The organism is Streptomyces luomodiensis (assembly GCF_031679605.1).
In the GTDB taxonomy this organism is placed as follows: domain Bacteria; phylum Actinomycetota; class Actinomycetes; order Streptomycetales; family Streptomycetaceae; genus Streptomyces; species Streptomyces luomodiensis.
Window position 1 is genome coordinate 7,223,503 of record NZ_CP117522.1, and the last position, 57,671, is coordinate 7,281,173.

At 71.4% G+C, this 57,671-nt stretch carries 45 protein-coding genes (2 of these 45 only partly in view); 33 read left to right on the top strand and 12 right to left on the bottom strand.

Going from position 1 to position 57,671, the window contains the following annotated elements; genetic code table 11:
• The 5 genes from PS467_RS30530 to thpD form a co-directional block, all read left to right on the top strand.
• A protein-coding gene (locus tag PS467_RS30530) for a hypothetical protein (protein ID WP_311037897.1) crosses the window boundary here: on the top strand, positions 1-353 show its 3' portion. It extends 88 nt beyond the left edge of the window; 353 of the gene's 441 nt are visible here — the last part of the coding sequence; its start codon lies off the left edge, out of view; the stop codon is at positions 351-353.
• Between the two features lie 159 nt (positions 354-512).
• Positions 513-1,007 (top strand): diaminobutyrate acetyltransferase, encoded by a 495-nt coding sequence (gene ectA / locus PS467_RS30535; protein ID WP_311037898.1) that lies wholly within the window; start codon positions 513-515, stop codon positions 1,005-1,007.
• Positions 1,008-1,087: 80 nt separating this feature from the next.
• Positions 1,088-2,377 (top strand): diaminobutyrate--2-oxoglutarate transaminase, encoded by a 1,290-nt coding sequence (gene ectB / locus PS467_RS30540; RefSeq protein ID WP_311037899.1) that lies wholly within the window; start codon positions 1,088-1,090, stop codon positions 2,375-2,377.
• 42 nt (positions 2,378-2,419) lie between these two features.
• Positions 2,420-2,818 (top strand): ectoine synthase, encoded by a 399-nt coding sequence (locus tag PS467_RS30545; RefSeq protein ID WP_268974883.1) that lies wholly within the window; start codon positions 2,420-2,422, stop codon positions 2,816-2,818.
• A 3-nt stretch (positions 2,819-2,821) separates the two neighbouring features.
• Positions 2,822-3,700 carry an ectoine hydroxylase gene (thpD, locus tag PS467_RS30550; protein WP_268974884.1) on the top strand — a complete coding sequence of 293 codons (879 nt, stop codon included), beginning with the start codon at positions 2,822-2,824 and terminating at the stop codon, positions 3,698-3,700.
• Between the two features lie 8 nt (positions 3,701-3,708).
• Here the strand turns inward: thpD and PS467_RS30555 are convergent, their stop codons facing one another.
• Entirely contained in the window at positions 3,709-4,236 is a 528-nt protein-coding gene (locus tag PS467_RS30555; protein ID WP_268974885.1) for a hypothetical protein, read from the bottom strand.
• Between the two features lie 146 nt (positions 4,237-4,382).
• On the opposite strand from PS467_RS30555, the gene PS467_RS30560 reads away from it, so the two are divergent.
• The 7 genes from PS467_RS30560 to PS467_RS30590 all read left to right on the top strand — a co-directional run bounded on the left by PS467_RS30560 (position 4,383) and on the right by PS467_RS30590 (position 12,847).
• Positions 4,383-5,540: an AAA family ATPase gene (locus PS467_RS30560; protein WP_311037900.1), complete on the top strand. Its 1,158-nt coding sequence runs from the start codon at positions 4,383-4,385 to the stop codon at positions 5,538-5,540.
• Positions 5,524-5,886 carry a nucleotide pyrophosphohydrolase gene (locus PS467_RS30565; RefSeq protein ID WP_268974887.1) on the top strand — a complete coding sequence of 121 codons (363 nt, stop codon included), beginning with the start codon at positions 5,524-5,526 and terminating at the stop codon, positions 5,884-5,886. Before PS467_RS30560 ends, PS467_RS30565 begins: the two co-directional genes overlap by 17 nt.
• A gap of 166 nt (positions 5,887-6,052) precedes the next feature.
• Positions 6,053-6,538, top strand: a complete 486-nt coding sequence (locus tag PS467_RS30570; RefSeq protein WP_268974888.1) for a DUF6099 family protein — start codon at positions 6,053-6,055, stop codon at positions 6,536-6,538.
• An 18-nt stretch (positions 6,539-6,556) separates the two neighbouring features.
• Positions 6,557-7,480 (top strand): LLM class F420-dependent oxidoreductase, encoded by a 924-nt coding sequence (locus tag PS467_RS30575; protein WP_311037901.1) that lies wholly within the window; start codon positions 6,557-6,559, stop codon positions 7,478-7,480.
• Between the two features lie 20 nt (positions 7,481-7,500).
• On the top strand, positions 7,501-8,487 hold the full coding sequence (mmuM, locus tag PS467_RS30580; RefSeq protein ID WP_311037902.1) for a homocysteine S-methyltransferase: 987 nt from the start codon (positions 7,501-7,503) through the stop codon (positions 8,485-8,487).
• Between the two features lie 68 nt (positions 8,488-8,555).
• On the top strand, positions 8,556-10,220 hold the full coding sequence (locus PS467_RS30585; protein ID WP_311037903.1) for a 3' terminal RNA ribose 2'-O-methyltransferase Hen1: 1,665 nt from the start codon (positions 8,556-8,558) through the stop codon (positions 10,218-10,220).
• Positions 10,217-12,847, top strand: coding sequence for a polynucleotide kinase-phosphatase (locus PS467_RS30590; protein WP_311037904.1), 2,631 nt, complete (start codon positions 10,217-10,219; stop codon positions 12,845-12,847). Before PS467_RS30585 ends, PS467_RS30590 begins: the two co-directional genes overlap by 4 nt.
• A 373-nt stretch (positions 12,848-13,220) precedes the next feature.
• Here PS467_RS30590 and PS467_RS30595 read toward each other — a convergent pair whose 3' ends face one another.
• Complete coding sequence (locus PS467_RS30595; RefSeq protein WP_432280654.1) at positions 13,221-14,288, bottom strand: GlxA family transcriptional regulator; 1,068 nt, start codon at positions 14,286-14,288, stop codon at positions 13,221-13,223.
• A 54-nt stretch (positions 14,289-14,342) separates the two neighbouring features.
• Here PS467_RS30595 and PS467_RS30600 point away from each other — a divergent pair, with 54 nt between their 5' ends.
• Both PS467_RS30600 and PS467_RS30605 read left to right on the top strand, forming a co-directional pair.
• The gene (locus tag PS467_RS30600; protein ID WP_311037906.1) at positions 14,343-15,893 is read left to right on the top strand and encodes an MFS transporter; all 1,551 of its coding nucleotides are present in this window, start codon (positions 14,343-14,345) and stop codon (positions 15,891-15,893) included.
• A 181-nt stretch (positions 15,894-16,074) separates the two neighbouring features.
• Positions 16,075-16,794: a Crp/Fnr family transcriptional regulator gene (locus tag PS467_RS30605; RefSeq protein ID WP_268974895.1), complete on the top strand. Its 720-nt coding sequence runs from the start codon at positions 16,075-16,077 to the stop codon at positions 16,792-16,794.
• Positions 16,795-17,045: 251 nt separating this feature from the next.
• Here PS467_RS30605 and PS467_RS30610 read toward each other — a convergent pair whose 3' ends face one another.
• Positions 17,046-17,399 carry a VOC family protein gene (locus tag PS467_RS30610; protein WP_311037907.1) on the bottom strand — a complete coding sequence of 118 codons (354 nt, stop codon included), beginning with the start codon at positions 17,397-17,399 and terminating at the stop codon, positions 17,046-17,048.
• A gap of 398 nt (positions 17,400-17,797) precedes the next feature.
• Here PS467_RS30610 and PS467_RS30615 point away from each other — a divergent pair, with 398 nt between their 5' ends.
• From PS467_RS30615 to argF, 4 genes are all read left to right on the top strand, one after another.
• Positions 17,798-20,110, top strand: coding sequence for a hypothetical protein (locus PS467_RS30615; RefSeq protein WP_311037908.1), 2,313 nt, complete (start codon positions 17,798-17,800; stop codon positions 20,108-20,110).
• Between the two features lie 485 nt (positions 20,111-20,595).
• Positions 20,596-21,321 carry a hypothetical protein gene (locus PS467_RS30620; protein ID WP_311037909.1) on the top strand — a complete coding sequence of 242 codons (726 nt, stop codon included), beginning with the start codon at positions 20,596-20,598 and terminating at the stop codon, positions 21,319-21,321.
• A gap of 757 nt (positions 21,322-22,078) precedes the next feature.
• Complete coding sequence (locus PS467_RS30625; protein ID WP_311037910.1) at positions 22,079-23,308, top strand: arginine deiminase; 1,230 nt, start codon at positions 22,079-22,081, stop codon at positions 23,306-23,308.
• A 132-nt stretch (positions 23,309-23,440) separates the two neighbouring features.
• Positions 23,441-24,445, top strand: coding sequence for an ornithine carbamoyltransferase (argF, locus tag PS467_RS30630; RefSeq protein ID WP_311037911.1), 1,005 nt, complete (start codon positions 23,441-23,443; stop codon positions 24,443-24,445).
• Here the strand turns inward: argF and PS467_RS30635 are convergent.
• Both PS467_RS30635 and PS467_RS30640 read right to left on the bottom strand, forming a co-directional pair.
• Positions 24,432-24,938: an ATP-binding protein gene (locus PS467_RS30635; RefSeq protein ID WP_311037912.1), complete on the bottom strand. Its 507-nt coding sequence runs from the start codon at positions 24,936-24,938 to the stop codon at positions 24,432-24,434. The genes argF and PS467_RS30635 overlap by 14 nt on opposite strands.
• 137 nt (positions 24,939-25,075) lie before the next feature.
• Positions 25,076-25,510, bottom strand: a complete 435-nt coding sequence (locus PS467_RS30640) for a hypothetical protein (RefSeq protein ID WP_311037913.1) — start codon at positions 25,508-25,510, stop codon at positions 25,076-25,078.
• Between the two features lie 212 nt (positions 25,511-25,722).
• Between PS467_RS30640 and PS467_RS30645 the strand changes: the two genes are divergently transcribed.
• Complete coding sequence (locus tag PS467_RS30645; protein ID WP_311037914.1) at positions 25,723-26,511, top strand: FHA domain-containing protein; 789 nt, start codon at positions 25,723-25,725, stop codon at positions 26,509-26,511.
• Between the two features lie 32 nt (positions 26,512-26,543).
• On the opposite strand, the gene PS467_RS30650 is transcribed toward PS467_RS30645, so the two are convergent.
• Positions 26,544-28,073: a helix-turn-helix domain-containing protein gene (locus PS467_RS30650; protein ID WP_311037915.1), complete on the bottom strand. Its 1,530-nt coding sequence runs from the start codon at positions 28,071-28,073 to the stop codon at positions 26,544-26,546.
• A gap of 125 nt (positions 28,074-28,198) precedes the next feature.
• Between PS467_RS30650 and PS467_RS30655 the strand changes: the two genes are divergently transcribed.
• Together PS467_RS30655 and PS467_RS30660 are read left to right on the top strand one after the other, a co-directional pair.
• On the top strand, positions 28,199-29,155 hold the full coding sequence (locus PS467_RS30655; RefSeq protein WP_311037916.1) for a DUF1648 domain-containing protein: 957 nt from the start codon (positions 28,199-28,201) through the stop codon (positions 29,153-29,155).
• A 1-nt stretch (position 29,156) separates the two neighbouring features.
• Complete coding sequence (locus tag PS467_RS30660) at positions 29,157-29,516, top strand: GntR family transcriptional regulator (RefSeq protein WP_311037917.1); 360 nt, start codon at positions 29,157-29,159, stop codon at positions 29,514-29,516.
• Positions 29,517-29,522: 6 nt separating this feature from the next.
• On the opposite strand, the gene PS467_RS30665 is transcribed toward PS467_RS30660, so the two are convergent.
• Both PS467_RS30665 and PS467_RS30670 read right to left on the bottom strand, forming a co-directional pair.
• Complete coding sequence (locus tag PS467_RS30665) at positions 29,523-30,080, bottom strand: Uma2 family endonuclease (RefSeq protein WP_311037918.1); 558 nt, start codon at positions 30,078-30,080, stop codon at positions 29,523-29,525.
• A gap of 72 nt (positions 30,081-30,152) precedes the next feature.
• Positions 30,153-31,052, bottom strand: a complete 900-nt coding sequence (locus PS467_RS30670; protein ID WP_311037919.1) for a LysR family transcriptional regulator — start codon at positions 31,050-31,052, stop codon at positions 30,153-30,155.
• 405 nt (positions 31,053-31,457) lie between these two features.
• Here PS467_RS30670 and acnA point away from each other — a divergent pair, with 405 nt between their 5' ends.
• Complete coding sequence (gene acnA / locus PS467_RS30675) at positions 31,458-34,175, top strand: aconitate hydratase AcnA (RefSeq protein WP_311037920.1); 2,718 nt, start codon at positions 31,458-31,460, stop codon at positions 34,173-34,175.
• Between the two features lie 1,081 nt (positions 34,176-35,256).
• Here the strand turns inward: acnA and PS467_RS30680 are convergent.
• On the bottom strand, positions 35,257-36,156 hold the full coding sequence (locus tag PS467_RS30680; protein WP_311037921.1) for a GNAT family N-acetyltransferase: 900 nt from the start codon (positions 36,154-36,156) through the stop codon (positions 35,257-35,259).
• Positions 36,157-36,386: 230 nt separating this feature from the next.
• Here PS467_RS30680 and PS467_RS30685 point away from each other — a divergent pair, with 230 nt between their 5' ends.
• Positions 36,387-39,665: a GH92 family glycosyl hydrolase gene (locus PS467_RS30685; protein ID WP_311037922.1), complete on the top strand. Its 3,279-nt coding sequence runs from the start codon at positions 36,387-36,389 to the stop codon at positions 39,663-39,665.
• 157 nt (positions 39,666-39,822) lie between these two features.
• Entirely contained in the window at positions 39,823-40,686 is an 864-nt protein-coding gene (locus PS467_RS30690) for a hypothetical protein (RefSeq protein ID WP_311037923.1), read from the top strand.
• Here the strand turns inward: PS467_RS30690 and PS467_RS30695 are convergent.
• The 3 genes from PS467_RS30695 to PS467_RS30705 all read right to left on the bottom strand — a co-directional run bounded on the left by PS467_RS30695 (position 40,683) and on the right by PS467_RS30705 (position 46,331).
• Positions 40,683-41,453: a PIG-L deacetylase family protein gene (locus tag PS467_RS30695; protein ID WP_311037924.1), complete on the bottom strand. Its 771-nt coding sequence runs from the start codon at positions 41,451-41,453 to the stop codon at positions 40,683-40,685. The genes PS467_RS30690 and PS467_RS30695 overlap by 4 nt on opposite strands.
• Before the next feature lie 292 nt (positions 41,454-41,745).
• Positions 41,746-45,603 (bottom strand): GH92 family glycosyl hydrolase, encoded by a 3,858-nt coding sequence (locus PS467_RS30700; RefSeq protein ID WP_311037925.1) that lies wholly within the window; start codon positions 45,601-45,603, stop codon positions 41,746-41,748.
• A 194-nt stretch (positions 45,604-45,797) separates the two neighbouring features.
• Positions 45,798-46,331 (bottom strand): hypothetical protein, encoded by a 534-nt coding sequence (locus tag PS467_RS30705; RefSeq protein WP_311037926.1) that lies wholly within the window; start codon positions 46,329-46,331, stop codon positions 45,798-45,800.
• Positions 46,332-46,670: 339 nt separating this feature from the next.
• Here PS467_RS30705 and ngcE point away from each other — a divergent pair, with 339 nt between their 5' ends.
• From ngcE to PS467_RS30750, 9 genes are all read left to right on the top strand, one after another.
• Entirely contained in the window at positions 46,671-48,107 is a 1,437-nt protein-coding gene (gene ngcE, locus PS467_RS30710) for an N-acetylglucosamine/diacetylchitobiose ABC transporter substrate-binding protein (RefSeq protein ID WP_268974921.1), read from the top strand.
• 78 nt (positions 48,108-48,185) lie between these two features.
• The gene (locus PS467_RS30715; protein ID WP_268974922.1) at positions 48,186-49,103 is read left to right on the top strand and encodes a carbohydrate ABC transporter permease; all 918 of its coding nucleotides are present in this window, start codon (positions 48,186-48,188) and stop codon (positions 49,101-49,103) included.
• A 175-nt stretch (positions 49,104-49,278) separates the two neighbouring features.
• Positions 49,279-50,112, top strand: a complete 834-nt coding sequence (locus PS467_RS30720) for a carbohydrate ABC transporter permease (RefSeq protein WP_268977155.1) — start codon at positions 49,279-49,281, stop codon at positions 50,110-50,112.
• Between the two features lie 365 nt (positions 50,113-50,477).
• Positions 50,478-51,677: an ROK family transcriptional regulator gene (locus PS467_RS30725; protein WP_268977156.1), complete on the top strand. Its 1,200-nt coding sequence runs from the start codon at positions 50,478-50,480 to the stop codon at positions 51,675-51,677.
• Positions 51,678-51,896: 219 nt separating this feature from the next.
• Positions 51,897-53,000 (top strand): substrate-binding domain-containing protein, encoded by a 1,104-nt coding sequence (locus PS467_RS30730; protein WP_311037927.1) that lies wholly within the window; start codon positions 51,897-51,899, stop codon positions 52,998-53,000.
• A 121-nt stretch (positions 53,001-53,121) separates the two neighbouring features.
• The gene (locus PS467_RS30735; RefSeq protein WP_311037928.1) at positions 53,122-53,910 is read left to right on the top strand and encodes an ATP-binding cassette domain-containing protein; all 789 of its coding nucleotides are present in this window, start codon (positions 53,122-53,124) and stop codon (positions 53,908-53,910) included.
• Positions 53,907-55,241 carry a sugar ABC transporter permease gene (locus PS467_RS30740; RefSeq protein ID WP_311037929.1) on the top strand — a complete coding sequence of 445 codons (1,335 nt, stop codon included), beginning with the start codon at positions 53,907-53,909 and terminating at the stop codon, positions 55,239-55,241. The genes PS467_RS30735 and PS467_RS30740 overlap by 4 nt, the downstream gene beginning before the upstream one ends.
• A gap of 167 nt (positions 55,242-55,408) precedes the next feature.
• The gene (gene dxs / locus PS467_RS30745; RefSeq protein ID WP_311037930.1) at positions 55,409-57,373 is read left to right on the top strand and encodes a 1-deoxy-D-xylulose-5-phosphate synthase; all 1,965 of its coding nucleotides are present in this window, start codon (positions 55,409-55,411) and stop codon (positions 57,371-57,373) included.
• Positions 57,374-57,662: 289 nt separating this feature from the next.
• A protein-coding gene (locus PS467_RS30750) for an amino acid permease (RefSeq protein ID WP_311040002.1) crosses the window boundary here: on the top strand, positions 57,663-57,671 show its 5' end (the start). 1,464 nt of this gene lie beyond the right edge of the window; only the first 9 of its 1,473 coding nucleotides appear in the window; it begins with the start codon at positions 57,663-57,665; its stop codon lies off the right edge, out of view.

Below are 57,671 nucleotides of genomic sequence, written 5' to 3' on the forward strand. Positions count from 1 at the left end.
TCGCGCAGGCAGCTCGGGGCCGGTGGCCCAACTGCACGACCGCTCTGGCCGAAGACCCCTCCGGTGTGGGCGAGTGTACCGAGTTCGCCATGATCTTCGAAGGCGGTGCCGAGCGGTCCGGAGACTACAGCCACACCGGCCTGACTCTGAGCGGCTACACGGCCCTGGACGCGGCCGAATTCATGTCCTGGTTCGTCACCATGCTTGATCCCGACGTGCGTGTCCTGTTCAACAACCGGGAATCCATCGAGGACGGCGACTACGACGACCACGTGCTCCCGCGCGCCATGGGGCTGCGTCCCATGGCCGAGGCGCTGGCCACGCACCTCGCCGGAGCGCTGCTCGGGGAGTGAGCACCGTCCGTGCCCGTCAGCCGCTGTGGCCGAGCGGAGACCGCGGACGTAAAATGAGTTAGTCACCTCCATCAAGAAACGGTTGCGACGAGCAGACAGCCGACTCGCCAGTACTCGATTTCCGGGTAAGCAGACATGGCAGAGGTGGGTGCTGGTTCTATGGCGACGCTGACGCAATCCATGGGCGAACCCGCGATCGAGGACGGCGCCGCGGTCTGGCGCATTGCCCGCGCATCCGGGGTGCTCGACGCGAACTCCTCCTACAGCTATCTCCTGTGGTTTCGGGATTTCGCCGGAACCTCCGTGGTCGCGCGGGCACCGGACGGTGCGCCGGTCGGCTTCGCCACCGGCTACCGCCGGCCCGAGCGGCCCGGCACGCTCGTGATCTGGCAGATCGCGGTGGACGCGGAACAGCGCGGACGCGGCCTGGCCGGTGCCATGCTGGACCACCTCATCGCCCGTCCCGCTCCGCGGGGCGCCCCGCGGAGCGTGGAGACGAGCATCGGCCCGGAGAACACCGCATCGCACCGGTTGTTCCTCTCCTTCGCCGCGCGGCACCGGGCACCGGTGGCACGAGAGCTGCTGTTCCCGACGGCGCTTTTCCCCGATTCCCATGAACCCGAGTACCTGTACCGCATCGGACCACTGCGTTAGCCAGGCGCATCGTCGGCAGGATCTCAGCGTGCGGATTCCTCCTGCACCGAGGAGTGTTCCTGCACCGAGGAGTGTGTGTCATGACGACCAAGCAGCCCGACATGAGCGTCTTCGAGACCCTGGAATCGGAAGTCCGCAGCTACTGCCGAGGATGGCCCACCGTCTTCGAACGGGCGCAGGGGAGCCATCTCCACGACGAGGACGGCCGCAGTTATCTCGACTTCTTCTCGGGTGCCGGATCACTCAACTACGGCCACAACAATCCGGCGCTGAAACGCGCGCTCGTCGACTACATCGAAAGCGACGGCATTACCCACAGCCTGGACATGGCCACCACCGCCAAGCGGGCTTTCCTGGAGGCGTTCCAGAATCTGGTGCTGTTCCCGCGTGGCCTGCCGTACAAGGCGATGTTCCCCGGTCCCGCCGGTACCACCGCGGTCGAGGCCGCGCTGAAGCTGGTCCGCAAGGTGAAGGGGCGCGAGGCGATCGTCTCGTTCACCAACGCCTTCCACGGCATGACCCTCGGGGCGCTGGCCGTCACGGGCAACGCCCTCAAGCGGGCCGGGGCGGGCATTCCGCTGGTCCACGGCATTCCCATGCCGTTCGACCACTATCTCGACGATTGTCTTGATGGCCAGGCTGCTGTGCCCCCGGATTTCCGTTGGCTCGAGCGGCTGCTCGAGGACCGGGGTTCGGGTCTGAACAGACCCGCCGCCGTGATCGTCGAGACGGTGCAGGGCGAGGGCGGGGTCCATGTGGCCCGGTCCGAGTGGCTGCGGGCCCTCGCCGACCTGTGCCACCGGCACGACATGCTGCTGATCGTGGACGACATCCAGATGGGCTGTGGACGCACCGGGGCCTTCTTCTCCTTCGAGGAAGCGGGCATCACACCGGACGTCGTCACCCTGTCGAAGTCCATCAGCGGCTACGGCCTGCCCATGTCGCTGTGCCTGTTCCGGCCCGAGTTGGACATCTGGGAGCCGGGCGAGCACAACGGAACCTTCCGCGGCAGCAACCCCGCCTTCGTCACGGCGACCGCCGCCCTGCACACCTACTGGACCGACGACGGGATGGAGAAACAGACCAGCGTCCGCGGCGAACAGGTGGAACAGGCGCTGCAGGCGATCCGTGACGAACACCCGCGGCTCGGCGCCGACATCCGCGGCCGCGGCCTGGTGTGGGGCCTGGGGTTCGCGGACACCTCCCGTGCCTCGGCCGTGGCCCGCCGAGCCTTCGAACTCGGGCTGCTGGTCGAGACGTCCGGGGCTCAGGACGAGGTGGTGAAGCTGTTGCCGGCCCTCACCGTCGCCCCGCACGAGCTGGACGAGGGACTGCGGATCCTCGCCCGATCGGTACGGGAGACCGGCTGAGCGACAGATGGGCAAGGGAAAGGCGTGGAAAGGCGTGGTCACGTGATTGTCCGGTCCTTCGCAGAGATCCAGAACACCGAACGCCATGTGCGGGCCGCCTCCGGGACCTGGGAGAGCAAGCGCATCGTGCTCGCCCAGGACAAGGCCGGCTTCTCGCTGCACGAGACCCTGCTGTACGCCGGGACGGAGACGTCGATGTGGTACGCGCACCACGTCGAGGCCGTGCTGTGCGTCGCGGGAGAGGCCGAACTCACCAATGACGAGACGGGCGAGACCCACTGGATCAAGCCCGGCACGATGTACCTGCTCGACGGCCATGAGCGGCATACGCTGCGCCCCAAGACGGACTTCCGGTGCGTGTGCGTCTTCACCCCGCCCCTGACCGGGCGGGAGGACCACGACGAGAACGGCGCCTACCCGCTGCTCCCGGAGGAGGGCTGACCCATGACCGAGACCACCACGGCCGTGCGGGACGCGTACCCGACCCGGGGCAGCCGCGAGGTCGTGACGCCCCGCCAGGACCCGGTCGTCTGGGGGCCGCTCCGCCCCGAGCTGGAGTCGTACGAGCGGGACGGCTTCCTCACCGTCGAGCACCTGCTGACCGGGGAGGAGGTCGCGCACTACCGTGCCGAGCTCGACCGGCTGGTCCGCGACCCGGCGCTGTACGCGGACGAGCGCCGCATCGCCGAGCCGACGTCGCGGGAGGTGCGGTCGGTGTTCGAGGTGCACAAGATCAGCGAAGTCTTCGCGGACCTGGTGCGCGACGAGCGGGTGGTGGGCCGGGCCCGCGAGATCCTCGGCTCCGAGGTGTACGTCCACCAGTCACGGATCAACGTCAAGCCGGGCTTCGGCGCGTCCGGCTTCTACTGGCACTCGGACTTCGAGACCTGGCACGCGGAGGACGGACTGCCGCGGATGCGGGCGGTGTCCGTGTCCATCGCCCTGACCGAGAACCACGACACCAACGGCGGCCTCATGATCATGCCGGGGTCGCACCGGACGTTCATCGGGTGCGCCGGCCGGACGCCGAAGGACAACTACAAGAAGTCGCTCCAGGCGCAGGACGCGGGCACACCGTCCGACCGGGCCCTGACGCGCTTCGCCGAGGAGCACGGCATCCGCCTGTTCACCGGCCGCGCGGGCTCGGCCACGTGGTTCGACTGCAACTGCATGCACGGCTCCGCCGACAACATCACGCCGTATCCGCGCAGCAACGTCTTCATCGTGTTCAACAGCGTGCTCAACCCGGCGGTGGAGCCGTTCGCGGCCCCGGTCCGGCGCCCCGAGTTCATCGGAGCACGCGACTTCACGCCTGTTCGGTAGGCGATTCGCTAGGGCTCCTGTAGAGCCGTCTTCGCGGCGTCGACGAAGTCCGTGAGGGCCTGCCAGAACGGCCTGAAGGCGGCGTCGAAACGCTGGAACGCCTCCGGCTCTCCGGAGCGCATCGCGCTCAGGGCGCGGTGGAACGGGCCGGTGGACCTCTGCAGTGCGTTCGCGGCGGTGGCCGCCGCGGCCGGGCCCTCCAGCTCGACCACGCGCACACAGCGGCGCAGCGTGCCGTACTCATCGCGTTCCCGCTCGGCCAGCTCGTCCAGGAGGGCGGCGCGGCGCTCCGTACCGCTCTCCTTCTCCTGGACGGCGGCGACCTCCCAGTACAACTCGCCCATGCGGTGGGTCTGTTCGATCAGCTCGAGATACGCGGTGCGCCTGCTGTCGCGCAGCCGCTCCGCGCGCTGGGCGAGCGCGGCGGTGTCCGCCTGGATCCGGGCGGCCCGGGTGTTGCCGCGGCTGGTGACCCAACTGGCCACCACCGCGGTGGAGCCGGTGAGCGCCGCGATCCAGAACGTGTTGTCAGCCATGGCCCCCCGTACCGCCCGCACCTTCCGGCTCGCCGATCATCCGCCGTCCCTTGGTCATCATCAGCCACCACGGCCATCCCCCGATGGTAGGAAGATACGGAAGGCGTAACGGTTCGGCGGTATGTGCCACAGATATGTTCCCGGGCATGAGCGTATCCGGGCTGCTGCCCGCCAGGACCGAACTGCGGCCCGTGGTCTCCGAGTTGAGGCTGTCGGCCTTCAAGACCCACCGCCGCGCCGCCTTCCGGCTGGGTCCGCTGACCCTGATCTCCGGGCCGAGCGGCAGCGGTAAGTCCGGTGTGCTGGAGGCGTACACGGCGCTCGCGCGGCTTGCGAGCGGCGCCCGGCTCGCGGAGGTGTTCCGCGATCCGGTGGCGTACATCCCGCGCCGGGCGCGGCCGGACCGGCAGGGGCGGCGCGGCTTCCGCATCGGCTGCACCGTGGACGGCCCGGTCGGGCCGGTACAGCTCGATGTCGCCGTCCAGGCCGAGCCCGAACTGCGCATCGTGGGCGAGCGGATGACGGGCGCGGGGGAGACCCTGCTGGAGACGGCGCTGCGCGACCCGGGGCGGCGCTGTGTGCAGGCCGCCTGGCACACGGCCGGCGCGGTCGCGGTGACCCGCGCCCCGCTGCCCGACGACCGGCTCGCGACCTCGCTGCTGCCGCTGCGGGTGGCGGGCATCACGGAGGGGCAGCGGCTCGCGCTGGCCGCCGCCGAGCAAGTGGTCATCGCGCTGCGCTCGGTCTTCCCCTGCGATCCGCGGCCGGAGCGGATGCGGGCGCCGGCGGCGCCGAGGGACGGGCGGCTGCGCGGCGGCTGCGAGAACCTGGCGGCGGTGCTGCGGCGGACCAGCCGGGAGTGCGGTACGCGGCATGCGGCGCTGGTCGCGGCGGTCCGGGCCGGATGCGCCGGACCGGTGGAGGGCCTGGTCACGGAGGGGCACGCGGACGGGGCGGTGCGGGCCCTGGTCGAGCAGGGGGAGCTCGGCGCGATGCCCGTGGAGCGGCTGGGCGACGGCGAGCTGCGGTATCTCGCGCTCGCGCTGGTGCTGCTGACCGGGCCCGGCGTGCTGGCCGTGGACCCGGCGGCCGATGTGCTCCCCGCGCGGCAGGTGCTGACCGTGCTGGCCGACGGTTTCGACCGGTGTCTGGACCGGCGGCAGGCGCGGGAACTGCTGGGGGTGGCGGCTCGGATGTGCGCACGGGGGCACATCCGGCTGGTGGGGACGGTGGGGGACGTGACGGGGGCGGTCGGGGACGCCCCCGTCACGGTGGTAAACCTGGGGCGTGAGCGAGTCCTATGAGAGCGAGCGACGAACCGACGGCCTGGACGTGGCCGTGCTCCAGCGCAGGCTGGCCGCCTTCGCGGCGGCCCGCGACTGGCAGCAGTACCACACCCCCAAGAACCTCGCGGCGGCGCTGAGCGTCGAGGCGTCGGAGCTGGTGGAGATCTTCCAGTGGCTGACGCCTGAGCAGTCGGCGCGGGTGATGGAGGACGAGGACGCGGCGGCCCGGGTCGAGGACGAGGTCGCCGATGTCCTGGCGTATCTGCTCCAGTTCTGCGAGGTGCTCGGGATCGACGCGCTCGCCGCGCTCTCGGCGAAGATCGACCGGAACGAGGGGCGGTTTCCGGTGAACGAGAGGCGCTGACAGCCCGCTTCGTCACTCTCCGTAGTGAGAAAGTTATCCACATCGCAACTGTTGTCAACAGATTCCTGAATTCCCCTAGCTTTTCGGCCTGACAGTCATCACTCTGGGTAGTGGAGGAGTACGGGTGCGGAAAGTCCGTTGAGATCCGTTGAGAGGGGTGCGGGGAATGGACGCGATGCGGCTGATCGGTGTCACCCGGCACGCCCTGGCGAAGGCCGGGAGCGTGCACGACATCGTGGCCGAAGCCTGGCAGGTTCAGGCGCTGGCCGAGGCGGTCGGCGGATATTTCGTGGTGAGCGGCCCGGCGGCCGCGCGAGCGGAGGCGCGCGGTCTGTGCGAGGCGGGCGGGCGGGCGCGCGGCGCCCTGTTCCACCCGGCGTTGCACTACCCGACGCTGCGCGGCGGGCGCTTACGGGCCGCGCAGCTGACGGAGGTGCGCGATCCGAGGGAGGTGCTGCTGGCGCTGGGGGACCTGCTCGCGGAAGCGGGGTTCGCCCTGGTCGGCGTCGCCTCCAACACGGAGGAGGAGGCGCTGTACTGGCAGTGCGTGGAGGCGATCGACGCGGCGGACGAGGCCAGGGACCGGGTGCACGGGATGCTCAGGCACCTCACGTTCCGGGAGTGGGGTGGGGAGTGGGGCGGTGCCGCGTGAGGAGGCAGGATGGGGGCCATGGATCTTCGCATTTTCACCGAGCCCCAGCAGGGCGCGACCTACGACACCCTGCTCACCGTCGCCAAGGCCACCGAGGACCTCGGATTCGACGCCTTTTTCCGGTCCGACCACTATCTGCACATGGGAGGCGTGGACGGCCTCCCGGGTCCCTCCGACGCCTGGATCACCCTGGCCGGGCTGGCCCGCGAGACCCGGCGGATCCGGCTGGGCACCTTGATGACCGCCGCTACCTTCCGGCTGCCCGGTGTGCTGGCGATCCAGGTCGCGCAGGTCGACCAGATGTCGGGTGGCCGAGTCGAGCTGGGCCTGGGCGCGGGCTGGTTCGAGGAGGAGCACCGGGCCTACGGGATCCCCTTCCCCAAGGAGAAGTTCGCGCGGCTGGAGGAGCAACTGGCCATCGTCACCGGGCTGTGGCAGACCCCGGCCGGCGAGACCTTCGGCTATGACGGTGCCCACTACCAGCTGGTGGACTCCCCGGCACTGCCCAAGCCCGCGCAGAGCAAGGTGCCGGTGCTGATCGGCGGCCACGGGGCGACCCGCACCCCGCGGCTGGCCGCTCAGTACGCGGACGAGTTCAATATGCCGTTCGCCTCAGTCGAGGACAGCGAGCGCCAGTTCGGCCGGGTGCGGGAGGCGGCCGAGGCCGCCGGCCGCAAGGGCGACGACCTGGTGTACTCCAACGCGCTCGTGGCGTGCGTGGGCAAGGACGACGCCGAGGTCTCCCGGCGGGCCGCGGCCATCGGACGCGAGGTCGAGGAGCTGAAGGAGAACGGGCTGGCGGGCTCCCCGGCCGAGGTCGTCGACAAGATCGGCCGCTATGCGGAGGTGGGCGCCTCCCGGATCTACCTCCAGATGCTGGACCTGACCGACCTCGACCACCTGGAGCTGATCTCCTCACAGGTCCAGGCCCAGCTGGGCTGAGTAAACCACCAGGAGCACCCGTGACGTCCGTACCCCGTCCGCCCCTCGCCGCCGCGCTGGAGCGTGGACCGCTCGTTCTCGACGGCGGGCTGTCCAACCAGCTGGAGGCACAGGGCTGCGATCTCTCCGACGAGCTGTGGTCGGCCCGGCTGCTGGCCGATGACCCGGCGCAGATCGAGGCGGCCCACACCGCCTACGCACGGGCGGGCGCACGGGTGCTCATCACCAGTAGCTACCAGGCCACCTACGAGGGCTTCGCCCGCCGGGGCGTGGGCCACGAGGAGGCCACGGCGCTGCTGAGGCGCAGTGTCGAGCTGGCGCGCGCGGGGGCGGAGCGGGCGGCTGCCGAGGGGGCGGCTGCCGAGCGGCCTGCTGCCGAGGGGGCGGCCGCGGGGGGTCGGGTCGCGCGGCCGGTGTGGGTCGCCGCCTCCGTCGGCCCCTACGGGGCGATGCTGGCGGACGGCAGCGAGTACCGCGGGCGGTACGGACTGAGCGTGGCCGAGCTGGAGCGGTTCCACCGGCCGAGGATCGAGGCGCTGGCCGCGGCCGGGCCCGATGCGCTGGCGCTGGAGACGGTGCCGGACGCCGATGAGGCCGCGGCGCTGCTGAGCGCCGTCGAGGGGTGCGGGGTGCCGGTATGGCTCTCCTACAGCATCGCGGGGGAGGCCACCCGGGCCGGGCAGCCCCTGAGGGACGCGTTCGTCCTGGCCGCGGGGGTCGACCAGGTGATCGCCGTCGGCGTCAACTGCTGTGAGCCGGGCGACGCGGACCGGGCCGTGGAGATCGCGGCCGGCACCACCGGCAAGCCGGTGGTGGTCTATCCGAACAGCGGAGAGGAGTGGGATGCCGCGACATCGAGCTGGCGCGGCCGGGCGACCTTCGACCCGGGGCGGGTGAGCGCATGGCACGACGCGGGGGCGCGGCTCATCGGCGGCTGCTGCCGGGTGGGACCGGAGCGGATCGCGGAGCTGGCGGCCGTGGTGAGAAACCACGAGGTGCCGTGGTGAGAAGTCTTGCGGTGCCGTGGTGAGAAACCATTAGGTGACGGGCGCTTCGCCCGGCGATACTCGGGCGGGTGTTCTTGACGATAACCACCACCGGCACCGCCGAGCGCCCCGCGACCGACCTCGGGTTCCTGCTGCACAAGCATCCCGACAAGGCGCAGCGGTTCTCGACCTCCCACGGCACCGCACACGTCCTCTACCCCGAGGCGACCGCCGAACAATGCACCGCGGCGCTGCTGTTGGAGGTGGACCCCGTGGCGCTGGTGCGGCGGGGCCGTGGCAAGGGCCGGGGCGGTGCCCCCGACTCCGCGCTCGCCCAGTACGTCAACGACCGCCCCTACGCCGCCTCCTCACTGCTGGCGACCGCGTTGAGCGCGGTCTTCTCCAGCGCGCTGAGGGGACAGTGCAAGGCCCGGCCCGAGCTGCCGGAGCGGGCGCTGCCACTGCGGATCGAGGTGCCCGCGCTGCCCGCCCGCGGCGGTGCCGCCCTGGTCGAGCGGCTCTTCGCGCCGCTGGGCTGGCAGGTGACGGCCGAGCCGGTGCCGCTGGACGAGGAGTTCCCGCGGTGGGGTGACTCGCGGTACGTACGGCTGGTGCTGGAGGGTGAGCTGCGGCTGGCGGACGCGCTGCGCCATCTGTATGTGCTGCTGCCCGTGCTCGACGACGCCAAGCACTACTGGGTCGCCCCGGACGAGGTGGACAAGCTGCTGCGCTCCGGCGAGGGCTGGCTGGAGCACCACCCCGAGCAGCGGCTGATCACCAACCGCTATCTGGCCCGGCGCTGGTCGCTGACGCGCAGTGCGCTGGAGCGTCTGGAGCTGGCGCGGCTCGCCGAGACCGACGACACCCAGGCGGAGGAGATCGACAACGCCGTCGGCGAACCGGCGGCCGAGCTGATGGAGGGAGAGATGCGGGGAGAGGGGGATGCGGGCGGCGCAGGCGGCGAACGCGGTGAAGGCGACGGGAGTCCCGAGAACCCGGTGCCGCTGGCGGTACGGCGGCGGGAGGCGATACTCGATGCCCTGCGCGGGGTCGAGGCGGCAAGGGTCGTCGATCTCGGCTGCGGTCAGGGTCAGTTGCTGGCCGCGCTGCTGAAGGAGGCGCGGTTCACCGAGATCGTGGGTGTCGATGTGTCGATGCGCGCGCTCAACGAGGCGGCGCGGAGGCTGCGGCTGGACCGTATGCCCGAGCGGCAGTCGGCCCGGCTGAAGCTGACCCAGGGCGCGCTCACCTACACCGACTCCAGGCTCACCGGATATGACGCGGCGGTCCTCAGCGAGGTGATCGAGCATGTGGACCCGCCCCGGTTGCCCGCGCTGGAGCACGCGGTGTTCGGCGCCGCACGGCCCAAGGCCGTCGTGGTGACCACGCCCAACGTCGAGTACAACGTGCGCTGGGAGACCCTGCCCGCCGGGCGGATGCGCCATGGCGACCACCGTTTCGAGTGGACGCGGGAGGAGTTCCGGGCCTGGGCGGGGCAGGTCGCCGAACGGCACGGCTACACGGTGGAGTTCCGCCCCGTCGGCCCGGAGGACCCCGAGGTCGGCCCGCCCACCCAGCTCGCGCTGTTCCGGATCGGCGCCCAGGGCGGCGACGACGGCACGGGCACCCGAGGCACCGAACGCGTTGACCGCACCACCGTGACCAGGACGGCCACCGCGACCGCCGCGGCCACCGCGACCGGCGCGGCCACCGGGGCCGCCGCCGCGACCGCCGCGAAGGAGGCAGCAGCATGACCGAGGACAAGCGCCCCATCGGCGTGCCCGACCTGTCCCTCGTGGTGCTCATCGGCACCACCGGCTCCGGTAAGTCCACCTTCGCCCGGCGCCACTTCCTGCCCACCCAGATCGTCTCCTCCGACGTCTGCCGAGGGCTGGTCGCCGACGACGAGAACGACCAGAGCGCCACCCCCGACGCCTTCGACGTCCTCCACTACATCGCGGGCAAGCGGCTCGCGGCCGGACGGCTGACCGTCGTGGACGCCACCAACGTCCAGAGCGAGGCCCGCCGCAGTCTGATCAGGCTCGCGCGCGAGCACGACGTGCTGCCCGTGGCGATCGTCCTCGACGTCCCCGAGGGCGAATGCGCCCGGCGCAACGCCCAGCGCCCCGACCGCGCCGCGCTGCCCGCCCATGTCATTCCCCGCCAGCGCCGTGAGCTGCGCCGCTCCCTGAAGTCCCTGGAGCGCGAGGGGTTCCGCAAGGTGCACATCCTGCGCGGTGTCGAACAGGTCGAGGCCGCGGAGATCGTCACCGAGCGCCGCTACAACGATCTGCGCCACCTCACCGGCCCGTTCGACATCATCGGTGACATCCACGGCTGCCGCTCCGAGCTGGAGACCCTGCTGGGCAAGCTCGGCTACGCCCTGCGCCGCGACGACCTCGGCCGCCCGGTCGACGCGGCCCATCCCGAGGGGCGTACGGCGGTCTTCGTCGGCGACCTCGTCGACCGTGGCCCCGACAGCCCCGGGGTGCTGCGCCTGGTGATGGGCATGGTCGCCTCCGGCGCGGCCCTGTGCGTGCCCGGCAACCACGAGAACAAGCTCGGCCGCTATCTCAAGGGCCGCAAGGTCCAGCTCACCCACGGCCTCGCCGAGACCGTGGCGCAGCTGGACCGGGAGCACGCCGCCGACCCGGGCTTCGCGGACCGGGTGCGGGACTTCGTCGACTCGCTGATCAGCCACTATGTGCTGGACGGCGGGAAGCTGGTGGTGTGTCACGCCGGGCTGCCCGAGAAGTACCACGGCCGCACCTCCGGCCGGGTCCGCTCGCACGCCCTGTACGGGGACACGACCGGGGAGACCGATGAGTTCGGCCTGCCCGTGCGCTACCCATGGGCCGAGGACTACCGCGGCCGCGCCGCCGTCGTCTACGGCCACACCCCCACCCCCCGCGCATCCTGGCTCAACAACACCATCTGCCTGGACACCGGCTGTGTCTTCGGCGGCCGGATGACCGCGCTGCGCTGGCCGGAGCGCGAGCTGGTGGACGTCCCGGCCGAGCGGGTCTGGTACGAACCGGTCAAACCGCTGACCACCGAGGCCCCCGGCGGCGCCGACGGCCGCCCGCTCGACCTGAGCGATGTGCGGGGCCGCCGGGTCGTCGAGACCCGCCACATGGGCCGGATCGCGGTCAAGGAGGAGAACGCGGCGGCGGCGCTGGAGGTCCTGAGCCGTTTCGCGGTCGACCCTCGGCTGCTCGGCTATCTCCCGCCCACCATGGCGCCGACCGCCACCTCCAAGGAGGGGGCCGGTGACGGAGCCGCCGATGACGGCTTCCTCGAGCATCCGGCGGAGGCGTTCGCCGCCTACCGCTCGGACGGGGTGCGCCAGGTGATCTGCGAGGAGAAGCACATGGGCTCCCGCGCGGTGGTGCTGGTCTGCCGTGACGCGGATGTCGCACGGGAGCGCTTCGGCGCACCGGACGGCGTCTCCGGCGCGGTCCACACCCGCACCGGACGGCCGTTCTTCGACGACGCGGCGCTCACGGAGACCGTGCTGCGCCGGCTGAACGGCGCCCTCGACGACGCCGGGCTGTGGCAGGAGCTGGACACCGACTGGGTGCTGCTGGACGCCGAGTTGATGCCGTGGTCGCTCAAGGCCGAGGGACTGCTGCGCAACCAGTACGCGGCGGTGGGCGCCGCCTCCCGCGCCGTCTTCCCCGGCGTCCTCGCGGCGCTGGAGGGGGCGGAGGCGCGCGGTGTCGAGGTGTCCGCCCTGCTCGGCAAGCAGCGTGAACGCGCGGCGGACGCGGCCGCCTTCACCGACGCCTACCGGCGCTACTGCTGGCCGGTCGACGGGCTGAACGGTATCCGGCTGGCGCCGTTCCAGATCCTGGCCGTCCAGGGCCGCAACCTCGCCACCGCGCTTCCGCACGATCAGCAGCTCGCCCTGATCGACCGGATGATCGAGGCCGAGAAGCCGGCCTCCGACGCCGACGCCGACGGTGCCCGGATGCTGGTCCCCACCCGTCGGCTGATCGTCGACACCGAGGACGAGGCATCGGTCGCCGAGGGCGTGCGGTGGTGGCTCGACCTGACGGCGGCGGGCGGTGAGGGCATGGTGGTCAAGCCCCTCCAGGGCTTCGTCCGCAAGGGCGACGGCCGGCTGGTCCAGCCGGGCGTGAAGTGCCGGGGCCGCGAGTATCTGCGGATCATCTACGGCCCGGAGTACACCCGCCCGGAGAACCTGGAGCGGCTGCGGGAGCGCCATCTGGGCCACAAGCGCTCACTCGCCCTGCGGGAGTACGCGCTGGGGCTGGAAGCGCTGGACCGACTGGCGGAGGGCGAACCCCTGTGGCGCGTCCACGAGGCCGTATTCGCGGTCCTCGCCCTGGAGTCCGAGCCGGTGGACCCGAGACTGTAGCGGCCGGCCTCCGCGGCCGGGGCCCCGCTCCGGCCCGGTTGCGGCCTGGCTGTGGCCCGGTTGCGGTCCGGCTCCGGCCTGGCTTTGGCCTCCGCTTCGGCCCGGTCGGGGCTTGGCCCCGGCCCTGCTCTGGGCCGGTCGGGCCCGGTCCCGGCCCGGCCGCCCGCTGTGGCCTGGTCGGGGTCTGGTCCCGGCCTTGCTCTGGCTCCGCTCTGGCCCGGCCCGGCCGGGGATCCCGTTCCGGCACGGCTTTGGCCTCCGCTCCAGCCCGGTTGCGGTCCGGGTCAGGTGTCCGTTCTGGGGCCCGGTCCGGCCCTCGGCCTGGTCGTGGCTCCGGGTTCCGGCCCGGCCACCGGCGGCCGGCGGTCAGGTGTCAGACGGCCGCCTGGGGCCGTGACTCCTGGGGCCGTGACTCCTGGGGCCGTGACCAGGCCAGGGGCCGGGACTCGCGGGCACGGAATGCGCGGCGGTAGTCGTGTGGCGGTACCCCCACCGCCCGGGTGAAGTGGCGGCGCAGGTTGGCCGCCGTCCCAAGCCCGCACAGCTCCGCGATCCGGTCCACCGGTAGATCGCCGCTCTCCAGCAGCTCACGGGCGCGTGCGATCCGCTGGGCCTGTAGCCAGCGCAGCGGTGTCGTGCCCGTGGCGGAGTGGAAGCGGCGGGTCAGGGTGCGCGGGCTGGTGTGGGCGCGGCGGGCGAGGTCGGCGACGGTCAGCGGTTCGTGGAGCCGCTCGGCGGCCCAGTGCAGCAACGGGGCGAGCGAGTCGTCGGTGCGCTCCGGCAGCGGCGCCTCGATGTACTGGGCCTGGCCGCCCGGCCGGTGGGCGGGTGCGACGAGCTGCCGGGCCAGGGTGTTCGCCGCCTCGCTGCCGTAGTCCTCGCGCACCAGATGCAGACAGACGTCGATGCAGGCGGTGGAGCCCGCTCCCGTCAGTACGTCGCCGTGGTCGACGTAGAGCACGGACGGATCGAGCCGCACGGCCGGATAGCGCTCGGCGAACAGCGCCGCGTACATCCAGTGGGTGGCCGCCGTACGGCCGTCGAGAAGTCCGGTCGCGGCGAGGGTGAACGCGCCCGAGCACAGCGACACGATGCGGGCGCCGCGCCGATGGGCCTCGCGCAGCGCGTCGATCAGCTCCTCGGGCGGATCGCCGCGCACATCGGCCGAGGCCGGGACGATCACCGTGTCCGCCGAGATCAACTCCTCGGTGCCGTACGGGGTGCGGGCGGCGAACCACGAGCGGGCGGCGACCGGGTCACCGGCTCCCTCACCGCCCGGTCCGATCGCACAGACCCGCAGGTCGTACCAGGGGTCGGGGAGTCCGGGCCGATCGGTGCCGAAGACATGGCAGGGCACCGCCAGGTCGAAGATCGGCATACCCGGGGTGACGGCGAGGGCGATGGACCGGTGGCGCGCGGACATGGCAGGAATGTACCGCATGCTGTCACTCCTGCCACTCGTTCCGTCCTGTTCCGGAGCCGATGCTGGATGGGCATGACGAACCCTTCCGCAAAGGCCCAGGGGAGCGGTGTGCCCACGGCCGCCCCCGATCCGGCTCCCGGTCCTGGTCCCGGCCCTGATCCGGGCTCCGGTTCCGTTCCGGCTCCTGATCCCCGGCGCTGGCTGATCCTCGCCGTCGCGTCGGCGGCCCAGTTCCTCGCCGTGCTCGACATGATCGCGGTCAATATCGCCTTCCCCGCGATCGGCGCCGACTTCCGCTCGGCGTCCACCGCCCAGCTGTCCTGGGTGCTCAACGCCTACACCATCGTGCTCGCGGCGCTGCTGGTCCCCGCCGGGCGGCTGGCCGACGCGATCGGCGGGCGGCGCTCGTTCCTGACCGGCATCGCGCTGTTCGGACTCGCTTCGGTGGCCTGCGGGGTCGCTCCCGGGCTCGGCTCGCTGATCGCGGCGCGCGTAGTGCAGGGCGCGGCGGCGGCCGTCCTGGTGCCCACCTCCCTCTCGCTCGCCCTGCCCGCCTTCCCGGAGCGCGAACGGCCCACAGCCATCGGCGTCTGGACGGCGGTGAGCGCGGTCGCGGCCAGCTCGGGACCGGTGGCGGGCGGACTGCTGGCCGCCTCCGACTGGCGCTGGATCTTCCTCGTCAACCCGCCCGTGGTGCTCGTGGCATGGGTGGCCGGGCTACGGCTGCTGCCGCGCACCGGACCTGTCGGCGACGAGCGTCGCCGCACGGGGCGCGTAGGCGACGAGCGCCGCCGCACCGGGCGCGTAGGTGAGCGCCGTCGCCTCGATCCGCTCGGGACGCTGCTCGTCCTCCTCGGCACCGGATCCCTCACCACCGCCTGTGTCGAGGCCGCCGACTGGGGCTACGACGCCCCGGCCACCCTCGCCTTCCTCGCCGCCGGCCTGGCCGTGGGCGCGCTGGCCGTGGCCCACGTACGCCGCCACCCGGACCCGGTGGTGGATCCGGCGCTGTTCCGGACCCGTGCCTTCACCGCCGCCGCGCTCGGCCTGCTGAGCTACTTCCTCGCCTACGCGGCCTCGCTCCTCGCCGCGACCCTGCTGTTCACCGGGGTATGGGGCTGGTCCACGTCCCGTGCGGGCCTGGCCGTCACGCCCTGGCCGCTCACCGTCCTGGTGGTGTCGATGCTGTCGGGGCGGATCGTCCGGGCGCTGGGGGAGCGGACCACGGCCGTCGTCGGCGGGCTGTGCTTCGCCGCCGGTCCGATGTGGTGGCTCTTCCTCGCGGGCGGCGACGGTGCGCACTACGCCGTGGAGTGCATGCCCGGACTGGTGCTCACCGGAATCGGCGCGGGGCTCTACCAGCCGGTGATGTTCTCGGCCGCCGGACTGCTTCCGGCCCGTCAACTGTCCCTCGGGTCGGGGGTGCTGATGATGTCCCGGCAGGGCGGCTCGGCCCTGGGCGTCGCGGCGCTGGTCGTGATCACCGGTGGCGCCGCCCGGCCGGGGCTCGACGCGCTGCGCGCGGGCTGGGTCTTCACGGCGGTGACCGCCGCGCTCGCCGCCGTCGCGGGCGCCGCCTTGCGTACGGGTACGGGTACGGGTGGTCGTGATGGCCAGGGGTGAAGCGGGGGTGACGGGGAGATGCGGTACGTACCGGTAGGGACCGCACGGGTACGGACCCGGTACGGCACCATTGACGTGCCGGCGCCGGCTGCCTAGCGTTCTGAGCGATCCCTGGGATCTCCGCAGGCATGGCGACGGTTCTCCGCAGGCATGATGACCACTGGCTGAGCGGGGAGGGCGGATGAGTCTCTTCGAGGACGGACGGCCCTTTCTGCACGCGCTTCCCGCCGAGGACCGGCGCGCGCTGCTCGCCCTCGGCAGGCCCCGGGCCTACGCCCCCGGCGAGGTCGTGCTGCGCGAGCACGACCGTACGACCTTCGTCGTCGCGATCACCTCCGGCTGGGCCGCCGTCTCGGTGGAGACCGAGCGCGGGGTGCGGCTGATCCTGGCGCTGCGCGGGGCGGGCGAGGTCGTGGGCGACCAGGCCGCGGTGGACCACGGCTCGCGCAGCGCCACCGTCACCGCGCTCGGCCGGATGGAGGCGGTGGTGGTCTCCGGAGACCGGTTCCGCGCCTATCTGGCCGCACGTCCCGTCGCCACCGTACTGATCATGCGTCAGTTCAGCTCCCGGCTGCGCAGTTCCGACGGCGAGCGACGCTCACTCGCCTCGGAGAGGGTGCTTCAGCGGCTGGCGGTCCGGCTGGTCGAACTCGCCGAGCGCACCGGCCACCCCGGCGCCGACGGGGCCATCACCGTCGATCTGCCGCTGCCCCAGCACGACATCGCCGCCGCGGTGGGCTCGACCCGGGAGGCGGTCGCCAAGGCGCTGCGACTGCTGCGCGACCAGGGCGTCGTCCGGACCGCCTCGCGCCGCTTCGTGGTGACGGACATCGGACTGCTACGGCTGTTGGCCGAGGGCCGTGCGACGGGAGAACACATCCCGGCGAGCCCTCGCGACTGAGCCCCCGCCACGCGCCCCACGATCGGGCGCCCCGCACGCCGTGGCGCGCGAGCATCCCCGCGTGGCCGACCGTACCGCTGGTCCCCTCCGAACGGCGGCCGCGGGCGGCGGTGGCCATGAACAGCCTTGAACATCGCCGTGGCCGCGGCAGTGCATGTCGATCAGCCCGCCGTCGACATCTCCACGCGATCCACTACGTCCGCGCCGCCCGTCCCGAATGCCTCACCATCGACCCCAGTCAGGCGTGAGCCCTACTGCCGCCGCTGGCCAAGGATGCAGAACTCGTTACCTTCGGGGTCTGCCAAGACAATCCACGATTGGTCACCCTGGCCGATATCAACACGCTGTGCGCCATGGGCCACCAGACGAGCCACCTCGGCGTCCTGGTCATCGGGCCTGAAGTCGAGATGCAGTCGGCTCTTGGCCTTCCTCGGCTCATCAAGCCGGACGAAGTCCAACCCCGGCGTGCGATCCGGCGCCGGACGGATCTCGAACTCGTCATCAGAGGAGTGGACCACCACCCAGCCAAGAGCCTCGGCCCACCACTGGCCCAGGGCCGCCGGATCCGCCGAGTGAACGATTACCTGTTCCCATTCCAAGGTCATCCGCCGAGCTTAGACGTGCCGGCCTGCGAAGAACAGTCACTTAAATCTCCCTCATCGGGCTGGTCCGGAGCGGCCTTTCCCCTCGTGGAGCCACCGCCTCGCGACTGAACCGCCCCGTGGCGCTTCGCGCCCCCGCGATCGATCGCGGGGGCGCGTGCCTCACGCGTTTTCCGCGACTGTGTAAACGGCTACAGCCGTCCCGCCGCTCCCCCGCGACCCTGGAGACGGCACAGGGCGCGGGACCGTGGGCGACGGGGGTGCGCACGGCCCAGCGCCCCGCACCGGAGACGGGCGGCGGGGCGGGCAGGGGGAGAGACCCCGCCGCCCGCTTCGGGCATTCACCGGCACCCCGACACCACAGCGGGAGACGGGGGCCACGGCATGAAGGACGGCGGGCGATGAACGCACTGGAAGACGTGGGCGCCCCGGCGGACTCGGGGAGACGACCCCCGGCGGGTTCGGGGGAGCGCCCCCTGGCGGACTCGGCGGGCCGACCCCCGGCGGATGCGGGACGACGACCCCCGGTGGATGCGGAGGCACGGCTGGGTGATGCCGCGGGACGACGGGGGGATGCGGCGGGACGACGGCCGGCGGACTCGGGGGAACCGCCCCCGGCGGACGCGGCGGGACGACGGCTCGAGATCCCCCAAGGCGGCCCGCTGGACGGGGCGGGCCTGCCGGGCGGTGCCCGCACAGCCCGCGAGGCGTGCGCCCATCTCCACATCGCCGACAGCCCGGCCCGCCTCCGCGCCGAACCGGCGCCCCACCCGCTCCCGGAAGGCCCGGTGCCCCGCGAGGAGCTGGACCGGCTGCGCCGGCTGTACCGGACCGTCCCGAACTATGCCGCGATGCGCGACCATCTGCGCCGCACCCGCCTGCTGGCGCTGTGCGGCGAACCCGGCACCGGCCGCGCCTGGACCGGGCTCGCTCTCCTCGCCGAGCTGTCCGAGCTGACCGGCGGCGGGGTCTCCCGGCTCGGTCCCGGCATCCTGCACGGGGCGCCCGGCGTGGAGAAGACCGAGCGCGGCCACGGCTATCTCCTCGAACTCCCCGCCGAGTACGCCGAGTACGCTGTGCACACAGAGCACGCCGCGCACACGGAGCGCGCCGCGCACACCGCGCACACCGCGCACACCGGCCTCGCGGCCGAACTCCTGCTGGACCGGCTGCGCGCCCACTTCGCCGAGCGCGAGGCGTTCTGCGTGGTCCTGGTCGCGGGCGGCCCGGCCGCCGACCGGCTGCTGCGCGGCCGCCGTCACGCCGTGCCGTACGAGCCCCCGGCCGCCGCCGACGTCCTCGACCGCCACCTCGTCGAACTGCTCGCCGACGGCCCCGCCGGACTGCTGGAGACGGCCCGCGCCGCCGCCGTACGTCCCGAACTGGCCGAGGCGCTCGGCCTGGACGAGCCACGGCCCGGTGAGGCCGCCCGGCTCGCCGGCCATCTGGCCGCGTACGCCGAGGGCGGGCTGTCCGAGGAGCGGCTGCTGGAGCACTGCCGGTCGTTCGCCCCGGACCAGGCCCGTGAGTGGTTCCTGGCGGCCGGGCGCCCCGGTGATCTGCCCGCGGCGCTGCCCGTGCTGCGCGCCGCCGCGCTGCGGATCGCCCTCGCCGTCTTCAACGGCGCGGCGCACAGCCTCATGGCGGAGGCCGCCGAGCTGCTGACCTGGGAACTGGCCGTCACGCTCGATCCGCAGTACGCCCCCGGCCGACCGCTGTTCGACCACCGCTCCGGGGCCTCGCTCGCCATGGCGCGCGCGGTTCACGGCGACGGGGTGGAGGACCTCGGGGACGCCTCGGTGCCCGTGCGCGCGGTGTGGTTCGCGGGGCGGCGGCTGGCGCTCGCCGTGCTCCACGAGTCCTGGGACGCCCACCACAACCTCCGCGGCCCGATGGCCCGTTGGCTGCGCGCGCTGTGCGACGACCCGCGCCCCCAGGTGTGGGTGCGAGCGGCGGTCGCCGCGGGCGCGCTGTGCGCCCGCGACTACCTCTACGGCCTGGTCGAGCTGGCGCTGCCGCTGGCCCGCACGGACAGCCCGGTGCAGCGGATGGCGGCGGCCACCGCCCTCGCCGAGGCGTCCCGCGCCGCGGAGGTGCGCCCCGCCGTGCACGGACTGCTGCGCGACTGGGCGCGCGGCGACGACGAGCGGGAGCGCGAGACCGCCGCGCTCGCCCACGGCTACGGCCTGGCGGCGGGCTCGGTCGTGGCGTCCCTGGAGGAACTCGGCCGGATCGCCTGCGCCGACGACGGCCGCACCACCTCGTACAGCGCGCTGCGGCTGCTGGCCGGGACCGAACCGGAGACCGTGCTGGCCGCGCTCACCCACTGGCTGCGCGACACCCGGCGGCCCCGCCGGGACCTGGCGCTGCTGACGGTGTTGCGCGCGGTCACCACCCGCACCTCGCATCTGTGGGGGCTGTGCGAGGTGCCGGAGCTGGCGCCGTACGCCGCCTGGCCGCTGGCCACGGCGCTGCTGGCGGCCCGTCCCGGATGCGCGCCCCGGCTGGCCGAGCTGCTGCGGGCCGCCCTGACCTGGGCCAGATCGGCCGGGGCGGCCGAGGACGCGCTGGTCGGCTGGATCCGGCGGGCGGCCGGCGACGAGCGGCAGCTGGCGGTGTTGTGCGGCTTTCTGCCCCGGCTGGCGCAGGACGGCGACGAGCCGATCGACGCCGGGGCGGCCACACGGATACGGGAGGTACTGGAGGCGCTGTGAGGAGAAGGACGTCGATGGTGAAAGAGACAGAGAACCCGGCCGCCACGGAAACCGCGTACGACGCGTACGACGCGTACGACACGACGGCGTCGAGCCCGGCAGGCCCCGCGGGCCCCGTGGGTTCCGCAGGCCCGGCGAGCCCGGCAGGCCCGGCAGGCCCCGCGGGTTCCGCGGGCCCGGCAGGCCCGGCAGGCTCCGTGGGTTCCGCGGGCCCGGCGAGCCTGGCAGGCCCGGCAGGTCCCGTGGGTTCCGTAGGCCCGGCAGGCCCCGCGGGTCCCGTGGGTTCCGCGGGCCCGGCGAGCCTGGCAGGCCCGGCAGGTCCCGTGGGTTCCGCAGGCCCGGCAGGCCCCGCGGGCCCCGTGGGTTCCGCAGGCCCGGCAAGCCTGGCAGGCCCCGCGGGTCCCGTGGGTTCCGTAGGCCCGGCAGGCCCCGCGGGTCCCGTGGGTTCCGCGGGCCCGGCGAGCCTGGCAGGCCCGGCAGGCTCCGTGGGTTCCGCGGGCCCGGCGGTGCCCCGAGGCTCGGTGGCCGGGGCGCGCGCGCTGCGCGAGGCGCTGCGCCACGGCGGGGACGCCCTGCCCGCGGCGCTGCGGGAGGCCGACGACGGCTCGCTGCTGAGCGCGCTGGACGAGGGACTGCCCGCCGAGCGGGCCACCCGCGTCGTGGTCGAGCTGGTGCGCCGCGCGCCCGAGCGCGGACCGGAGCCGGCGGCCGCGGTCTGCGAGAAGGTGCTGGTCGCCCAGCTCTATCTCGACCCGCCGCCCCGCACCCCGGGCGGTACGGCCGGAGCGGCCGGCGACGTGGACCGCCGGCTGCGGGTGCGTAACGCGCTGATGCTGTACGAGGGGCTGGTCCGCCCGTACGCGCAGCGCGGTGCGGTACCGGAGCTGATGGCGTGCGTCCTGCCCGGACTGTGGACGGCCGGCGACGGCGCGGGCCGGGAGGTGGTGCGCCGGATCGCAGGCACCCGGCAGCCCACCGGGTTCGGCGAGAAGGGCTGGAAGGCGCTGTTCGGCGGCGTGGCCGAGGAGTGCCGGGAGCACGGGGAGGCGGCGGCCCGCGCCGCCCGGCACGAGGTCCGGCGGCACTGGTGGCGCCGGGGCACCGACGACGGGGGCCGCATCGACCTCCAGCCCGGCCAGCTGTGGGTCTCCGCCCTGCTGGGTTTGATCGCGATCGCGCTGGTGCTGATCGTCGTGATCGCGGCCGGCTGACCACCCCACCCGACCCAGGCCCCCGCCCCCGCCGGGGCCGACGTGCGGGCCGTTCTCTCGTTGCCCCGCCCCGCCGGGGCCGGCCGCCTCGCCCCGCCGGGGCCGACCGTCGGGCCGCTTCCCCGCCGCCTCGCCTCCGCCGGGGCCAGCCGGCAGGCCGCCCTCCTGTCGACCTGCTCCTCGCCGGGGCCGATGTCTCTGCTCTTGCCGGGCCCGCCGCCCCGCCCCCGCCGGGCCGACGGGCGAGCCGCTTCCCCGGCGGTGCCCGTACCCGCCCGCAGCGAGCCCATGACATGTCCCGCGCGCACCCCCACCGCCGGACCGCGATCGGCGGAAGAAATTTGCGAGACCCGCGAGACCCGCGAGACCTGCGGAGGCCCGCGAGGCCCGCGAGATCAGCGAGGCCCGCGGAGGCCTGCGAGGCCCGCGAGGCCCGCGGAGGCCTGCGAGGCCCGCGAGATCTGCGGAGGCCCGCGGAGGCCCGCGAGGCCTGCGAGGCCCGCGGAGGCCCGCGAGGCCTGCGAGGCCCGCGGAGGCCTGCGAGGCCCGCGGAGGCCTGCGAGGCCCGCGAGGCCCGCGAGACCCGCGAGGCCTGCGGAGATCAGCGAAACCCGCGAGGCCCCCGGAGACCCGCGAGACCCCCAGAGCCCCCCGAGCCCCCCAGAGCCCCCCCCGAGCCCCGCAGAGCCCCCAGAGATCCGGAGAGATCCGTGTCGTGAAGCGGTCACAGCGGGCCGTGAGCGACGAAGATGGGGTCATGGGATTCCATGTCGACTCCGAGGCCGGGCGGCTGCGCCGCGTCATACTGCACCGCCCCGACCTCGAGCTCAAGCGGCTCACGCCGTCCAACAAGGACGCGCTGCTCTTCGACGACGTCCTGTGGGTGCGCCGGGCCCGCCAGGAGCACGACGGCTTCGCCGACGTCCTGCGCGACCGCGGGGTCGAGGTCCATCTCTTCGGGGATCTGCTCACCGAGAGCCTGGTCCTGCCCGAGGCGCGGGCCCTGGTGCTGGACCGGGTCTTCGACGAGAAGGAGTACGGCCCCCTGGCCACCGACCGCCTGCGTGCCGCCTTCGACGAGTTGACCGCTCCGGAGCTGACCGAGGCGCTGATCGGCGGTATGACCAAGCGGGAGTATCTGGAGCGGTACCCGGAGCCGGTCTCCGTGCGCTTCCACGTCATGGAGCCCGATGACTTCCTGGTCAACCCGTTGCCGAACCACCTCTTCACGCGGGACGCCTCCGCCTGGGTGTACGACGGGGTGTCGATCAACGCGATGCGCTGGCCCGCCCGCTGGCACGAGACGGTGCACTACGAGGCCGTCTACCGGCATCATCCGCTCTTCGCGGACGAGGACTTCCACGTCTGGTCGGAGGGCCAGGCCGCGTACCCCTCGACCATCGAGGGCGGCGATGTGCTGGTGCTCGGCAAGGGTGCGGTGCTGATCGGGATGAGCGAGCGGACCACCCCGCAGGCGGTGGAGATGATCGCGCACCGGCTCTTCGAGGCCGGTTCGGCCCGGACGATCGTGGCGCTCGACATGCCCAAGGGGCGGGCGTTCATGCACCTGGACACCGTGATGACCATGGTGGACGGGGACACCTTCACGCAGTACGCGGGGCTGGGGATGCTCCGCTCGTACACCATCGAGCCGGGCGCGGGCAGCCGTGACCTCAAGGTCACCGACCATCCGCCGGAGCATATGCACCGCGCGATAGCCGCGGCCCTGGGCCTGGACTCGATCCGTGTGCTCACGGCCACCCAGGACGTCCACGCGGCGGAGCGCGAGCAGTGGGACGACGGCTGCAATGTGCTGGCGGTCGAGCCGGGTGTGGTGGTGGCCTACGAGCGGAACGCGACGACCAACACCCATCTGCGCAAGTGCGGTATCGAGGTCATCGACATCCCGGGCAGTGAGCTGGGCCGGGGCCGGGGCGGGCCGCGGTGCATGAGCTGTCCGGTGGAACGGGACCCCGTGGAGCCGTAACGCCGGGGTTACCCCCCAGCCTCTGCATATATGCAGAGCCTCGTATATGCTTCCATGGTTTCCGGCCGTGGCGCCGTAGTCGTAGCCGCAGCCGCTGACCACCGTGTTCGCCGTGACCTAGGAGCCACCCTTATGGCGATTGACCTCACCGGCCGCCACTTCCTCAAGGAGCTGGACTTCACCGCCGACGAGTTCCGCCGCCTCATCGAGCTCGCCGCCGAGCTGAAGGCGGCCAAACGCGCGGGCGTCGAGGAGCGGCGGCTGCGGGGCAAGAACATCGCCCTGGTCTTCGAGAAGACCTCCACCCGCACCCGCTGCGCCTTCGAGGTCGCGGCCGCCGACCAGGGCGCCTCGACGACCTACCTCGACCCGGTCGGCTCCCAGATCGGTCACAAGGAGTCGGTCAAGGACACGGCGCGGGTGCTGGGCCGGATGTACGACGCGATCGAGTACCGGGGCCATGGCCAGGGCGTCGTCGAGGAACTCGCCGCGCACGCCGGAGTGCCCGTCTACAACGGCCTCACCGACGAGTGGCACCCCACCCAGATGCTCGCCGACGTGCTGACCATGACCGAGCACAGCGAGAAGCCGCTGGAGCGGATCGCCTACGCCTACCTGGGCGACGCCCGGTACAACATGGGCAACTCCTACCTGGTCACCGGCGCCCTGCTGGGCATGGACGTGCGTATCGTCGCGCCCAGGCTGCTGTGGCCGGACAACACCATCGTGGAGCTGGCGCGGCAGCTCGCCGAGGCCTCCGGCGCCCGGATCTCGCTCACCGAGAGCGTCGAGGAGGGGGTGCGCGGCGCGGACTTCGTCGCCACCGATGTGTGGGTGTCGATGGGGGAGCCCAAGGAGGTGTGGGACGAGCGGATAGCGCTGCTCGGGCCGTACGCGGTGACGATGGACGTGCTGCGCGCCACGGGTAACGACGCCGTGAAGTTTTTGCACTGCCTGCCGGCCTTCCACGACCTGGGCACGGATGTCGGCCGGGAGATCCACGAGCGACACGGGCTGACCGAGCTGGAGGTCACCGACGAGGTCTTCGAGTCCGAGCACTCCGTCGTCTTCGACGAGGCGGAGAACCGGATGCACACGATCAAGGCGGTGCTGGTCGCGACCCTCAGCGCTCCGTAGCGCCGTCCGTAGCGCCGCCCGCGGTGTCCTCCGTGGGCGGAAGGACGAACCAGACGGCCTTGCCGTAGGGGGTCCGCCGGTAGCCCGCGTCCACGCTGAGGGTCCGGATCAGCAGCAGACCGCGTCCGCCCTCGGCGAGGCCGTCGGGTCTCTTGGGCCCGTCGGGATGCCCCAGCGCGTCCAGCTCGCCGGGCGGATTCGGATCCTGGTCGTGCACCTCGACCTGCCAGCCCCCGGTCGGCACCAGCTCCACCACCAGCTCTATCGGCTCGTCGCCCGCCGTGTGCCGCACCGCGTTGGCCACCAGCTCCGCTGTCAGCAGCTCCGCCGTGTGGCCGTCCACGGCCGCCCCGAGGTCGGCCAGGGTCTTCCGGATCAGCGCACGCGCCAGCGGCACGGCGGCCGTCGTGTGCGGCAAGGTGAAGCGCCAGGTGGCGGCGTGGGTGGGATCGTGCACAAAGAGGTCCCGTCGGTCGGCGGCGTGAAGCGGCATACCGCAGCCCTCGACGCTAGGAAGCGGACGATGGCGCCGGAAGGGACTGTGGACCACTCTTCACGGGACCTAGGGCCTGACAGGGGCCTTTCAGGTGTATCGGTCATACATAGCCAAAACGCCATGGTTGGGAGGGTTCATCGGGCGGATCGGGCGGTCTGCTGCCGGTGCGCGCGGAAGTAGGCGCGGCTCCGCGGTGCGTAGAGGAGGCTCACGCCGGTGCCCGAGGCCGCGATGGCCAGGACGGCCCGTACCGCGTACTCCGGCTGGAACGGGCCGCCCGGATCCGAGAACCCCCACATCACATGCGGCCCCAGATAGACCAGGAACAGCGCGGCGGTCACCGTCGCCGTGACGCACGCCGCGCGTCCGCCCCTGCGGATGCGGACGGCGGCACCGATGGTCACGAAGAGCAGCAGATACACGAACTGCGTCATCGACGGGTCGTTCACCGCGATCGTGGCGCTGAGCAGCGCCGAGGCGACCAGCAGCACGGCGGCCGCGGTGATGTGTCCGGGACGCTGGGGCGGGGGCGTTCCCGGCCAGTTGGTGTCGTCCGATGAACCGGTCATGGTGCCCTCCTTGTCTTCTTGCCCGGCGGCCGGGGGCCGGCGCCGGGCCGTGCCCGGCATCATCCGGCCGAACCTCCGGGACCCGTCCCGTCCGGGACGCGGCACCGTGCGTGTGGACGGGCTCGCCGTGGGGAGGGGTCCCGAAGGGGGCGCGGATCCTGGTGGTCGCGCCCGTGCACTGCCGAGCATCCCCCGACCCGAGGAGACGTCCGATGCCCCTCTCCGCCAGCCTCGCGCGCGGAGTCGCGCCCACCACGCCCGGCACGCTCCACGCCCGCACCGTGACCGGCGATCTCAGCGCCCCGCCGCGGCCCGGCCTGACGGTCTGCTTCGGGCGCGGCGAGAAGCCGGACGTGGACCTGGGCGTGGGCGTGGACGACCTCCGGGTGAGCAGGCGGCACGGCGAGCTGACCTACCGTCATGGGCAGTGGTGGCTGCGCAACACCGGGCGGCAGCTCGTCCGGCTGCCGCGCGGCCGGATGATGCACCTCAGCTCCGAGCCGATCCCGCTCGCCACCGGCTACACCCCGCTGTTCGTCAAGGGTTCCGGCTACCGGGAGCACCTGGTCGAGCTGTACGTGGCGGGCCACGACGACCAGGGGCCGGTGTCGCGGCGGCGCGCCGCCACCGTGCGGCCCGAGACCTGGGAACTCGACGACGACGAACGGCTGCTCCTGGTCGTCCTCGGCCAGCGCTACCTGCTGTACGAGGAGGACCCCAGACCCATGACGTACGCCATGGCGGCCAGGCAACTCGGTTACCTCCGCCCGGACGCGGGCTGGAACGAGCGCAAGATCGAGTACCGGATCGAGGCCGTACGCCGCCGTCTGCACCGCACCGGCTTCAGATACCCGCTGCTGCACGACCCGTCGCAGGGCCGCCCCGCCGACAACGCCCTGCTGCACAACCTGCTCAAGGGGCTGGTGGAGTCCACCACGCTCGTACCGCCGGACCTGGACCTGATGGAGGACGACGACACCTGGCCCGACCCCGCGCCCTGACGGGGCACGAGCCAGGAGCCCGCACGCGCCGGTCAGATGTCGCGGAACGTCTCGATCTGGGCGCCGATCGAGTTGAGCCGCTCCGCCAGGTCCTCGTAACCGCGGTTGATGACGTACACGTTGCGCAGCACCGAGGTGCCCGGGGCCGCCATCATCGCGAGCAGGACGACCACTGCGGGGCGCAGGGCGGGAGGGCACATCATCTCGGCGGAGCGCCAGCGGGTCGGGCCCTCGACCAGGACGCGGTGCGGGTCGAGGAGTTTGACGTGGGCGCCGAGCCGGTTGAGCTCGGTGAGGTAGATCGCGCGGTTGTCGTAGACCCAGTCGTGGATCAGCGTCGAGCCCTGGGCGACGGCGGCGATGGCCGCGAAGAAGGGCACGTTGTCGATGTTGACGCCGGGGAACGGCATCGGGTGGATCTTGTCGATGGGGGCCTGGAGCTTGGACGGCCGCACGGTCAGATCGACCAGCCGGGTGCGGCCGTTGTCCGCCGCGTACTCCCGGCCGCGCTCGTGGTCCAGCCCCATCTCCTCCAGGACGGCCAGCTCGATCTCCAGGAACTCCACCGGCACCCGGCGGATCGTCAGCTCCGATTCGGTGATGACGGCGGCGGCCAGCAGGCTCATCGCCTCGACCGGGTCCTCGGAGGGCGAGTAGTCGACGTCGCGGTCGATGTGGGTGACGCCGTGGACGGTGAGCGTCGTGGTGCCCACGCCCTCGACCTTGACGCCCAACTCCTCCAGGAAGAAGCAGAGATCCTGGACCATGTAGTTGGAGGAGGCGTTGCGGATCACCGTGACCCCGTCGTGCCGGGCGGCCGCCAGCAGCGCGTTCTCGGTGACGGTGTCGCCTCGTTCGGTCAGCACGATGGCGCGGGTGGGGGAGACCGAGCGGTCGACGCGGGAGTGGTACATCCCATCCGTGGCGGTCACTTCGAGGCCGAAGTGGCGCAGCGCGGTCATATGCGGCTGCACGGTGCGGGTGCCCAGGTCGCAACCGCCCGCGTAGGGAATCCGGAAGCGGTCCATCCGGTGCAGCAGCGGACCGAGGAACATGATGACGCTGCGCGTCCGGCGCGCGGCCTCGGTGTCCATGGCGTCGAGGTCCAGCTCGGCGGGCGGCACGATCTCCAGATCGGCGCCGTCGTTGATCCAGCGGGTGCGGACGCCGATGCTGCCCAGCACCTCGAGGATGCGGTAGACCTCCTCGATCCTGGCGACCCTCCGCAGCGTGGTGCGGCCCGCGTTGAGAAGCGTGGCGCACAGCAGCGCCACGCACGCGTTCTTGCTCGTCTTGACGTCGATGGCACCCGACAGACGGCGGCCGCCGACCACCCGAAGGTGCATGGGGCCCGCGTAGCCGAGGGAGACGATCTCGCTGTCCAGGGCCTCGCCGATCCTGGCGATCATCTCAAGGCTGATGTTCTGGTTGCCCCGCTCAATGCGGTTGACCGCGCTCTGGCTTGTGCCGAGAGCCTCCGCGAGCTGGGACTGGGTCCAGCCCCGGTGCTGTCGGGCGTCACGGATGAGCTTGCCGATACGTGAGAGGTAGTCGTCAGTCATACAGAAGAGGCTATCTCAGATATGAGATGCGCATGCGACCGGGGAGGCGGAAGGGGTGACGGCCGTTCGGTCGGGGCATTGTTCTACTAGTATGCGAACAAGTTAAATGGACCGAGGAGGCCGATGTGAGTCCTGTCCGGCGGCGCGCACTCGTCCTGGTCCTGCCCTCCGTGCTGGCCTGGGCCGTGGTCCTGGCGGTCTTCGCCGGGCTGCGGGACCGGCTGCCCGACCCGCTCGCGACGCATTTCGGCACCGGCGGGGAGGCCGACGGATTCACCGGTCCGGGTGCGTTCCTTACGGTGGCGAGCGCCGTGCTGCTCGGCTCCGGCCTCCTCATCGCGATGGGCGCCCTGCGCGCGGGCAGGACGCTCCGCGCCCAGCGGCCCATGGTCGCCATCGGCTACGGCACCTCCGGGCTGCTGGGCTACTGCTTCGCGGCCGTGCTCTTCGCCAACGCCGACGCCGTCCGCGCCTCCCGGGTGTCCCAGCCGCTGTGGCAACTGGGCGTCGCCCTCGCCGTGGCGGGCGCCCTGGGCGCGCTGGGATGGCTGCTCGCGGGCCTGGACACGGCGCCCGGGACGCCGGCCGCCGCGCCCCGCCTCCCGCTGGCCGACGGCGAGGTCGCCAGCTGGACGCGCACCGTCGGCTCGCCCGTGCTGCTCGCCGTGGGCGTGGGGACCACGCTGCTGGGCGCGGTGCTGGCCGCCGGGGGTTCGGGGGCGGAAGTGTGGCTGATCGTCATCGGGCTGATCTCCACCGCGCTGGCCCGCTGCCGGGTGACCGTCGACCGCCGCGGCCTCACCGTCGCCCCGTGGTTCGCCCCGCAGCCCAGGATGCGGATACCGCTGGCCCGCATCGAGCGGGCCACCAGCGGCGAGGCCGACGCGCTGAGCCTGGGCGGATGGGGCTACCGGATCCGCGGCGGGGGCAGCGCGCTGGTGTTCCGCTCGGGCGACGCGCTGTTCCTGCGGCTGGCCACGGGCCGGGAGTTCGCGGTCACGGTGGACGACGCCGGCACCGCCGCCGCCCTGCTCAACACGCTGATCGAGCGCGACCGCTCCACACCGGGAGAGCGCGGCTGAGATGCTCTTCCGAGTCGACCCCCGTTCCGCGGCGCCGCTGGCCGACCAGATCGCCGCCTCCGTGCGCGGCGCGATCGCCGACGGCACCGTACGCCCCGGCGAACGCCTCCCCGCCGCCCGCGCGCTCGCCGCATCGCTCGGCGTCAACGTCCACACCGTCCTGCGCGGCTACCAGCGGCTCCGCGAGGAGGGCCTGATCGAACTGCGCCGCGGCCGCGGCGCGGTCGTCACCGGCGACCAGCCCACCGCCCGCGCCCGGCTCCTGGAGGGCGTCCAGGGCATGGTGGAGGAGGCCCGCGCCCTCGGCCTGACGGACGAGGAGGTCCTGGCCCTGGTCAGAACCCGCCTCGCGGGCGGCTGACGCCCATCAGAAGTCGGAGGTGTCCAGCTCCAGGCCGAACGGCTCCGGGAGCGGGAGGGGGGTGCCGAAGGGGTGGGGGCCGTCCACCTTGGTGTAGCCGAGGTTTCCTGGCGCCGAAGAGAGCGTGCAGGTGCGCTGCTGCCGGTCGACCAGCAGGAACAGCGGGGCCCCGTACTCGGCGTAGCGGCGCCGCTTGACGATCCGGTCGGTGTCCCCGTTCGACTCGGAGGTGACCTCGACGACCAGGAGGGTCTGGTCGGGGACCAGAGCTCCTCCGCCCTTGGCGAGTTCGCGCGGCACGACGGCAAGATCCGGTACGAACCAATTCGGGCTGCCGGCCAGATCGAGGTCTCCCGACCCCGCCATGCACCCCAGTGCGGGCAGCACGGGGGTGAGCTGCTGCCGGAGCCTGGCGGCGGTGCGCTCGTGATCCCAACTCGGTGACAGTGGTTCGATCAGCCCTTCGACGACCTGCACTCGGTCGAAGCCCCGGATGCGCTGGACGGCGTACTTGAGGGCCGTCTCCGGGTCGTCGGGGGCGTAGACGTGTGATGGTGCGTTCATCGGTCCTCCCATCGGTATCGGATGGCAAGGATCGTGGCTGCCGCTTCACGGGGGTTGCGTCCGGTTGTTCTCTCACCCGTACCGGTGACGATCCCCCGTCACCAGCGCCGCCAGCGTCCGGGCCGGGCCGTCGACGGCGGGGCCGTGGAGGAGTTCGGTGCGGTGGACCAGGCGGGGGGTGATCAGGGGGACGGTGACGATGCCGGGGGCGCCCTTGGTGGCCGGGTGGGGGAGCAGGGCGAGGCCGTGTCCGGCGGCGGTCAGGGCGATCAGCCCGCGTACGTCGGTGCCCTCGTACGTCAGGGTGGCGCGGAAGCCGCCGGTGCGGGTCAGCGCGCGCAGCCGGCCGAGCGGCATGGCGGCGTCCGGGGCGTCCAGCCAGTGGGCGTCGGCGAGGTCGGCCAGCCGCAGTCCGAGCCGGCGGGTCAGCGGGTGGCCGGTGGGCAGGGCCACCACCAGCGGGGCCTCCGCGACCGGGACCGTGGTGAGCGGACCCAGCTCGGGCAGCGGCAGGGCGTCGGCGGGGGTGGCCGGGCCGTCGATCAGCCCCAGGTCCAGTGCCCCGGACGCGACCGCCGCCGGGATCTCCCGGCGGCCGAGGATCCGCAGCGAGGTCCGGATGGCCGGGTGGGCCCGGCGCGCCCGGTCCAGGGCCGTGGCGATCCGCGGGGTCATCGCCAGCGGTGAGGCCCCCACCGCCAGCCGGGCGGTGCCCGACGCCGACAGCCGTTCGACGTCGGCCCGCGCCGCGTCCAGCCGGAGCAGCAGCGGTCCGGCGTGTTCCAGCAGCCGTGCGCCCGCGCTGGTGAGCATGACGGGCCGCCGGGTCAGCAGCGCCGTGCGCAGATCCGCTTCGAGGGAGGCGATGTGCTCGCGGACCGCCGCCGGGGTGAAGCCCAGCTGATGCGCGGCGTCGGAGAAGGATCCGCAGCGGGCCACGGAGACGAACGTACGGAGCAGATGCGGGTCCATGGCAGCAGTATCGCGGTGGTGGGGGGTGGCTCAGTTCGCAACTGGGGGGTGGCCGGGGCCGGTTCGGGCCCGGTCGTCGTCCGTTCCGGGGCCGGCGGTCGCGTCCGCGTGCGTGCTCATGGCCCCAGGTCTAACGCGGGACGCCGGTACCGGGGAACCTTCCGGCAAGCGATCACCCTTACCGGTGAACCGACCCGGAACGCGCCCACAGCCGGGCAGGGCATGACCGCGCGGGGTCGATGTACTAGAGTTATCTCGACATCGAGATATCTGCTGGCAGGCGCGCAATGCCGCCCCCGTGCCGGTAAGGCTTACCTAACTTAGCCATACCTTAGCGGATCGGCGCGGGCATGTGACGGCAGCATTGCGGTGGTACGCGCGAAATCATGCATGAAGGAGACTGTCGTGTCGGCGAACAGCTTCGACGCCCGCAGCACCCTGCAGGTGGGCGACGAATCGTACGAGATCTTCAGGCTGGACAAGGTCGAGGGATCGGCCCGGCTCCCGTACAGCCTGAAGGTGCTGCTGGAGAACCTGCTCCGCACCGAGGACGGCGCGAACATCACCGCCGACCACATCCGCGCGCTGGGCAGCTGGGACTCGCAGGCCCAGCCCAGCCAGGAGATCCAGTTCACGCCGGCCCGTGTGATCATGCAGGACTTCACCGGTGTGCCCTGTGTCGTGGACCTCGCCACCATGCGTGAGGCCGTCAAGGAGCTCGGTGGCGACCCGGCGAAGATCAACCCGCTGGCCCCGGCCGAGCTGGTCATCGACCACTCGGTGATCGCGGACCGCTTCGGCACCCCGGACGCCTTCACCCAGAACGTGGAGCTGGAGTACGGCCGCAACAAGGAGCGCTACCAGTTCCTGCGCTGGGGCCAGACCGCCTTCGACGAGTTCAAGGTCGTCCCGCCCGGCACCGGCATCGTCCACCAGGTGAACATCGAGCACCTGGCCCGCACCGTCATGGTCCGGAACGGCCAGGCCTACCCGGACACCCTGGTCGGCACCGACTCCCACACCACCATGGTCAACGGCCTCGGTGTGCTCGGCTGGGGCGTCGGCGGCATCGAGGCCGAGGCCGCGATGCTCGGCCAGCCGGTCTCGATGCTCATCCCGCGCGTCGTCGGCTTCAAGCTCACCGGCTCGCTGCCCACCGGCACCACCGCCACCGACCTGGTGCTGACCATCACCGAGATGCTGCGCAAGCACGGCGTGGTCGGCAAGTTCGTGGAGTTCTACGGCGAGGGCGTCTCCTCCATCCCGCTCGCGAACCGCGCCACCATCGGCAACATGTCGCCGGAGTTCGGCTCCACCGCCGCGATCTTCCCGATCGACTCCGAGACCATCGACTACCTGAAGCTCACCGGCCGCAGCGAGCAGCAGCTCGCGCTCGTCGAGGCGTACGCCAAGGAGCAGGGCCTGTGGCTGGACCCGGCCGCCGAGCCGGACTTCTCCGAGAAGCTGGAGCTGGACCTGTCGACGGTGGTCCCGTCGATCGCCGGCCCCAAGCGCCCGCAGGACCGGATCATCCTGTCCGAGGCCGCCGAGAAGTTCGCCCAGGACGTCCGCAACTACGTGCCGGTCGCCGACCTCGACGAGGCGGGCGTGGAGTCCTTCCCGGCCTCCGACGCGCCGGCCGTCACCAACGGCGTGCCGACCAAGCCGACCCCGGTGATCGCCCCCGACGGCAGTCAGTACGAGATCGACCACGGCGCCGTCACCGTCGCCGCGATCACCTCGTGCACCAACACCTCCAACCCGTACGTCATGGTCGCCGCCGCCCTGGTGGCCAAGAAGGCCGTCGAGAAGGGCCTGACCCGCAAGCCGTGGGTCAAGACCACCCTGGCCCCCGGGTCCAAGGTCGTCATGGACTACTACGACCGCGCCGGGCTCACCCCGTACCTCGACAAGTTGGGCTTCAACCTCGTCGGCTACGGCTGCACCACCTGCATCGGCAACTCCGGCCCGCTGCCGGAGGAGGTCTCCAAGGCGGTCAACGAGGCCGACCTGGCCGTCACCTCGGTGCTCTCCGGCAACCGCAACTTCGAGGGCCGGATCAACCCCGACGTCAAGATGAACTACCTGGCGTCCCCGCCGCTGGTCGTCGCCTACGCCATCGCGGGCTCCATGAAGGTGGACATCACCAAGGACGCCCTCGGCATCGACCAGGACGGCAACCCGGTCCGCCTGAAGGACATCTGGCCCTCCGAGAAGGAGGTCGAGGAGGTCGTCGCCTCCGCGATCGGCCAGGAGATGTTCAACACCAGCTACGCCGACGTCTTCGCCGGTGACGCCCAGTGGCAGTCGCTCCCGGTGCCGACCGGCAACACCTTCGAGTGGGACCCGGAGTCCACCTACGTCCGCAAGCCCCCGTACTTCGAGGGCCTGACGATGGACCCGGCCCCGGTCCAGGACGTCACCGGCGCCCGGGTGCTGGCCAAGCTGGGCGACTCGGTCACCACCGACCACATCTCCCCGGCCGGTGCGATCAAGGCCGACACCCCGGCCGGCAAGTACCTCACCGAGCACGGTGTCGAGCGTCGTGACTTCAACTCCTACGGCTCCCGCCGGGGCAACCACGAGGTCATGATCCGCGGCACCTTCGCCAACATCCGGCTGCGCAACCAGATCGCGCCCGGCACCGAGGGCGGCTTCACCCGCGACTTCACGCAGGACGGCGGCCCGGTCTCCTTCATCTACGACGCCTCCCAGAACTACCAGGCGGCCGGCATCCCGCTGGTCATCCTGGCGGGCAAGGAGTACGGCTCCGGCTCCTCCCGCGACTGGGCCGCGAAGGGCACCGCGCTGCTCGGCGTCAAGGCCGTCATCGCCGAGTCCTACGAGCGCATCCACCGCTCGAACCTCATCGGCATGGGCGTCCTGCCGCTCCAGTTCCCCGAGGGCGCCTCGGCGGAGGCGCTGGGCCTGACCGGTGAGGAGACCTTCGACATCACCGGCGTCACCGCGCTCAACGAGGGCGGCATCCCGCAGACCGTCAAGGTCAAGGCGGGCGACGTCGAGTTCGACGCCACCGTGCGCATCGACACCCCCGGCGAAGCGGACTACTACCGCAACGGCGGCATCATGCAGTACGTGCTGCGCTCGCTGATCCGCAAGTAAGACGCGGCCGACGCACGCAGCGGCGACGGGCCGCACCCCTGAAGGGGGTGCGGCCCGTCCGCGTGCGCGGCGGGGAATCCGCGTGTGCGGCGGGGAATCCGCGTGTGCGGCGGGGAATCCGCGTGTGCGGCGGGGAATCCGCGTGTGCGGCGGGGAATCCGCGTGCGCGGCGGGGAATCCGCGTGCGCGGCGGGGAATCCGCGTGTGCGGCGGGGGGATCGCGTGTTGTGCCCGCGCCGCGCCCGGCGCGGCCGTGCCGGCGGGCCTGCCCGCCACGCCCTCGCCGCCGCCCGAGCGGCCCGCAGCCCGGCCGCCCGCCCACCTCCGCCCTCGGCGGCGGCCGCCCGCCGCGCGTCGTATGCGGCCCGGGGTCCGCGTGGGCGCGGCGGGGGTCCGCATAGGTGGTCCGGGGTCCGCGTGGGCGGCCGGAGACCGTTGGCGTGGTCCGGGACCGTTGGCGTGGTGGGGGACGGTTGGTGTGGTCGGGGACCGTTGGCGCGGCCCAGGACGGCTGGCGCGGCTCGGGACCGTTGGGCGCGGCCCAGGACGGCTGGCGCGGCCCAGGGCCGTTGGCGCGGCCCGAGGCCGTTGGCGTGGTCCGGGATCAGCGTGGGCGGTCCGGGAGCCGCTGGCGTGTTCCGGGAGCCGTTGGCGCGGCTCGGGACCGTTGGGCGCGGCCCAGGACGGCTGGCGCGGCCCAGGGCCGTTGGCGCGGCCCGAGGCCGTTGGCGTGGTCCGGGATCAGCGTGGGCGGTCCGGGAGCCGCTGGCGTGTTCCGGGAGCCGTTGGCGCGGCTCGGGACCGTTGGGCGCGGCCCAGGACGGCTGGCGCGGCCCAGGGCCGTTGGCGCGGCCCGAGGCCGTTGGCGTGGTCCGGGACGGCCGACGTGTTCCGGGACTGTTGGCGTGGTCCGGGACGGCCGACGTGTTCCGGGACCGCTGGCGTGGTCCGGGACCGTTGGGCGTGGTCCGGGACCGTTGGCGCGGCCCAAGACCGTTGGCGCGGCCCAAGACCGCTGGCGCGGCCCAAGACCGCTGGCGCGGCCCGGGACCGTTGGCGTGCCCCAGCACCGCCGGTGTTGTCAGAGAAACGTCCCCGAGGGGATGTACGGCGTCGGCGGTGGCATGCCGCGCAGGCACACATAGCCGCTTGTGGACAGCTCCAGCCCGGCCTCGAGGCCCACGTCCACCGCCCACTGCTGCTCGGCCGTCAGCCCCGGGACCCGGGCCTCCGCGCCCTCCGGCAGGCACAGCAGGGCCGCCGTCAGCAGCCGTTTGGCCAGCCGCCGCGAGGTCGCGGCCAGCAGCTCGATCTCGCCGTCGTCGCTCACGTAGCAGTAGCCGCTGCCCGCCAGGTCGTCCACGACCAGCAGCCGCCGCTGGGTGAGCAGCAGTTCGTGGTCGGCGCCGTGCGCGCCGCCCCGGGTGCGGCGGTCCACCGAGTCCAGCAGGTCGCGGTGGCGGGCCACCCCCTCGTGTACCGCGCCGTCGGGCGGGGACAGCCGCTCCTTGGTCTCCGGACCGACGGTGCCGCGCAGCCGCATCGCCGGATGCAGGGCGAATCCCGCCCGCCGGTAGACGCCCGCGGCGCGCGAGTCCTCCGAGCCGCGGATGATGCCGCGCAGACAGCCCCGTCCGTACAGCAGCGCCGCGGCCAGCAACTCCCGTCCCACGCCCTGCCGCTGGGCACGGGGCAGCACGGCGAGCAGCGAAAGCCCCCAGGTGCCCTCGCGCCGCGCGGACACCGCCACGCCGAGCGGCATGCCGGTCTCGTCCAGGGCGATCCAGCAGCCGCCCGGGTCGGTGCGGGCGAGGTGCCGGTGCCGGTCGTGGACCTCGGCGACGTACCCCGGCGGCCATCCGTCCTGACCCGCGGGGGTGGCGGCGTCCGCGAGGGCGGCGGAGTCCCCGAAGGCGGCGGCCACCACCTCCCATGCGGCCTCGGCGTCCTCGTCGGTGTCACGTAGCTGGCGGAGGATCATGCGCCCATGATGGCGCGTCGGATGAGGGGTTGTCGGGTACGCGGAAGCGGCTTGCTCGACCGGCGAACGCGACAACGTTGTCAGTGTGGCTGTAATGATCAGTACGCCGCCAACCGGGTGCCTGTGTCAAGACCGTCCGGCACCCTTACGGCCGACGGCCCCCGTGCGGTACGGTCCCCACGGCTTGTTCGACCCGGTGATCGCGGCCCTTCCGACAAGGTAGGACCGCAATGCCCTCAAGACCCCTGGCCGCCCTGGCGGCCGCGGCCCTGACCGCGGGGCTGCTCGCCACCGCGGCCACCGCGCCCGCGTCGGCCGCCGCGCCGCCGACGCTGGTCAAGGACCCGGCGGCGTACGTCGATCCGCTGATCGGCAGCGCGGCCGGCGGCGACACCTTCCCCGGCGCCGTCGTCCCCTTCGGCATGCTGTCGTGGAGCCCGGAGAACACCCGCGGTGACGCCACCCGCACCGCCGCGCCCGGCGGTTACCACTACGACGCCACCCGCGTGCGCGGCTTCAGCCTGACCCATATGTCCGGCACCGGCTGCGCGGGCGGCGCGGGTGACATCCCCTTCTTCCCCTACGTCGGCGAGGTCACCTCCTCACCCTCCGCCGACACCAAGGACCAGGTCTACGCCGCCGACTTCAGCCACTCCGACGAGACCGCCGAACCCGGCCGCTACAAGGTCGGCCTCGCCTCCGGCGCCGGCGCGGACCTGACCGCCACCGCCCGTACCGGCTCGGCCCGCTTCACCTACCCCGCGGACAAGACCGCGTCCCTGCTGATCCGCACCTCCTCCTCCGAGGTCGGCAGCACCGACGCGGACCTCACCATCGACCCGGCGCACCGCACCGTCTCCGGCTCGGTCACCAGCGGCAACTTCTGCGGCTACCTGGACCCCGAGGGCCGCCGCAGCTACTACACGCTGCACTTCACCGCCACGTTCGACACCCCGTTCACCGCCCAGGGCACCTGGCAGGACGGCACCCTGCGGCCCGGCACGACCAGCGCCGAGGGCGGCACCGGCTATGGCAGCGACGGCCGTCCGGTCGCCGGCAAGGGCTCCGGCGGCTATCTCCAGTTCGCCCCGGGCACCCGCCAGGTGGGCGTCAAGGTCGGCATCAGCTACGTCAGCGACAAGGGCGCCCGTGCCAACCTCGCCGCCGAGAACCCGCCGCGGCGCGGCTTCGACCAGGTGCGGACCGCCGCGTACGACGCCTGGCGGCGGCAGCTGTCCGCCATCAGGGTCGGCGGCGGCGCGGACGCGGACCGCACCACCTTCTACACCGCGCTCTACCACTCCCTGCTGCACCCCAACGTCATCAGCGACACCGACGGCCGGTACCGGGGCGGCGACGGTGAGGTGCACCGGGTGAGCCGGGGCCACCGGGCCCAGTACGGCACCTTCTCCGGCTGGGACGTCTACCGCTCCCAGGTCCAGCTGCTCACCCTGCTGGAGCCGGACAAGGGCTCCGACATCGCCCAGTCCCTGCTCAACCTCGCCCAGCAGAACGGCGGCGTCTGGGACCGCTGGCTCCAGGGCGCCTCCGGGACGCATGTGATGAACGGCGATCCGTCGCCCGCCGCCCTCGCCGGCATCCGGGCCTTCGGCGGCACCCGCTTCGACCTCGACGCCGCCCTCGACTCGCTGGTCAAGGCGGCCACCGTGCCGACGGACAAGGACCTCAGCCCGGCGGGCAAGCCCATCATGTCGGTCGGCCAGCGGCCCTCCCTCGACAAGTACCTGAAGCTGCACTACATGCCGTCCGTCTCCAACGCCTGGGGCGGTGCGGCCGAGACCCTGGAGATGTCCGGCGCGGACTTCGCCCTCTCCCAGCTGGCGCGGGCCGCGGGGCGGAAGTCCACCGCCGACACTTTCGCCCGCCGCGCCCAGTGGTGGCAGAACACCTTCAACGCCGCCGCCGACCCCGCCACCGGCGGCTACATCGCCAACCGTAAGGCCGACGGCAGCTGGGTCACCGGCTTCACCCCGGCCACCGGCAACGGCTTCGTCGAGGGCACCAGCGCCCAGTACACCTGGATGGTCCAGCACAACCCCGCCGGTCTGTTCGCCGCCATGGGCGGTAAGGACGCCGCGATCAAGCGGCTGGACGCCTTCTTCCACGACGCCGACGGGGGCTGGGCGCTGACGGGCGCGGGCGGTGAGAAGTCCGAGCTGGACAACGAGCCGTCGATCAACGTCCCGTATCTGTACGCGTACGCCGGGCAGCCGTACAAGACCCAGGAGACCGTGCGCGCCGCGATGCGTCAGCTGTGGACCACCGATCCCGATGGCATCCCCGGCAACGACGACCTCGGCGAGATGTCCTCGTGGTATGTCTTCTCCGCCCTCGGCATGTACCCGCAGGTGCCCTCGCGCGCCGAACTCGTCCTGGCCTCACCCCTCTTCCCGCGGATCGAGATCGAGCGCGGCGGCCGGGACATCTCCATCCGCGCCCCGCAGGCCGCGCCCGACGCGCCGTACGTCCAGTCGCTGAAGGTGAACGGGCGGGCGAGTGACCGCCCCTGGCTGCCGGAGTCCTTCGTCCAGCACGGCGGAACGCTCGACTACACCCTGTCCGACGCCCCCGACCGCGCCTGGGGCGCGTCCGCGTCCGACGCCCCGCCCTCCTTCCGCGAGGGCGAGCAGCCGTACCAGATCGGCGTCGGGCCGACCACGGGCACGCTGGCCCCGGGCGAGAGCCTGACCGTGAAGGTGGCCGCCGTCCCGGTCAGCGAGGGCGACCGCCCCGAGGTGCGCTTCACCACCGACGCGCCCGACGGCATCACCACCTCACCCGCCTCCGGGACGGTGGGGCCGGACGGCGCGGTGGAGATCTCGCTGCGCGCCGGGAAGGACACGGCCGAGGGCTTCTACGACGCGAAGGTGACGGTGACCAGCGAGGACACCGAGGTCGTCCAGCCGATCACGCTCACCGTCGCCGCCCCCGGCACCCTGCTCGCCGCGTACAACAACGTCGGCGCGACCGACGACGACGGCGAGCACGACGAGGGCGACTACGACGGCGGCGGCTGGAGCTACTCCCGGCAGGCCCTCGCCGCCGCCGGCCTCGAACCGGGCGCCATGGCCACCGTCCAGGGCCTGGACTTCACCTGGCCCGCCTCCCCGGCCGGCCGCCCCGACAACGCCTCCGCCACCGGCCAGACCATCGACCTCCCGGCCTCGACCGCCCTGTCCTTCATCGGCAGCGCCGTCAACGGCAACCAGAAGGCCACGGCCAAGGTCGCCTACACGGACGGCACCACGGACACCACGGACCTGTCCTTCACCGACTGGACGGTGGGTGGCGGCGGCGGAACGGTCCAGTACGGGAACGTGACCGTCGCCAAGACCGCGTACCGCAACATCAGCGGCGGCGACAAGGACGTGGTGGACGCGTACATCTTCGCCACGAAGGCATTCCAGGCGCCGGAGGGCAAGACCATCAAGAGCATCACCCTGCCGGACAACGCGGACCTGCACGTCTTCGCGGTGGCCCGCGGCTGATTTTCGGGACCACCCCGCACGGTTCGCCGGGCCGCCCTGCCGAGGGCGGCCCGGCGAAACCTTGACCGAGTCAACCCTCAATGACTGCTGCATACGTTCGAGTGAAGCCAGCACAATTGCCATCGGCAATTGCCGACATGTCTTTAGCGTTCAACGCATGGTCAGTTCCTCACACGAAGCCCTCCACCGGATTTTCCAGGAGGACACCGGGGCCATCGTCCGAGCGCTCAGACAGCTACTCGGCGTCCCGTTCCCGGACGCGAGCAAAACGTTCGTCGTCAGTCCCGACCTCACTGAAATCGCACCCGTCGAACGACGCGTGGACACCCTGCTCCAGGTCGAGACCAAGGGCGACGGCACGTATTTATTCGCCATCGAGTCGCAGAGCAGAAGAGACCCGAAGAAGCCGGCGGCCTGGGCCTACTACCTCTCGTACATGCACGCGAAATTCGGCCACCAGCCGGTGTTGATCGTGCTCTGCCCGGACGAGGCCACAGCCCGCTGGGCCGCCCGCCCGATCACGCTCGGCATCCCCGACTACCCGTCCATGACGGTCCGCCCGCTCGTTCTCGGGCCCGGTAACGTCCCCGTTGTCACGGATGCGAGAGAGGTGGCCCGGGACATCCCGATCGCTGCCTTCTCCGCGATTACACACAGTAGAAGCGAAAACATCGATGCCATACTGAAGGTGCTTGCGACCACGCTCAGCAGCCTTGACCCCGTTCAGGGGGTCATCTACGCCGAACTCGTCGAAGCCGGTCTCGGAAACACCCCGGCACGAGAGATCTGGAGAGACCTGATGCCCGCGCTGATGAACTACTTCCGTTCCCAGCAAGCCCAGCACGCCTTCGCAGAGGTGCGCGCCAGTGATCTCCTTCGTTTCCTCAAGGGGCGGGGCCTTGAGGTCACCGACGAGATGCGTGAGCGCATCGAGTCGTGCAAGGACATGGATGTCCTCGGCACCTGGGTGGACCGGGCCGCGACCGTCTCCCGCACGGAGGAGCTGTTCGCCGAAGGCTAGCGCTGCGCGGGCCGGGAGCTGGAGGTGTCGATGAACCACTCCTGGCCCAGCAGCAACCCGAAGAGCGGTAGCGGTAGCCGGGTCATCGTCCGCATGACGGCGCTCATGCGGCCGGTCCCGTTCAGCTGGGAGTGGTGGGCGGCCAGGGCCGCCTGCTTCTGGCGGGCGTAGCGGCGCACGTCGTAGCGGTGGGTGATGGCCGAGCGCGCGCTGAAGCGCATGCTGAGCTCGTCGGGGTCGAAGCGCAGCGGTATCCGCAGCAGCCGTACGAGCCGGACCAGGCGCTCGGCGGTGTCGCGCGGCATCGTCGCCTCCAGCACCCTCGGGGTCCCGGCCAGTTCGGCGGCTCGCCGCCCCACCTCGTGCACCTTGACGTGGTCGCGGTGGCCGTAGCCGCCGTTGGCGTCGTACCCGATCAGCATCGCCGCGTCCTCCGCGCGCAGGACCGCCGCCAGCCGCTCCGCCGCCTCCTCCGTATCCGCCCGCGCGAAGCGCGTACGGTCCGGCGGGTCCGGGTAGAGGAGCGGGCCGTGGCCGCTGTCCGCGTAGCCGAGGTGGACGACACGGTCGACCCCGAGCACGGCCGCGCTCGTCCGCAGTTCGCGCATGCGGGGTGCTTCGCCGTTCGCCGGGACGGCGCCCATCAGGCCGTCCGTCGCGACCACGAGCACCACCCGGTGCCCCTCGTCGGCGAGCCGGGCGAGCGTGCCTCCGGTCAGCAGTGCCTCGTCATCGGGGTGGGCGTGGAACGCCAGGACGGTGGCCATGCGGCCCATCCTGGCATTCCCGGTCGGCGCCCCGCGCGGTGGCCGCGCAGGGAGGCGCGCCCACCAGCCTTCCGCCCCCACCGGTCGTCGGCCGGCGGCGGTGCGGGGCCGCCCACCCCGCCGCCCGTGCTCAATGGCGCCGAAGGCGCGAGACGGCGGGGCAGACGGCCCCGCACCGTACAACACGCGGTGTGCGGCCGCCCGTACAACACGCGGCGCGTGGCCGCACCGCACGGCGGGCCGTGGCCGTCGGAAGCGGCGGCCACGGCCCGCGTTTGTCGACGCGAATCGGTCAGCTCAGCAGCTCCACCTCCGCCAGCGTCGCCTTGCCGTTCGCCACCAACCGGTAGTGCTCATACGTCCCGGGCGTGCGCACCGAGAAGACACGGGTCTGTTTGTCCCATGTGAAGGACTCATCCGACCTCCGGTCCAGGTCCTTCCAGTCCTTGCCGTCCCGCGAGCCCTGGAGCACCCACCCGGTCGGCGCCTTGCCGCGGTCCGACGAGGTCAGGGTGTACTGGACCGCGCGGCCCGCCTCCGTGACCGGCAGGTCCACGGACTCGAACGTCGCCTCCGTGCCCGAGGTGTTGTCCAGCAGCGCCGTGCCGCCGCTGGGCACCGTCAGGTCGTGGCGCGGTGTCGGCACCTTGTCGTCCTGGGTGATGGAGGACGGTGCCGCGTTCTTCCCCGTGCCCCACTTCGACGGCTTGGCGCCCATCGTGAACTCCAGCGTGCCGCCCCGGGCGAGGATCTCGTGCGGCAGGGCGGTGGAGTTCCATGCCGTGCCGTTCACCTTCAGGCCCTGGACGTAGATGTTCGTCCGGCTGTTGCGCGGGGCCTTGATGACGAGGTCGCGGCCGTTCTCCAGGTGCACCGTGGCCTTGGTGAACTGCGGCGAGCCGACCGCGTACTCCGAACCGCCCATCACCAGCGGATAGAAGCCGAGCGAGCTGAAGATGTACCAGGCGGACTGCTCGCCGTTGTCCTCGTCGCCGTGGTAGCCCTGGCCGATCTCGCTGCCGGTGTAGAGGCGGGAGAGCACCTCGCGCACCTTTTCCTGGGTCTTCCACGGCTGGCCGGCCGCGTCGTACATGTACGTCACATGGTGGGCGACCTGGTTGCTGTGGCCGTACATGCCCATGCGGACGTCCCGCGCCTCGGTCATCTCGTGGATGACGCCGCCGTAGGAGCCGACGAACTCGGGGGAGGCGGTCTCCGGTGTGGAGAAGTAGGTGTCCAGCTTCTTGGCCAGGCCCGCCCGGCCGCCGTAGAGGTTGGCCAGGCCCCGGCTGTCCTGGGGCGCGGTGAAGGCGTAGCCCCAGCCGTTGGTCTCGGTGTAGTCGTTGCCCCAGATCCGGGGGTCGTACTTATCGGAGTCGACGCGCCACTTCCCCGCCGCGTCCTTGCCCTGGAAGAAGCCCGCCTTGTCGTCGAAGAGCGAGACATACCCCTGCGCGCGGTGCAGGAAGTATTCGGACTCCTCCTTGTAGCGGGCCTTCTTCGTCTTCGCGTAGAGCGCCTCGCCCATCTTCGCGAGGCCGAAGTCGTTGAGATAGCCCTCCAGCGCCCAGGACAGGCCCTCGTGGGTCTCGGTGCTCGTGTAGCCCAGGAAGGGCGAGGTGGACATGCCCTTACGGCCGACGCCCGACGAGGGCGGAGCGGCGGTGGCGTTCTTCAGGGCCGCCTCGTACGCGGCCTCGGCGTCGAACTTCACGCCCTTCAGATACGCGTCGGCGAAGGCCACGTCCGAGCTGGTGCCGGTCATCAGATCGGCGTAGCCCGGTGAGGACCAGCGGGAGATCCAGCCGCCGTCCTTGTACTGCTGGACGAAGCCGTCGACCATCGTGCCCGCCCGCTTCGGGGTCAGCAGGGAGTAGGCCGGCCAGGTGGTGCGGTAGGTGTCCCAGAAGCCGTTGTTGACGTACACCTTGCCGTCGACGATCTTCGCGCCGGTGTGGGTCGGGGTGTTCTCCCCGGTGGCCGGGGAGAAGGCGCTGGCGTACTGGTACCGCGGCTTCGCCGTCGTCCCGGTGTTCTCGTAGGCGGAGTTGGGATACAGGTACAGCCGGTAGAGGCTGGAGTAGAGCGTGGTGAGCTGGTCGTGGTCCGCGCCCTCGACCTCGATACGGCCCATGATGTCGTCCCAGGCGCTCTGCGCGGCCCGCTTGACCCGCTCGAACGACCTTGACGCGGGCAACTCCCGGTCGAGGTTGGCCTTCGCCTGGTCGACGCCGATGAGGGAGGTGGCCAGCCGCAGGGTGACCTTACGGTCCTTGCCCGGCTTGAAGCGGAAGTAGCCGGTGACGTCCTTGCCGCCGCCGCCCTCCAGCTTGCCGCTCGCGCTCACCGGGGCGTCGAAGACCCCGTAGACGAACATCCGGGTGGCGCCGGTGGACAGTCCGCTCTTGACGTCGGAGTAGCCGGATATGACGCCGTGCTCGGCGTCGAGGGTCAGCCCGCCGTTGTTGTTGACGTTGTCGAAGAGAACGCTCGCGTCCTGGCCCGGATAGGTGAACCGCATGGCCGCGGCGTGATCGGTGGGCGCGATCTCCGCCTTGAGGCCGTTCTCGAAGGTCACCCCGTAGTAGTAGGGGCGGGCGGTCTCCTTCTCATGGCGGAAGGGCAGGGCGCGGGCGGTCCGGGAGGCGTCCGGGACATCGGCCGCGGCGGACGGCATCACCTGGAAGGTCTGCCGGTCGCCCATCCAGGGGCTGGGCTCATGGCTCGCGCTGAACGCCTGGATGGTGGGGAGGTTGTCGGCGTTGTTGGCGCGGGCGTACTGGTAGAGCCAGTCGGTGGAGCCCGCGTTGGTCACCGGAGTCCAGAAGTTGAAGCCGTTGGGGACCGCGGTGGCCGGGAAGTTGTTGCCGCGCGAGAAGCTGCCGCTGGAGTTGGTGCCGCGGGTGGTCACGGCGTAGTCGGACAGGTGCCCCAGCGGCTTCTCGGGGGCCTTGGGGGCGATCGAGACGTCGTCCACCCAGCCGCGGAACTGCGCGGCGCCCTTGGGGGAGTCGTAGGCCACGAGTATCCGGTCCACCGTCTTGCCGGCGGCGACCGACCCGATCCGCGACTCCACGTGGTTCCACTGGTTGACGTAGAGCGTCTTGGCGGCGGCCTGGCCCTGCGGGCTCATCCGGGCGCCGTGCTGGTCGACCGCGCCGGGCAGCTCGCTGAGGTAGGTGCCGTCGGTGAAGGCGAGATCGACGGAGACGTGGGTGGCCGGGTAGTTGAGGTCCGTCTCGGGCATCGACGGGAAGATCTGGTAGGACAGCGAGGTGTCCCGGGTGACGGCCGTGTCGACGTCGAAGACCTTGTTGTACGAGTACGCCCGGCCGTCCGGCTTGTGGGTGCCCGCGTAACGCAGGGCGTGGGTGCCGGTGAAGCCCGCGTTGGGTTTGGCGGTGGGGGAGCCGGTCGGGCCGCGGTCGATCTGGGTGCGCATGTCGGAGGGGGCGGGCGTACTGGTGTCGCCGTTCGCGAACTGCACCTCGGCGAGCTGGATGAGGTCGTCCCCGGCGTTGCGGCTGATCTCCAGCCGGAAGTGCTGGTACGCCGTGCCGTTGTCGAAGGTGAACTCCCGCGTCTGCTGGCGCGAGGAGAAGGTCTCGTCCTTACGGGTGTCCAGCGTCGTCCAGTCGGAGCCGTTGGCGGAGCCCTTGAGGGTCCAGTCCTTCGGGTCCCGGCCGGGGGCGTCGTTGGCGGAGGTGAGGGCGTAGCGGACGGCCTCGACCGGCTCGCTCAGGTCGAACTCGAGCCAGGCGGTGGTGTCGACGGCCAGCCACTTGGTGGTGACCTCGCCGTCGACCAGGTTCTCCTTGGTCTCCCCGCCCGCGGTGTTCTCCCCGCTCGCCCGGACCTCGGTGACCTTGTCCGTGACGTTGCCGGGTATCCCGGCGGAGTAGCTTCCGTCCACCCCCGACGCCTTCTTCTCGCCGTCGGGGCCGGTCTCGACGGTGTTGCGCCAGTCGGGCTGGGGGTCGTCCGATTCGAAGGACGAGGCGAACGTGCGGTCGGCGTGGTGCGCGGAGGCCGGGTCGGCGGGGGCGGCGACCGCGCCGCCCTGGGCGGTCATCGCCAGTACGACGGCCGCCACCAGGGCGGCCGGCCGTCCGATCCCACGCCATCGTCTTAGTGGTTGTCTCTGTCGCATACTCAGCTACTCAGCCTCTCAACGAGTCTGACAACGTTGTCCACTGGGTCGGGCAGTGATAAGTAGGGAGGCAGGGGGAGGGTGGTGTCAAGGATGCGGACAGCCGTCGACGCGGGTCAGCCCGGCGGAAGCACGACGAGGGCCGTACCGCATGAAGGCGGTACGGCCCTCGTCCGGGGCGATATCGCGGACCGTCAGCCCGTCTCGTCGGACTTCGTGGCGAGCGACAGCCGGCACTTCTTCGCGGTGTGGGAGCTGTCCGCCTGGAGCCCGATGACCTTGATGGTCTTGTCGGCGCCGCCTGCCACGGACGCGTCCGACTTCGTTCCGGTGGTCACGACCTCGTCGGAGCTGTCGACGAAGCCGACCAGCAGTGAGTAGTAGGCCGTGTCGGAGCTGGAGTTGCTGATCTCCACGTTGGCGTAGGGCTTGCCGTCCGACCCCCATCCGCACGTGCCCATCTTGGCGTCCGAGGTGACCAGGCCGGAGCCGCCGGTGGGATCGTCCGACGGCTCGTCATACGGGTCGTCGTAGGGGTCGTCGGTGGGATCGTCGGTCGGCTCCTGGGTGGGCTCCACCGGCAGTTGGGCCATGCCCTTGCCTATCGCCGCGCCGCCCTTGCTGTCCCCGGCGGACGAGCCCCCTTTGTCGGAGCCGCACCCCGCGGTGAGGGCGAGTGTCGCGGCCACGGCCATGCCGGTGGCGAAGGTGAGCTGCTTCCGGGACACGAAGACCGCCTTTCGAGGAGCGCACGGCGGCGTGCCGCACGGACTGTCTCCCCCACGGTATGTCGGACAGGTCTCAACTCGGGAAAGACTGAAACCCGAAGACCTTTCGATCTTGCCCATATGCGGCCGAGTGGACTATACCTGTCGCCCCAGGGGGAAGGCCGCACCGCGGCCCATATCGGAGGGCCTCGGCGGGCCTCCGCACTCCCCGGCGCACACCCAGCAATACTCCGCTTGACGCTTCAACTGACCCGCGGTGTCGGGGCCCCCTCGCCGGAGGCGAGCATGTACGGGAGACCGTTACACCGCCTGAGTCCTGACGAAGGCGAGGACTTGAGCATGGGATTCTCCTCAGAGGTGGGCCGTCGTGACCTGATCAAGCGCTCAGCGGCACTCGGATTGATCACCGTGCCGGCGATGAGCGCGCTGTCCGCCTGCGCCAGCGGCGGCGATGACGACTCCAAGAAGGTCGACAAGGGCAAGAAGAGCGCCAAGAACCCCCTGGCGGTGAACGAGAGCGCCGCGCTCGACGTGGTCATCTTCGACGGCGGCTTCGGGCAGCAGTACGCCAAGGACGCCGAGGCGGAGTACGCCGCGGCCTTCCCGAAGACCAAGGGCAAGATCAAGCACGCCGCCACCCAGAAGATCCAGACCGTGCTCCAGCCGCGCTTCAACGGCGGCACCCCGCCCGACCTCGTCGACAACTCCGGCGCCGAGCAGATGGACATGGGCACCCTGGTCGGCAAGAACCAGCTGACCGACCTCACCCCGCTGCTGGACGCCCCTTCCCTGGACGACCCGAACAAGACGGTGCGCGAGACCCTGCGCCCCGGTGTCGTGGAGATGGGCCAGTTCGACGGCAAGCCGGTGTGGATCCTCTACTACGCCTACACCGTCTACGGCGTCTGGTACTCCAAGACCAATCTCGCCAAGCTCGACGTGGAGTACCCCGAGACCTGGGACGACATGCTCAAGGTCTGCGAGAAGGCCAAGAAGAAGGGGATCGCGGGCTGGACCTACCCCGGCAAGTTCCCGTACTACCTGCCGTTCAGCCTCTACCCCTTCATCGCCAAGATCGGCGGCCGGGAGGTCCTGGACTCGATCGACAACCTGGAGCCGAACGCCTGGAAGCACCCGGCCGTCAAGGCCGCCTTCGAGGCCTACTACGAGCTCTACAAGAAGGGGTACATCCTCAAGGGCACCCCCGGTCTCTCCCACATCGAGTCCCAGACCGCGTGGAACGAGGGCAAGGCGCTGTTCATCCCCAACGGCTCCTGGGTGGAGAACGAGGCGAAGAAGACCACGCCGGACGACTTCCAGATGGCGGTGAGCGCGCCCTCCAGCCTCGACAAGAGCGACAAGCTGCCGTTCGGCACCCTCTGGGCCTCCGGCGGCGAGCCCTTCATCGTCCCGAAGTCGGCCAAGAACCCCGAGGGCGGCATGGAGCTGCTGCGGATCATGCTCGGTGAGAAGTCCACCAAGAACTTCATCAAGCAGGTCTCCTCGCTCTCCTCCCTCAACGGCGGCACCGACGGCCTCGACCTGCCGCCGGGCCTGGCGTCCGCGCAGGAGGCGCTGACCAAGGCGGGCAAGAACGTGGTCAACCCGCGGCTCCAGGACTGGTACGTGACGCTTCAGAAGCAGCAGATCGGCGTCGGCGCGCTCGGCGAGATGATGGCGGGCCGGATGACCCCCGCCGAGACCATCAAGAAGTGTCAGAAGTTCGCCGATGACACGGCGAAGGACGACGCGGTCAAGAAGTACAAGCACGTCTGATGCAGCGCAAGCACACCTGATGAGGCTTCACGCGTCGCCGGCGGCACCATCCGTAGCGGAAGACCGAGGTCGGTAGAAATGCAGCATGGGAAGTACCGGTTCATCGCGGGGTTCCTGGCCCTGCCGGTGATTCTTTACGCGGTCTTCGTGATCTCGCCATTCGTCCAGGCCATCTACTACTCGTTCACCGACTGGACCGGTCTGAGCTCCGACTTCGAAATGGTCGGGTTCAAGAACTACGACTGGCTGCTGCACGACGACATCTTCTGGAAAGCGGTCGGACACAATGTCCTGCTGTTGCTGGTGGTGCCGCTGGTGACGCTCGGCCTCGGGCTCTTCTTCGCCTTCATGCTCAATGTGGGCGGCCGGGGCAGGAAGAACGCGGCCGTCTCCGGGGTGCGCGGGTCGAGCCTTTACAAGGTGATCTATTTCTTTCCGCAGGTGCTGTCGATCGCGATCGTCGCCCTGCTGTTCCAGTTCACCTACAACCCGCGCAACGGCGCGATCAACGCCTTCCTCGGCGGCATCGGCCTGGACGCGCTCCAGCAGCAGTGGCTGGCCGATCCGAAGCTCGCGCTGTGGTGCCTGATGGCGGTCATGGTCTGGAGCAACGTCGGCTTCTACGTCGTCCTCTTCTCCGCCGGGATGAGCTCCATCCCGAAGGACTTCTACGAGGCGGCGCTGCTGGACGGGGCCAACCGGGTCAAAACCTTCTTCAAGATCACTCTGCCGCTGCTGTGGGACACGGTCCAGACCGGCTGGATCTATATGGGCATCATCGCGCTCGACGCCTTCGCCGTGGTGCAGATCATGACCGTCGGGCCGGGCGGTCCCGCCGACTCCACCCAGGTCATGGGCTACTACGTCTACACCAAGACCTTCCACGACGGGCAGGCCGGACGGGCCACCACGATCGGCGTCGCGATGCTCATCGTCACCTTGGTCTTCGCGGTCATCGTGACCAGGCTCGGCCGGCGCGAACGGCTGGAGTACTGATGCCGAGCACACCGACCGCACCCGGCCACCGCCGCCCGACCGCCGATCTGGGGGTACCACAGTGACCTCGCACGCGCAGCCCTCGGAGCTCCCGGGCGTCACCAAGGAGGACCAGGCGCCGCCCACCGGGCCGGTCCGCAAGCAGCCGCCGCCGGGCCCGGCCGCCGAGGGCCGGATCGGCAGCGAGGGCCGGGTCCTCAACGTCTTCTCGCACGGCATCCTGGTGATCTGGGGGCTGCTGGTCACGCTGCCGCTGCTGTGGGCGGTGATGAGCTCCCTCAAGACCGACAAGCAGATCTTCACCTCGCCCTGGGGACTGCCCTCCGCCCTGCACTTCGACAACTGGTCCCGGGCCTGGAGCAAGTCGAACATCGGCGACTTCTTCCTCAACACGATCCTGGTGGTGGGCTGCTCCCTCATCGGCACGATGCTGCTGGGCTCGATGGCGGCGTACATCCTGGCCCGGTTCGAATTCCCGGGAAAGCGGTTCATCTATTTCATGTTCGTCGGCGGGATGAGCTTTCCGATCATCCTGGCGCTGGTGCCGTTGTTCTTCGTGATGAAGAACATGAGCCTGCTCAACACCTTCCATGGGCTCATTCTGGTCTATATCGCCTATTCGCTGCCGTTCACGGTCTTCTTCCTGACCTCGTTCTTCAAGACGCTGCCGTCCTCGGTGGCGGAGGCGGCCCTGATCGACGGGGCCTCCCACACCCGTACGTTCTTCCAGGTCATGCTGCCGATGGCGAAGCCCGGACTGATCAGCGTGGGGATCTTCAACTTTCTCGGCCAGTGGAATCAGTACATGCTGCCCACGGTCCTCAACACCGACGAGGACAAGCGTGTGCTCACCCAGGGGCTGGTGCAGCTCGCGGCCAGTCAGCAGTACAAGGGCGACTGGTCCGCGCTGTTCGCCGGTCTGGTGCTGGCGATGCTGCCGGTCCTGGCCGTCTACATCCTCTTCCAGCGACAGGTCCAGGCGGGCCTGACCGCGGGGGCGCTCAAGTAGCGGGCGCGCCCACGTAGGGGCACCGGACATCTTCCCGTACGGCCCCGTCCTTTCCGCGTGACCCGCGCGACGGAGAGGACGGGGCCGTTCGCGGCTGTGCGCTCCCCAGGGTGTTTCGCCTGGTCGGGCCGGTCGTACGCTGGCGTGGACACGGCCGCGTGGCGGGCGAAGGATATGCCTCGTGCCGGGCGGAGGACATCGGGAGGGGCGTGCGAGCCGTTCCGCGGCGGTCAGGGACTTGACGTGGGACAACCGTGGCGGCTCAGCTTAGAGTTCACATGTTGGAGACACAGCCGGGCCTCACTGCTGCGGTCCGGCCTGCGGAGCGGCCGTCGTGCCGCTCGCGAAGGCGGGAGTGGATGGGCGTGGAGACTCCGGGATCGCAGTCGTCGCTGCACCGGGCCAATCTCGAGCGGGTGGTCCGTGCGGTGCGCATGGCGGGCTCGCTGACCCAGGCGGAGATCGCCCGGTCCACCGGGCTGTCCGCCGCCACCGTCTCCAACATCGTGCGTGAGCTCAAGGACGGCGGGACGGTCGAGGTCACCCCCACCTCGGCGGGCGGCCGCCGGGCGCGCAGCGTCTCGCTCAGCGGGGACGCGGGCATCGTCGTCGGCGTGGACTTCGGCCATACGCATCTGCGCGTCGCCATCGGCAACCTCGCCCATCAGGTGCTGGCCGAGGAGGCCGAGCCGCTGGATGTGGACGCCTCCTCCTCGCAGGGGCTGGACCGGGCGGAGCAGCTGGTCAGCAGGCTGATCACGGCCAGCGGCCTGAGCCAGGACAAGGTGGTCGGCGTCGGTCTGGGCGTGCCCGCCCCGATCGATGTGGAGACCGGCACGCTGGGCTCGACCGCGATCCTGCCGGGCTGGGCGGGCACCAATCCGCGCGACGACCTGGCCCAGCGGCTCGGGGTGCCGGTGCATGTGGACAACGACGCCAACCTCGGCGCGCTCGGCGAGCTGGTCTGGGGGTCCGGGCGCGGGGTCGGCGACCTCGCGTACATCAAGGTCGCCGACGGTGTCGGCGCCGGGCTGGTGATCAGCGGGAAGATCTACCGCGGCCCCGGCGGCACGGCGGGCGAGATCGGCCACATCACCCTCGACGAGTCGGGACCGGTGTGCCGCTGTGGCAACCGCGGCTGTCTGGAGACCTTCACCGCGGCCCGGTATGTGCTGCCGCTGCTGCATTCCAGCCATGGCGCGGATCTCACCGTGGAGCGCATGGTGCAGCTGGCCCGCGAGGGCGATCCGGGCTGCCGGCGGGTGATCGCGGACGTCGGCCGGCACATCGGCAGCGGGGTGGCCAACCTCTGCAATCTGATCAACCCCAGCCGGATGGTGCTGGGCGGCCATCTCGCCGAGGCGGGGGAGCTGGTGCTGGGCCCGATCCGGGAGTCGGTCGCGCGGTACGCGATCCCCAGCGCGGCCCAGCAGCTGTCGGTGATGCCCGGGGCGCTCGGCGGCCGGGCCGAGGTGCTGGGCGCACTCGCGCTGGTGCTCAGCGAGATGGGGGATTCGACGCTGCTGGACGGGGCGCTCTCGGCGGGGACTCCGGCCCTCACCTGACCGCCGGGGGGACCGCGGCTGGTGGCTCAGGTCTTGCCTGAACGCCTTTGTCCGGTCACGCTCCGTCTATCCGTCCTGTACGGCTGCGTTCACTCAGATAACGAATGGCACCGTTGCCATCTCGTTAAGGATTTACTTCTTGACGCCATGTTGGCGGCCGAGTTGACTTCGAGCCACCTCGGCCGCAATGACGCGGCCTCGTCAGGGAGGTCACCCCCAATGAACGCAACGATGCGTCGCGTCGCCCTCGCCGCTTCTGTCGTCTCCATGACTGTCGCCCTCGCCGCATGTGGTTCGGCGAAGGAGGCCGGCGACAACAAGTCGGATGAGAAGAAGAAGACCGGTCCGCTCACCATCGGGCTGCTACTGCCCGAGGACCAGACGGCGAGATACGAGAATTTCGACCGGCCTTTCGTCACCGAGAAGGTCAAGGCGATCTGTGCGGACTGCAAGATCGTTTACGTCAACGCCAAGTCGGACCCCTCGCTCCAGCAGCAGCAGGTCGACTCGATGATCACCAAGAAGGTTGACGCGATCATCCTCGACTCGGTGGACTCCAAGTCGATCGCCAGCTCGGTCCGGAAGGCCGACGAGGCCGGTATCCCGGTGGTCGCCTACGACCGGCTCGCCGAGGGCCCGGTCTCCGCCTACACCTCGTTCGACAACGAGACGGTCGGCAAGGTCCAGGGCCAGGCGCTGCTCAAGGCGCTGGGCAGCAAGGCCAAGAGCGGCAAGATCGTCATGCTCAACGGCTGGGAGGCCGACCCCAACGCCGCCATGTTCAAGAAGGGCGCCCTCTCCGTGCTGAAGGGCAAGGTGAACATCGGCAAGTCCTACGACGTGGACCGCTGGCTGGCGGACAAGGCCAACGAGGCCATGACGGGCGCCATTTCCTCGCTCGGCAAGGACAACATCGTCGGCGTCTACTCGGCCAACGACAGCATGGCGGGCGGCGCGATCACCGCGCTCAAGAGCGGCGGCGTCGACCCGCTGCCCCCGGTCACCGGCCAGGACGCCGAAATCGAGGGCGTGCGCCGGGTGGTCTCCGGTGAGCAGTACATGAGCGTCTACAAGTCCTACCTGGACGAGGCCACCGCCGCCGCGGAGATGGCCGTCGCGCTCGGCCGCGGGGAGAAGGTCAACGAGTCCAACACGGTCGACAGCCCCACCACCAAGGACATCCCGGCGACGCTGATCACTCCGGTCTCGCTGACCAAGGAGAACATCAAGGACACCGTCATCAAGGACGGGATCTACAAGGTCGACCAGATCTGCACCGCCAAGTACAAGGCGGCGTGCGAAGAGGCCGGTCTCCTGAAGTAGCGGCGCGGGGCCGCCCGTAACCCCCGTGGCCGGCCCGCCCGCCCCCCGATACCCCCCATCCGAGGGGAGAGCGCGCTCTCCCCTCCGTCACACAGCAGGGATCTCCCTGCCCGGAACGGAGATGGCCATCGTGCCGAACGGACCCGTGTTGGCGTTGCGCGGGATCTCCAAGCGGTTCGGCGCCGTCCAGGCGCTCACCGACATCCATCTGGAGGTCCACGCCGGTGAAGTCGTCGCCCTGGTGGGCGACAACGGCGCCGGCAAGTCGACCCTCGTCAAGACCATCGCCGGAGTCGGCCCCGCCGACGAGGGCGTTCTCGAGTGGCAGGGCAAGCCCGTCCAGGTCACCCGGCCGCATGACGCCCAGGAGCTGGGCATCGCGACCGTCTACCAGGACCTCGCCCTCTGCGACAACATCGACGTCGTCGGCAACCTCTTCCTCGGCCGCGAGATCCTGCGCGCCGGGGTGCTCGACGAGGTCGAAATGGAGCGCCGCTCCCGTGAGTTGCTCCAGACGCTGTCGATCCGCATCCCCAGCGTGCGGATTCCGATCGCCTCGCTCTCGGGCGGCCAGCGGCAGACCGTCGCCATCGCCCGTTCGATGCTCGGCGAGCCCAAGCTGGTGATCCTGGACGAGCCGACCGCCGCCCTCGGCGTCGAGCAGACCGCGCAGGTCCTGGACCTGGTCGAGCGGCTGCGCGACCGCGGCCTCGCCGTCATCCTCATCAGCCACAACATGGCCGACGTCAAGGCCGTCGCGGACCGGGTCGCGGTGCTGCGGCTGGGCCGTAACAACGGCACCTTCGATGTGAAGAGCACCTCTCAGGAAGAGATCATTTCCGCCATCACCGGCGCCACGGACAACGCCGTGACCCGCCGCAAGGCGCGTACCGGGGAGGTCGCCAAGTGACCACCAATGTCCACAAGACCAACGGCGGCCCGTCGAACGGCGGCAAGAACGGCAAGGGCGGCAACAAGGTGAGCGCCCCGGCCGACGCCAACCCCGTCGCCAAGGACGCGGTCACCGTCGTCGACCCCCGGCTGCTGGTCCGCCAGGAGGGCTTCAAGGGCTATCTGACGGAGTTCGGCCGCAAGATGCGCAGCGGCGATCTGGGCGCGGTCCCGGTCATCGTCGGCATCGCCATCATCTGGGCGGTCTTCCAGTGGAAGGACAGCGCCTTCCTCTCGCCCAAGAACCTCTCCGACCTCTCCATCCTGCTCGGCGGCACCGGCATGATCTCGGTCGGCATCGTCTTCGTGCTGCTGCTCGGTGAGATCGACCTGTCCGTCGGCTCGGTCAGCGGTCTGGCCTCCGCCGTCCTGGCGGTGCTCAACGTCAATCACGGGGTGCCCGAGGGGATCGCGGTGATCGCCGCGCTCGCCAGCGGCGCGGCCCTCGGCGCGCTGCACGGCTTCTTCTTCGCCAAGATCGGAGTCCCGGCGTTCGTCGTGACCCTGGCCGGTCTGCTGGCCTGGAACGGTCTGATGCTCCAGGTGCTCGGCACCACCGGCACCATCAGCATCGACGACGACAGCTTCGTGCGTACGCTCACCGCCCACTACTTCAGCCAGCTCATCGCCGCGTACGGGGCGGCCACGATCGCCACGGCGGCCTTCTTCCTGGCCCAGTTCCTGGACAGCAGGCGCCGTAAGGCGGTCGGCATTCCCTCGCGGCCGCTGAGCGAGATCCTGGTGCGGACGGCCGTGCTCGCCGTGATCGTCTTCGCCGCGGCGTGGCGGCTCAACGAGTACAAGGGGCTGCCCCTCGGCCTGGTGATCTTCGTGGTGGTGCTGGTGACCCTGGACTTCGTGGTCCGCCGCACCTCCTACGGGCGCAAGGTGATCGCCCTGGGCGGCAGCGTCGAGGCCGCCCGCCGTGCGGGTATCAACGTGGTCGCCATCCGGATCTCGGTGTACTCGCTGGCCGGACTGATGGCCGCGTGCGGCGGACTCATGATCGCCTCCCGGGTCGGCTCCGCCAGCCAGCAGGCCGGCACCGGCAACCTGCTGATGGAGGCCATCGCGGCCGCGGTCATCGGCGGCACCAGCCTCTTCGGCGGCCGCGGCTCGGTCTGGTCGGCGCTGCTCGGCATGCTGGTCATCGGCTCGATCTCGTCCGGGATGAACCTGCTGGGCGTCGCGAACTCCGTCCAGTACATGATCACCGGCGGTGTGCTGCTGGCCGCCGTCGTCATCGACTCGGTGTCGCGGAGAACACAGCGTTCCGCGGGTCGCGGTTAGCCCCGATGTCCGGCCGGCTGCCCGGTGCCTCCCCGGAGGCGCCGGGCAGCCGTGTGTACGGGCGCCGTAGGGCTTCCGGGGTGCTCGGTCTTCCGGCCGGTGGACGGAACATTAGACTCGGGCGGACGGCAAGGTTCCATGGAGACGCTCGAAGCAAGGAGGCACGGGTGCTGCTGACCCGCATCACGGGACCGCGCGATCTGGACCGGCTCGCTCCGGAGGAGCTGGACCAGCTGGCCGCGGAGATCCGCACCTTTCTCGTCGACGCCGTCTCCAAGACCGGTGGTCATCTCGGCCCCAATCTCGGCGTGGTGGAGCTGACCATCGCCCTGCACCGGGTCTTCGACTCGCCCCGGGACAAGGTGCTGCTGGACACCGGGCACCAGAGCTATGTGCACAAGCTGCTCACCGGCCGGCAGGACTTTTCCAAGCTCAAGAGCAAGGGCGGTTTGTCCGGTTATCCCTCGCGGGCCGAGTCCGAGCACGACGTCATCGAGAACAGCCACGCCTCGACCGTCCTGGGCTGGGCCGAGGGCATCGCCAAGGCCAATGAGCTGCTGGGCAAGCAGGACCATGTGGTCGCCGTGATCGGCGACGGCGCGCTGACCGGCGGTATGGCCTGGGAGGCGCTCAACAACATCGCCGCCGCCAAGAACCGTCCGCTGGTCATCGTGGTCAACGACAACGAGCGCTCCTACGGCCCGACCATCGGCGGCCTCGCGAACCACCTCGCCACCCTCCGTACCACCGACGGCTATGAGCGCTTCCTGGCCCGTGGCAAGGACCTGCTGGAGCGCACCCCGGTCGTCGGCAGGCCGCTGTACGAGACCCTGCACGGCGCAAAGAAGGGGCTGAAGGACTTCATCACCCCGCAGGGCATGTTCGAGGACCTCGGGCTGAAGTACGTCGGCCCGATCGACGGCCACGACATCGAGGCGCTGGAGTCGGCGCTGCACCGGGCGAAGCGTTTCGGTGGCCCGGTCATCGTGCACTGCCTCACCGAGAAGGGCCGCGGCTACCAGCCCGCCCTTCAGGACGAGGCGGACCGCTTCCACGCCGTCGGCAAGATCCACCCGGACACCGGACTGCCGATCTCGGCCGGCGGTGCCGACTGGACCTCGGTCTTCGGCGAGGAGATGGTCAAGCTCGGCGAGGAGCGCGAGGACATCGTCGCGATCACGGCGGCCATGCTGCATCCGGTCGGGCTCACCGAGTTCGCCAAGCGCTTCCCGGACCGGGTCTACGACGTGGGCATCGCCGAGCAGCACGCGGCGGTCTCCGCCGCCGGGCTCGCCACCGGCGGACTCCACCCGGTCTTCGCCGTCTACGCCACCTTCCTCAACCGCGCCTTCGACCAGGTCCTGATGGATGTGGCCCTGCACAAGTGCGGGGTGACGTTCGTGCTGGACCGCGCCGGTATCACCGGTACCGACGGGGCCTCGCACAACGGCATGTGGGACATGTCGCTCCTCCAGGTCGTCCCGGGCCTGCGGATCGCCGCCCCGCGCGACGCCGACCAGGTCCGCGCCCAGCTGCGCGAGGCCGTGGAGGTGGCGGACGCGCCGACCGTGGTGCGCTACTCCAAGGGCGCGGTGGGCCCGGCGGTCGCGGCCGTCGGCAGGATCGGCGGTATGGACGTGCTGCGGGAGCCCGCGGCGGCCGACCGGGACCGGCCCGATGTACTGCTGGTGTCGGTGGGCGCGCTGGCCCCGATGTGCCTGGAAGTCGCCGACCTTCTCGACAAACAGGGCATTTCCACTACGGTGGTCGACCCGCGCTGGGTCAAGCCGGTCGACGAGGAACTGCCCGCCCTCGCCGAGCGCCACCGCGTCGTCGTCACCGTCGAGGACAACAGCCGGGTCGGCGGTGTGGGCTCCGCCATCGCCCAGGCGCTGCGCGACTCGGGCGTCGACATGCCGGTGCGCGACTTCGGCATCCCGCCGCGCTTCCTCGACCATGCCTCCCGTAAGGAGATCATGGCGGAGATCGGGCTGACCGCGCCGGACATCGCCCGGCAGGTCACCGGGCTGGTCTCGCGGATCGGCGGGCGCTACGGGAACGAGTCCGCGGGCGCGGGCTCCCAGGGCGCCGGTGTGACCCGGTCGACGACGGCCGAGCCGGTGCGCGACTGAGCCACCGGGCCACCCCCCGCCCCACAACGCCTTCCCCGCTGGGCCGGCCGGAGCGTTTCCTGCTCCGACCGGCCCAGCGTGCGTCCCGCGACCCCGCCCCCATCGGGTGAATCGGCGTGCGCCCCGGGTGTGCGCGCCGCGCTCCCGCCCGTCTGGCAGAACCATGGGCGCGCACGGGGCACGGGCAGGCGTGGAGGTGGCACCGGTGAGCGAGCGGAAACCCGGCGGCGGCCCTGGTGGCGGCTCCGGCGGCGCCGGCGGCTCCGGCCGTACGGTCCGGCGCGCGTACTTGCGGACG

Coding starts and splice junctions, on each gene's coding strand:
- PS467_RS30700 (WP_311037925.1), bottom strand. CDS start 45,603: ATGCGACAGAGACAACCACTAAGACGATGGCGTGGGATCGGACGGCCG.
- PS467_RS30730 (WP_311037927.1), top strand. CDS start 51,897: ATGAACGCAACGATGCGTCGCGTCGCCCTCGCCGCTTCTGTCGTCTCC.
- PS467_RS30575 (WP_311037901.1), top strand. CDS start 6,557: ATGGATCTTCGCATTTTCACCGAGCCCCAGCAGGGCGCGACCTACGAC.
- PS467_RS30650 (WP_311037915.1), bottom strand. CDS start 28,073: ATGACTGACGACTACCTCTCACGTATCGGCAAGCTCATCCGTGACGCC.
- thpD (WP_268974884.1), top strand. CDS start 2,822: ATGACCGAGACCACCACGGCCGTGCGGGACGCGTACCCGACCCGGGGC.
- PS467_RS30635 (WP_311037912.1), bottom strand. CDS start 24,938: ATGCCGCTTCACGCCGCCGACCGACGGGACCTCTTTGTGCACGATCCC.
- PS467_RS30555 (WP_268974885.1), bottom strand. CDS start 4,236: ATGGCTGACAACACGTTCTGGATCGCGGCGCTCACCGGCTCCACCGCG.
- PS467_RS30665 (WP_311037918.1), bottom strand. CDS start 30,080: ATGAACGCACCATCACACGTCTACGCCCCCGACGACCCGGAGACGGCC.
- PS467_RS30670 (WP_311037919.1), bottom strand. CDS start 31,052: ATGGACCCGCATCTGCTCCGTACGTTCGTCTCCGTGGCCCGCTGCGGA.
- PS467_RS30660 (WP_311037917.1), top strand. CDS start 29,157: ATGCTCTTCCGAGTCGACCCCCGTTCCGCGGCGCCGCTGGCCGACCAG.
- PS467_RS30625 (WP_311037910.1), top strand. CDS start 22,079: ATGGGATTCCATGTCGACTCCGAGGCCGGGCGGCTGCGCCGCGTCATA.
- ectB (WP_311037899.1), top strand. CDS start 1,088: ATGACGACCAAGCAGCCCGACATGAGCGTCTTCGAGACCCTGGAATCG.
- PS467_RS30615 (WP_311037908.1), top strand. CDS start 17,798: ATGAACGCACTGGAAGACGTGGGCGCCCCGGCGGACTCGGGGAGACGA.
- PS467_RS30640 (WP_311037913.1), bottom strand. CDS start 25,510: ATGACCGGTTCATCGGACGACACCAACTGGCCGGGAACGCCCCCGCCC.
- argF (WP_311037911.1), top strand. CDS start 23,441: ATGGCGATTGACCTCACCGGCCGCCACTTCCTCAAGGAGCTGGACTTC.
- PS467_RS30715 (WP_268974922.1), top strand. CDS start 48,186: ATGCAGCATGGGAAGTACCGGTTCATCGCGGGGTTCCTGGCCCTGCCG.
- PS467_RS30595 (WP_432280654.1), bottom strand. CDS start 14,288: ATGCGGTACATTCCTGCCATGTCCGCGCGCCACCGGTCCATCGCCCTC.
- PS467_RS30685 (WP_311037922.1), top strand. CDS start 36,387: ATGCCCTCAAGACCCCTGGCCGCCCTGGCGGCCGCGGCCCTGACCGCG.
- ectA (WP_311037898.1), top strand. CDS start 513: ATGGCGACGCTGACGCAATCCATGGGCGAACCCGCGATCGAGGACGGC.
- PS467_RS30600 (WP_311037906.1), top strand. CDS start 14,343: ATGACGAACCCTTCCGCAAAGGCCCAGGGGAGCGGTGTGCCCACGGCC.
- PS467_RS30735 (WP_311037928.1), top strand. CDS start 53,122: ATGGCCATCGTGCCGAACGGACCCGTGTTGGCGTTGCGCGGGATCTCC.
- PS467_RS30605 (WP_268974895.1), top strand. CDS start 16,075: ATGAGTCTCTTCGAGGACGGACGGCCCTTTCTGCACGCGCTTCCCGCC.
- PS467_RS30690 (WP_311037923.1), top strand. CDS start 39,823: ATGGTCAGTTCCTCACACGAAGCCCTCCACCGGATTTTCCAGGAGGAC.
- PS467_RS30570 (WP_268974888.1), top strand. CDS start 6,053: ATGGACGCGATGCGGCTGATCGGTGTCACCCGGCACGCCCTGGCGAAG.
- PS467_RS30590 (WP_311037904.1), top strand. CDS start 10,217: ATGACCGAGGACAAGCGCCCCATCGGCGTGCCCGACCTGTCCCTCGTG.
- PS467_RS30645 (WP_311037914.1), top strand. CDS start 25,723: ATGCCCCTCTCCGCCAGCCTCGCGCGCGGAGTCGCGCCCACCACGCCC.
- PS467_RS30680 (WP_311037921.1), bottom strand. CDS start 36,156: ATGATCCTCCGCCAGCTACGTGACACCGACGAGGACGCCGAGGCCGCA.
- PS467_RS30610 (WP_311037907.1), bottom strand. CDS start 17,399: ATGACCTTGGAATGGGAACAGGTAATCGTTCACTCGGCGGATCCGGCG.
- ngcE (WP_268974921.1), top strand. CDS start 46,671: ATGGGATTCTCCTCAGAGGTGGGCCGTCGTGACCTGATCAAGCGCTCA.
- PS467_RS30560 (WP_311037900.1), top strand. CDS start 4,383: ATGAGCGTATCCGGGCTGCTGCCCGCCAGGACCGAACTGCGGCCCGTG.
- PS467_RS30695 (WP_311037924.1), bottom strand. CDS start 41,453: ATGGCCACCGTCCTGGCGTTCCACGCCCACCCCGATGACGAGGCACTG.